Origin of the sequence: Winogradskyella ursingii (genome assembly GCF_013403975.1) — a bacterium.
Lineage (GTDB): Bacteria > Bacteroidota > Bacteroidia > Flavobacteriales > Flavobacteriaceae > Winogradskyella > Winogradskyella ursingii.
Genome location: NZ_JABFDH010000004.1, coordinates 173,015 through 230,685 on the forward strand (window position 1 = coordinate 173,015; position 57,671 = coordinate 230,685).

General features: G+C 34.5%; 52 protein-coding genes and 1 tRNA gene (2 of these 53 running past the window's edge). 35 read left to right on the forward strand and 18 right to left on the reverse strand.

What is annotated here, in order from left to right; translation table 11 throughout:
• From HM983_RS11185 to gyrB, 18 genes are all read left to right on the forward strand, one after another.
• A protein-coding gene (locus tag HM983_RS11185) for an ATP-binding protein (protein WP_179345523.1) crosses the window boundary here: on the forward strand, positions 1-3,788 show its 3' end. It extends 6,079 nt beyond the left edge of the window; the window shows 3,788 of its 9,867 coding nt (coding positions 6,080-9,867); the start codon falls outside the window, past its left edge; the stop codon is at positions 3,786-3,788.
• Positions 3,785-4,159: a response regulator gene (locus HM983_RS11190; RefSeq protein WP_179345524.1), complete on the forward strand. Its 375-nt coding sequence runs from the start codon at positions 3,785-3,787 to the stop codon at positions 4,157-4,159. The genes HM983_RS11185 and HM983_RS11190 overlap by 4 nt, the downstream gene beginning before the upstream one ends.
• Positions 4,159-5,199 carry an adenylate/guanylate cyclase domain-containing protein gene (locus tag HM983_RS11195; RefSeq protein ID WP_179345525.1) on the forward strand — a complete coding sequence of 347 codons (1,041 nt, stop codon included), beginning with the start codon at positions 4,159-4,161 and terminating at the stop codon, positions 5,197-5,199. Before HM983_RS11190 ends, HM983_RS11195 begins: the two co-directional genes overlap by 1 nt.
• 20 nt (positions 5,200-5,219) lie before the next feature.
• Entirely contained in the window at positions 5,220-5,765 is a 546-nt protein-coding gene (locus HM983_RS11200; RefSeq protein ID WP_179345526.1) for a Pycsar system effector family protein, read from the forward strand.
• A gap of 69 nt (positions 5,766-5,834) precedes the next feature.
• The gene (locus tag HM983_RS11205) at positions 5,835-7,232 is read left to right on the forward strand and encodes a short-chain fatty acid transporter (protein ID WP_179345527.1); all 1,398 of its coding nucleotides are present in this window, start codon (positions 5,835-5,837) and stop codon (positions 7,230-7,232) included.
• Between the two features lie 266 nt (positions 7,233-7,498).
• Positions 7,499-8,254, forward strand: coding sequence for a DUF6090 family protein (locus tag HM983_RS11210; protein WP_179345528.1), 756 nt, complete (start codon positions 7,499-7,501; stop codon positions 8,252-8,254).
• Entirely contained in the window at positions 8,247-9,056 is an 810-nt protein-coding gene (locus HM983_RS11215; RefSeq protein ID WP_179345529.1) for a DUF6090 family protein, read from the forward strand. The genes HM983_RS11210 and HM983_RS11215 overlap by 8 nt, the downstream gene beginning before the upstream one ends.
• A 135-nt stretch (positions 9,057-9,191) precedes the next feature.
• Complete coding sequence (locus tag HM983_RS11220; RefSeq protein ID WP_179345530.1) at positions 9,192-9,992, forward strand: DUF6090 family protein; 801 nt, start codon at positions 9,192-9,194, stop codon at positions 9,990-9,992.
• A gap of 38 nt (positions 9,993-10,030) precedes the next feature.
• The gene (locus tag HM983_RS11225; RefSeq protein WP_179345531.1) at positions 10,031-10,846 is read left to right on the forward strand and encodes a DUF6090 family protein; all 816 of its coding nucleotides are present in this window, start codon (positions 10,031-10,033) and stop codon (positions 10,844-10,846) included.
• Positions 10,843-11,595: a DUF6090 family protein gene (locus HM983_RS11230; protein WP_179345532.1), complete on the forward strand. Its 753-nt coding sequence runs from the start codon at positions 10,843-10,845 to the stop codon at positions 11,593-11,595. The genes HM983_RS11225 and HM983_RS11230 overlap by 4 nt, the downstream gene beginning before the upstream one ends.
• Positions 11,596-11,623: 28 nt before the next feature.
• Positions 11,624-12,358 carry a DUF6090 family protein gene (locus HM983_RS11235; protein WP_179345368.1) on the forward strand — a complete coding sequence of 245 codons (735 nt, stop codon included), beginning with the start codon at positions 11,624-11,626 and terminating at the stop codon, positions 12,356-12,358.
• Between the two features lie 25 nt (positions 12,359-12,383).
• Entirely contained in the window at positions 12,384-13,139 is a 756-nt protein-coding gene (locus HM983_RS11240) for a DUF6090 family protein (RefSeq protein ID WP_179345533.1), read from the forward strand.
• 5 nt (positions 13,140-13,144) lie between these two features.
• The gene (locus tag HM983_RS11245; RefSeq protein WP_179345534.1) at positions 13,145-13,918 is read left to right on the forward strand and encodes a DUF6090 family protein; all 774 of its coding nucleotides are present in this window, start codon (positions 13,145-13,147) and stop codon (positions 13,916-13,918) included.
• Between the two features lie 53 nt (positions 13,919-13,971).
• On the forward strand, positions 13,972-14,679 hold the full coding sequence (locus HM983_RS11250) for a DUF6090 family protein (protein ID WP_218841857.1): 708 nt from the start codon (positions 13,972-13,974) through the stop codon (positions 14,677-14,679).
• A gap of 138 nt (positions 14,680-14,817) precedes the next feature.
• Positions 14,818-15,531: a DUF6090 family protein gene (locus HM983_RS11255; RefSeq protein WP_218841862.1), complete on the forward strand. Its 714-nt coding sequence runs from the start codon at positions 14,818-14,820 to the stop codon at positions 15,529-15,531.
• A gap of 4 nt (positions 15,532-15,535) precedes the next feature.
• Positions 15,536-16,333, forward strand: coding sequence for a DUF6090 family protein (locus HM983_RS11260; RefSeq protein ID WP_179345537.1), 798 nt, complete (start codon positions 15,536-15,538; stop codon positions 16,331-16,333).
• A gap of 249 nt (positions 16,334-16,582) precedes the next feature.
• Positions 16,583-17,269, forward strand: a complete 687-nt coding sequence (locus HM983_RS11265; protein ID WP_179345538.1) for a C1q-like domain-containing protein — start codon at positions 16,583-16,585, stop codon at positions 17,267-17,269.
• Positions 17,270-17,558: 289 nt separating this feature from the next.
• Positions 17,559-19,508 (forward strand): DNA topoisomerase (ATP-hydrolyzing) subunit B, encoded by a 1,950-nt coding sequence (gene gyrB / locus HM983_RS11270; RefSeq protein WP_179345539.1) that lies wholly within the window; start codon positions 17,559-17,561, stop codon positions 19,506-19,508.
• A gap of 290 nt (positions 19,509-19,798) precedes the next feature.
• Here gyrB and HM983_RS11275 read toward each other — a convergent pair whose 3' ends face one another.
• The 3 genes from HM983_RS11275 to HM983_RS11285 all read right to left on the reverse strand — a co-directional run bounded on the left by HM983_RS11275 (position 19,799) and on the right by HM983_RS11285 (position 22,333).
• A complete protein-coding gene (locus HM983_RS11275; RefSeq protein ID WP_179345540.1) occupies positions 19,799-20,389 on the reverse strand; it encodes a porin family protein in 591 nt (196 codons plus the stop codon).
• Between the two features lie 30 nt (positions 20,390-20,419).
• The gene (locus HM983_RS11280) at positions 20,420-21,196 is read right to left on the reverse strand and encodes a membrane metalloprotease (RefSeq protein WP_179345541.1); all 777 of its coding nucleotides are present in this window, start codon (positions 21,194-21,196) and stop codon (positions 20,420-20,422) included.
• Positions 21,197-21,280: 84 nt separating this feature from the next.
• On the reverse strand, positions 21,281-22,333 hold the full coding sequence (locus HM983_RS11285; RefSeq protein WP_179345542.1) for a hypothetical protein: 1,053 nt from the start codon (positions 22,331-22,333) through the stop codon (positions 21,281-21,283).
• A 202-nt stretch (positions 22,334-22,535) separates the two neighbouring features.
• Between HM983_RS11285 and HM983_RS11290 the strand changes: the two genes are divergently transcribed.
• From HM983_RS11290 to secDF, 8 genes are all read left to right on the forward strand, one after another.
• Complete coding sequence (locus HM983_RS11290; protein WP_179345543.1) at positions 22,536-23,057, forward strand: RNA polymerase sigma factor; 522 nt, start codon at positions 22,536-22,538, stop codon at positions 23,055-23,057.
• A gap of 64 nt (positions 23,058-23,121) precedes the next feature.
• The gene (locus tag HM983_RS11295) at positions 23,122-24,036 is read left to right on the forward strand and encodes a FecR family protein (RefSeq protein ID WP_179345544.1); all 915 of its coding nucleotides are present in this window, start codon (positions 23,122-23,124) and stop codon (positions 24,034-24,036) included.
• Positions 24,023-26,563, forward strand: a complete 2,541-nt coding sequence (locus HM983_RS11300; RefSeq protein ID WP_179345545.1) for a TonB-dependent receptor — start codon at positions 24,023-24,025, stop codon at positions 26,561-26,563. The genes HM983_RS11295 and HM983_RS11300 overlap by 14 nt, the downstream gene beginning before the upstream one ends.
• Before the next feature lie 89 nt (positions 26,564-26,652).
• Positions 26,653-27,669 (forward strand): DUF6588 family protein, encoded by a 1,017-nt coding sequence (locus HM983_RS11305; RefSeq protein WP_179345546.1) that lies wholly within the window; start codon positions 26,653-26,655, stop codon positions 27,667-27,669.
• Positions 27,670-27,798: 129 nt separating this feature from the next.
• Positions 27,799-28,725 carry a malate dehydrogenase gene (gene mdh / locus HM983_RS11310; protein WP_179345547.1) on the forward strand — a complete coding sequence of 309 codons (927 nt, stop codon included), beginning with the start codon at positions 27,799-27,801 and terminating at the stop codon, positions 28,723-28,725.
• A gap of 12 nt (positions 28,726-28,737) precedes the next feature.
• Positions 28,738-29,400 (forward strand): hypothetical protein, encoded by a 663-nt coding sequence (locus HM983_RS11315; protein WP_179345548.1) that lies wholly within the window; start codon positions 28,738-28,740, stop codon positions 29,398-29,400.
• 61 nt (positions 29,401-29,461) lie between these two features.
• Positions 29,462-30,052, forward strand: coding sequence for a hypothetical protein (locus HM983_RS11320; protein ID WP_179345549.1), 591 nt, complete (start codon positions 29,462-29,464; stop codon positions 30,050-30,052).
• A gap of 163 nt (positions 30,053-30,215) precedes the next feature.
• Entirely contained in the window at positions 30,216-33,257 is a 3,042-nt protein-coding gene (secDF, locus tag HM983_RS11325) for a protein translocase subunit SecDF (RefSeq protein WP_179345550.1), read from the forward strand.
• Between the two features lie 139 nt (positions 33,258-33,396).
• Here the strand turns inward: secDF and HM983_RS11330 are convergent, their stop codons facing one another.
• The 6 genes from HM983_RS11330 to folE form a co-directional block, all read right to left on the reverse strand.
• Positions 33,397-34,260 (reverse strand): alpha/beta hydrolase family protein, encoded by an 864-nt coding sequence (locus HM983_RS11330; protein ID WP_179345551.1) that lies wholly within the window; start codon positions 34,258-34,260, stop codon positions 33,397-33,399.
• Positions 34,253-34,750, reverse strand: coding sequence for a DUF192 domain-containing protein (locus HM983_RS11335; protein ID WP_179345552.1), 498 nt, complete (start codon positions 34,748-34,750; stop codon positions 34,253-34,255). The genes HM983_RS11330 and HM983_RS11335 overlap by 8 nt, the downstream gene beginning before the upstream one ends.
• 2 nt (positions 34,751-34,752) lie before the next feature.
• Positions 34,753-35,580 (reverse strand): prolipoprotein diacylglyceryl transferase, encoded by an 828-nt coding sequence (lgt, locus tag HM983_RS11340; RefSeq protein ID WP_179345553.1) that lies wholly within the window; start codon positions 35,578-35,580, stop codon positions 34,753-34,755.
• Positions 35,581-35,646: 66 nt separating this feature from the next.
• Complete coding sequence (gene yidD, locus HM983_RS11345; RefSeq protein ID WP_179345554.1) at positions 35,647-35,880, reverse strand: membrane protein insertion efficiency factor YidD; 234 nt, start codon at positions 35,878-35,880, stop codon at positions 35,647-35,649.
• A gap of 121 nt (positions 35,881-36,001) precedes the next feature.
• Positions 36,002-37,480 (reverse strand): cysteine--tRNA ligase, encoded by a 1,479-nt coding sequence (gene cysS / locus HM983_RS11350; RefSeq protein WP_179345555.1) that lies wholly within the window; start codon positions 37,478-37,480, stop codon positions 36,002-36,004.
• Between the two features lie 54 nt (positions 37,481-37,534).
• Positions 37,535-38,212, reverse strand: a complete 678-nt coding sequence (gene folE, locus HM983_RS11355; RefSeq protein WP_179345556.1) for a GTP cyclohydrolase I FolE — start codon at positions 38,210-38,212, stop codon at positions 37,535-37,537.
• Positions 38,213-38,404: 192 nt separating this feature from the next.
• On the opposite strand from folE, the gene HM983_RS11360 reads away from it, so the two are divergent.
• Positions 38,405-42,073 (forward strand): T9SS type B sorting domain-containing protein, encoded by a 3,669-nt coding sequence (locus HM983_RS11360; RefSeq protein ID WP_179345557.1) that lies wholly within the window; start codon positions 38,405-38,407, stop codon positions 42,071-42,073.
• Positions 42,074-42,151: 78 nt separating this feature from the next.
• Here HM983_RS11360 and HM983_RS11365 read toward each other — a convergent pair whose 3' ends face one another.
• Positions 42,152-43,672, reverse strand: coding sequence for an OmpP1/FadL family transporter (locus tag HM983_RS11365; protein WP_179345558.1), 1,521 nt, complete (start codon positions 43,670-43,672; stop codon positions 42,152-42,154).
• A 33-nt stretch (positions 43,673-43,705) separates the two neighbouring features.
• Positions 43,706-44,785: a hypothetical protein gene (locus tag HM983_RS11370; protein WP_179345559.1), complete on the reverse strand. Its 1,080-nt coding sequence runs from the start codon at positions 44,783-44,785 to the stop codon at positions 43,706-43,708.
• Positions 44,786-44,885: 100 nt separating this feature from the next.
• Here HM983_RS11370 and proS point away from each other — a divergent pair, with 100 nt between their 5' ends.
• The 3 genes from proS to rpsT all read left to right on the forward strand — a co-directional run bounded on the left by proS (position 44,886) and on the right by rpsT (position 46,823).
• Positions 44,886-46,364: a proline--tRNA ligase gene (gene proS, locus HM983_RS11375; RefSeq protein ID WP_179345560.1), complete on the forward strand. Its 1,479-nt coding sequence runs from the start codon at positions 44,886-44,888 to the stop codon at positions 46,362-46,364.
• 110 nt (positions 46,365-46,474) lie between these two features.
• Positions 46,475-46,546: transfer RNA gene (locus tag HM983_RS11380), tRNA-Glu, on the forward strand.
• Between the two features lie 25 nt (positions 46,547-46,571).
• A complete protein-coding gene (gene rpsT, locus HM983_RS11385) occupies positions 46,572-46,823 on the forward strand; it encodes a 30S ribosomal protein S20 (RefSeq protein ID WP_179345561.1) in 252 nt (83 codons plus the stop codon).
• Between the two features lie 94 nt (positions 46,824-46,917).
• On the opposite strand, the gene HM983_RS11390 is transcribed toward rpsT, so the two are convergent.
• The gene (locus HM983_RS11390) at positions 46,918-47,454 is read right to left on the reverse strand and encodes a hypothetical protein (RefSeq protein ID WP_179345562.1); all 537 of its coding nucleotides are present in this window, start codon (positions 47,452-47,454) and stop codon (positions 46,918-46,920) included.
• Positions 47,455-47,622: 168 nt separating this feature from the next.
• Positions 47,623-49,284 carry a transcription termination factor Rho gene (gene rho / locus HM983_RS11395; protein ID WP_179345563.1) on the reverse strand — a complete coding sequence of 554 codons (1,662 nt, stop codon included), beginning with the start codon at positions 49,282-49,284 and terminating at the stop codon, positions 47,623-47,625.
• A gap of 214 nt (positions 49,285-49,498) precedes the next feature.
• Between rho and HM983_RS11400 the strand changes: the two genes are divergently transcribed.
• A complete protein-coding gene (locus tag HM983_RS11400) occupies positions 49,499-49,909 on the forward strand; it encodes a DUF4293 domain-containing protein (protein ID WP_179345564.1) in 411 nt (136 codons plus the stop codon).
• A 62-nt stretch (positions 49,910-49,971) separates the two neighbouring features.
• Here the strand turns inward: HM983_RS11400 and HM983_RS11405 are convergent, their stop codons facing one another.
• Positions 49,972-50,466, reverse strand: a complete 495-nt coding sequence (locus HM983_RS11405; RefSeq protein ID WP_179345565.1) for a metallophosphoesterase family protein — start codon at positions 50,464-50,466, stop codon at positions 49,972-49,974.
• Positions 50,467-50,624: 158 nt separating this feature from the next.
• On the opposite strand from HM983_RS11405, the gene truA reads away from it, so the two are divergent.
• Both truA and HM983_RS11415 read left to right on the forward strand, forming a co-directional pair.
• A complete protein-coding gene (gene truA, locus HM983_RS11410; protein WP_179345566.1) occupies positions 50,625-51,371 on the forward strand; it encodes a tRNA pseudouridine(38-40) synthase TruA in 747 nt (248 codons plus the stop codon).
• Between the two features lie 43 nt (positions 51,372-51,414).
• Complete coding sequence (locus HM983_RS11415; protein WP_179345567.1) at positions 51,415-53,184, forward strand: ABC transporter ATP-binding protein; 1,770 nt, start codon at positions 51,415-51,417, stop codon at positions 53,182-53,184.
• A gap of 2 nt (positions 53,185-53,186) precedes the next feature.
• On the opposite strand, the gene HM983_RS11420 is transcribed toward HM983_RS11415, so the two are convergent.
• Genes HM983_RS11420 through folP form a run of 4 tightly spaced genes read right to left on the reverse strand, consistent with a single transcriptional unit; the run spans position 53,187 to position 56,420 of the window.
• A complete protein-coding gene (locus HM983_RS11420; RefSeq protein WP_179345568.1) occupies positions 53,187-53,969 on the reverse strand; it encodes a DUF3667 domain-containing protein in 783 nt (260 codons plus the stop codon).
• Between the two features lies 1 nt (position 53,970).
• Complete coding sequence (locus tag HM983_RS11425) at positions 53,971-54,732, reverse strand: DUF3667 domain-containing protein (RefSeq protein ID WP_179345569.1); 762 nt, start codon at positions 54,730-54,732, stop codon at positions 53,971-53,973.
• A 26-nt stretch (positions 54,733-54,758) separates the two neighbouring features.
• Positions 54,759-55,541 (reverse strand): diadenylate cyclase CdaA, encoded by a 783-nt coding sequence (gene cdaA / locus HM983_RS11430; protein WP_179345570.1) that lies wholly within the window; start codon positions 55,539-55,541, stop codon positions 54,759-54,761.
• A 54-nt stretch (positions 55,542-55,595) separates the two neighbouring features.
• A complete protein-coding gene (gene folP, locus HM983_RS11435) occupies positions 55,596-56,420 on the reverse strand; it encodes a dihydropteroate synthase (RefSeq protein WP_179345571.1) in 825 nt (274 codons plus the stop codon).
• A gap of 126 nt (positions 56,421-56,546) precedes the next feature.
• Between folP and HM983_RS11440 the strand changes: the two genes are divergently transcribed.
• Together HM983_RS11440 and HM983_RS11445 are read left to right on the forward strand one after the other, a co-directional pair.
• Positions 56,547-57,089 (forward strand): DUF1599 domain-containing protein, encoded by a 543-nt coding sequence (locus tag HM983_RS11440; RefSeq protein ID WP_179345572.1) that lies wholly within the window; start codon positions 56,547-56,549, stop codon positions 57,087-57,089.
• 86 nt (positions 57,090-57,175) lie between these two features.
• On the forward strand, positions 57,176-57,671 hold the 5' portion of the coding sequence (locus HM983_RS11445; RefSeq protein WP_179345573.1) for a BT_3928 family protein. The gene runs 599 nt beyond the window's last position; 496 of the gene's 1,095 nt are visible here — the first part of the coding sequence; the start codon lies at positions 57,176-57,178; its stop codon lies off the right edge, out of view.

The following is a 57,671-nucleotide window of genomic DNA, read 5'->3' on the forward strand; positions in this document are numbered from 1 at the left end:
CCATCAACCCAAATATTATGTTGATCCTTGCCAACTATACGTCCATTCCTTATACAGAAGAGGAAAACGATATTATTAGGCGATTTGGTCACGTTTTCGAACAGACGTACACACGCTTTCTAGATTTGCAAAAAGCAGAAGCTCAAGCCAGAGAAGCACAAATAGAAAATGCATTAGAAAAAGTAAGAAGTCGCTCTCTCGCTATGCATCAAAGTACGGAAATGCAGCAAGTCGCAAATGAAGTGCATGCACAATTTCATAATTTAGGACTAGACATAGATGCTTTAGCCATGAGCGGTGTCATTGAAAACGAAAAAGATTATGACGTTTGGATAGGTGGTGAAAATTATAAGAAGCCTCTTCGTATTCCTTATAATACTGATACCAAAGTTCAACGGGACTATAATAAAGCCATCAAAGAACGGTCAGAACTCTTTACGAAAACGTATAAGGACAAAACAAAAGATGCATATTTTAAGCATCTTATGGCAAGCAATAAATTTGATCCAAAACTTGAAAAAATGATGTTGCAATGTTCTGCATTTACAACCACATTAACCTTCATGAAAAATTCTGGAATACAAATTGTCAGATATAATAACACTGCCTTTACTGATGAAGACAACAATATTGTAAAACGTTTTGGCCGAGTGTTTGAGCAAGCTTATATCCGCTTTTTGGATCTTCAAAAATCAGAAGTACAAACAAAAGAGGCTAAAATTGAAGCTGCCCTGGAAAGGGTTAGATCGCAATCTATGGGCATGCAAACCAGTAAGGATTTAAGCAAGGTTACTACAGAAATGTTCAACCAATTACGTCAATTGGGAGGTGACTTATTTGCAACGGGAATTGTGTTTTGTGATAAGCACGAAGGGCATGTAGAACAATGGCACAGTCTTCCGGACGCAGGAATGATGAGTCCATTTATTGTTCCGATAGATCTGGATTACATTCACCAATATAGATATGACGAATGGAAAAAGGGAACAGATTTATTTTCTGTTGAGATTCCTTCAGATTTCATTGAGCAACATTTCCAGGATATTTTCAATCTGCCTTCTGCCCAGAAGGTTCTTAAGGATTTTGAAGACCAAAACACACCTATGCCAGAAGCACCACCTTGGGAAATTGATTATGGTGCCTCTTTTAAAAATGGATATATATTGGTGTCGTCACTTCAACCTTTTGAAGATGCAGAAATACTGCCTCGCTTTGCAAAAGTTTTCGAACAAACCTACACACGTTACCTCGACCTTAAAAAAGCTGAGAAACAAGCAAGGGAAGCTCAAATTGAAGCAGCCTTAGAACGTGTACGTGCCAAAGCCATGTCCATGCAAAATTCAGATGAGTTGGATGAAGTACTTTCAGTACTTTGCGAACAGTTCGACATCTTAGGCATCGTGCCAATGAGCACGCACATGACGGTTTTCGACTTTGAGAATAACACATTTACATTTCGAGAAACAGGAAAATTTGGGAACCGAAGTTTTGGCGAACAAACCGTTGCACTAGATGCCATGGACAATTGGAAAGAAACCGTTGACAAATGGAAAGCAGACGAGGCTACTGCAATAAACAAGCTACATTTTCCAAAAGAACAATTACCAAAAGTTTGGGAGGTCTTCCACGAATCCTTTGCATCCATGCCAGAAGCGTCTCGTATAACACCAGACGATTATCCTGATGGTATTTATCACACAGCAGGTAAGCATCCTTTTGGGTACATTGGCATGAACCAAATCCGTCCAGCAACAAAAGAGGAAGAACAAATTGTTATAAAATTTGCTAATGAATTTGGCAGAGCTTACCAAAGATTTCTGGATTTGCAAAAAGCAGAACATCAAGCAAGAGAAGCTCAGATAGAGGCTGCTTTAGAAAGAGTGCGTTCAAAAGCAATGGCCATGCGAAGCAGTGAGGACATTGGACAAGCTACCAAAATCTTATTTGAGGAAATAGAAAAGCTTGGAATAGAAACTATGCGCTGTGGTATCGTGATTATACATAAAGACAAAACAATGGATGCCTGGACCACTTCAACAACAGAGGGTAATGACGCAGTACAAATTACAGGCCAATTTGATATGACCATCCATCCGTTATTAGAAACAGTTTTCAGAGGTTGGGATAAAGGGTTGCCAAGTGCAGACTATAAACTTCAAGGTAAAGACGGTGAAAATTATTATAAGGCAATTCAGAAACATGTGAGTTATGAACTGCCAAAGTCTAACATCACTAAAGACACACATTATCTTTTAGCCGCAATGTTTAACGAAGGCTCATTGTTTGCTTTTACGAAAAATCAAATTTCTAGTGAATCACAAAGAATATTGCAGCGTTTTGCTAAAGTATTTGGTCTTACCTATCAACGCTACCGAGAATTAATAGAATCAGAGAAACGAGAAAGAGAGGCTAATAAACAAGCCTCATTGGATAGAGTTCGTGGAGAAATTGCAAGCATGCGATCTACCAAAGATCTTGAGCGTATAACTCCAATTATATGGCAGGAGCTTATGAATCTTGGTGTTCCTTTTTTTAGATGTGGCATTTTTATAATGATAGAAGAAAAGAAGCATATTCAGGTGTTTCTGTCCGATCCCAATGGAAAATCTCTAGGACTGATGACCTTAGATTATACTACCAATGACCTAACTAAGAATTCAGTTAAAGCTTGGAAAAAGAGTGAAATATTTAAAGCGCATTGGGATAAAGATGAGTTTATTAATTGGACAAAAACCTTAATAGATCTAGGCAAGATAAAAACACCTATAGGTTATCAAGGTGGAGATGATGCGCCAGACGCACTAGATCTACACTTTGTGCCATTTTCACAGGGAATGCTTTATGTAGGCAATTTAGAACCATTGACGGACAGTGAGTTGGCATTAGTAAGGAATTTGGCAGAATCATTCTCTATCGCTTATGCGCGCTACGAAGATTTTGTGAAGCTAGAAAAAGCCAAGGAAAACGTAGAAAATGCCCTCACTGATCTCAAGGCAGCTCAAAAGCAACTGGTACAATCCGAAAAAATGGCCAGTCTTGGTGAGTTAACTGCTGGTATTGCACATGAAATTCAAAATCCGTTAAACTTCGTTAATAATTTCTCTGAAGTGAGCAAAGAGCTTTTAGAAGAAATGATTGAGGAAATTGAGGCTGGAGACATGGAAGAAGTGAGAGCGATTATGGCAGATTTGGTTCAAAATCTTGACAAAATTAATCATCACGGTAATCGTGCAGACGGCATTGTTAAGGGAATGTTGCAACATAGTCGTGCCAGTGGAGATCAAAAAGAACCAACTGATATTAATGCCTTAACAGACGAATATTTTAGACTTGCATATCATGGTTTGAGAGCAAAGGACAAATCATTCAACGCAAATTTAGAAACCGATTATGACCAATCTATTAAAGCCGTAAATATAATTCCACAAGATATTGGACGTGTTATACTCAATTTGTTTACCAATGCTTTTTATGCAGTTGATGAAAAACGAATAAAATCCAATAGTAACGGTTATAAACCAACTGTTTCTGTGAGTACAAAAACTATAAAAGACAATGTTGTGATTTCTGTAAAAGATAATGGAGATGGTATTCCTAAAGCTATTATAGATAAAATTTTTCAGCCCTTTTTTACTACAAAACCAACTGGTAAAGGAACTGGTTTGGGCTTATCGATGAGTTATGACATTATAAAAGCTCATCATGGAACATTAGACGTTAAAACTGAAAAATCAAAATATACAGAATTTAAAATAGCATTACCAATCACAAAAAAGCCAACATCATGAAAATATTAGTAGTAGATGACGAGCAAGACGTAAAAACACTTTTTCTGCAACGCTTCAGAAAAGAAATAAGAAAAGGGGAATTAGAATTTATGTTTGCCTTTTCGGGAGAGGAAGCTTTAGAAGTATTAAAATCCATTGATCAAGAAGCTGTATTGATTCTGTCTGATATTAACATGCCTGGAATGAGCGGACTTCAGCTTTTAGAAATCATAAAGAAAGATTTTGTTGCACCACCTCCAGTGGTAATGATGGTAACAGCTTACGGTGATGAAGAAAATTATAATACCGCAAAGGAACTTGGTGCAGATGATTTTTTAACCAAACCAGTGGACTTTAAATTATTAAAGAACAAACTAACACAGAATATATAATGGCAAAGATATTAGTAGTAGATGACGAAGCCGATTTAGAAGTTTTAATCAAGCAGAAATTCCGAAAAAAAATTCGAGAAAAGGAATACGAATTTCTTTTTGCAGAGAACGGTCGTCATGCTTTAGAAAAATTAGAGGAAGATCCTGAAGTTGATATTGTATTGAGCGACATCAACATGCCAGAAATGGATGGACTTACCCTGTTGAGCAAACTAAGTGAGTTGAGTCCGCTCATAAAATCAGTCATTGTTTCGGCATATGGTGATATGGAAAATATAAGAACAGCTATGAATAGAGGTGCTTTTGACTTTATTACCAAACCCATCAATTTTGAAGATTTGACGGTTACTATGGAGAAAACATTGAAACATGCCCAACATATTAAAGAGACATTACAGGCTATAAAAGAGAATAATATCTTAAAAATGTATGTAGACGAAAACGTGCTCAACTTTATGGGTAATCGAGAATACGAGTCTACCATCATGGCAAATGAAACCATTGAGGCTACTGTTGTATTTATTGATATCTGTGGCTTTACTAAAATCAGTGAAACTGCAGAGGCAGATACCGTCGTCAAATTAGTTAACGCCTATTTTGATGAAATGGTAAAAGAAATAATGCAACACAAAGGGTATATCGATAAGTTTATTGGAGATGCAATCATGGCTGTTTTTAGAGGTGAGTATCATTTGGATAGAGCCATTGATGCTTCGCTTGGCGTTTGCGAAAAGATTAATAATCTTCCGGCATTTGAAGATAATTTAGATTATAAACCGAAGGTTTCCATCGGTATTAAGAGTGGTGAAATGGTGTCGGGAAATATTGGATCTGTAACGCTCAAGCGTTTAGATTATACTGTGATTGGTGATACCGTTAATACCGCGGCAAGACTACAGGATGCGGCAAAGGAAAATCAAATTATAATTTCGGAAGATTGCTATAAAAAGGTCAAAGAATCTTTTAAGTGCGAGAAGGTGGGAAGTGTCAATGTAAAAAACAAGGCCAATCCACTTACTATTTATCAAGTCGTCGAATAAGCTACTAAATCATACAACTCATGGAAAAAAATAGGAATTTAAAAAACAAACATACCGATGATTTAGTCGATCATTATTGGGGAAGTATTAATTATGTGTCTAGTCTAATTAAGGCTTCTGAGCTTAAAGCGGGATTGATACTATCGTTTTATGGTATATTATTAAATTTTATCTATCAAGGCATTAATATGCTGTTGGTGTCAACATCTAACGAAACGTTTTTATATATACTATTAGGCTTATGGTTTTTTTGTATCGTAACATCCATATATTTCAGTATACGCTGCTTTATGCCAAGGATAGAAGGCAAATATGATAAAAACATTTTCTTTTTTAAGGATGTCATTTCTAAGTTTGGGACGATTCATGACTTCACTAAAACGTTTTACGAAATCAGTGTAGATGAAGATCAGGTTTTCGACTATTTAGGACAACAGGTTTATATCATATCAAAAATAGCCGCTGCAAAATTCAAATATGTTCAACGATCACTTCAGTTCTTAGCACTAGGTCTTATTGTATTGTTGCTTATTGTTATCTATTACTTTGTGGCCATTGTAATTTAATTTCCATGATAAATTTCTTTATACATACCGCTTAAAACATAAAAATGTAATAATAAAAACCAACACATTATGCTCACAAAATTCGGAGAAGTATCAACAAAATTATTTGAGAAGTATATGCCGAATGCATTTGTGTTTGCTATGCTGCTTACCATTATTACAGCGTTAGTTGCTTTCATCTGGTTAGGTGCTTCTCCCATGGAAATCATTAAAGGTTGGTACGATGGTTTTTATTCTTTGTTAGAATTTGGGATGCAGATTGTATTGATTATAATAACCGGGTTTGCCATAGCGCTTTCTCCATTTATTAATAAAGGCATAGACAAGTTGACCTTGCGCCTCAAAACACCCAGGCAGGTTTACCTCATTGTGGTATTTGTCGGAACCCTGTTGTCACTTATAAGTTTTGGATGGATCGTAATTACTTGTGTTTTGGCCAGAGAATTAGCAATTCGGGTTAAAGGTGTGAATTATCCTTTTTTAGTAGCCTGTGTTTACTTCAGCGGAGGAAGTTGGGTCACAGGTCTTTCTAGCTCTATTCCATTATTGTTGGGAACAGAAAATAATTATCTAATAGAAGCAGGAATTTTAACAGATATAATCCCAACCGCCTTTACGTTGGGCTCTGTTTTAAACTTTGCTATGATGGCATTATATGTATTATTTGCGCCATTAATGATTATTCTACTTATTCCGAAAACAAAAAATATAAAACAGCTCGAGGATATGTTGGAGGATAAAACGGACAAAAAGGAGCTTTCCATACAAGATGAAGCATTTAGTCTCAACCTTTCCTATAAATCGGTGTCAGATAAATTAAATAACGGTGTCATGCTTCTTATCTGTATTGTTTTAATGGGATTGACCTACATCGTTTATCATTTTTATACCAATGGTTTTCAGTTGAATTTTAATATCATGATTTTTATTTTCTTGATGGTTGGTTTGGCATTGCATAAAACACCTATGCGGTATGTAATTGCCATGAAACGCTCTAGCAGTAATGTTTCAGGTATTCTATACCAATACCCTTTTTATGCAGGTATCATGGGCATAATGTTGTACACAGGATTGGGCGAGAAGTTGGCAGAAGTCATGGCTTCTGTTGCCACAATTGACACTTATCCGTTTTTTGCATACCTAACAGGAGGAGTGATCAACTTTGCTATCCCATCTGCAGGAGGAGAATTTGCTGTAGTAGGTCCAAGTATTATCAATGCCGTCAAAGTAATTGGTGAAGGATTACCAGCTAACGAGCTTACAGCAATGGTATCGAGAGCATCTCTGTCCATTGCTTATGGAGAGAGTCTTTCTAACGTATTGCAACCCTTTTATCTATTGCTTGTATTCCCAATTATGGGAAAAGGCATTAAAATTCAAGCACGGGATGTAATGGGCTACCTGGTCATTCCATTTATAGTTTTTTTTATCATCCAATCTATGTTGGTCATTTGGATGCCGTTATAAAATTTATCAACAGAATGAAGCTAAAATTAATTTCTTAGTGGCTTTTATTTTCAATCCCATCGATTGAGAATAGTACTGGGGAACTAGAGAAGAAACAACAGGCTTAGAAGAAGATAAAATTCTTTAGATATGTAAAACATTATCGAATCAGAATTTCGGTCTTGCAAAATCATAAATCTGATCAACCTTTAGAGAAGATAGCCTCTTGAGAAATAAATGAAATTATTAATATGATTAAAATTTTTAGAAAAATACGATACCAGCTAATGAGTGAAAATAGAACTAAAAAATATCTACTTTATGCAATAGGAGAAATCATACTTGTGGTTATCGGAATTTTAATTGCGTTGCAGATTAATAATTGGAACGACAACCGAAAAAACAAAATTGATGAACAGAACTTTCATCACAACGTTCTGATAGATTTACAAAAGGATGAAGAAAAGTTAAAATATTACAAGCATTTTCATACAAAGCGCATTGAATATTTGGACACTTTGCTCACATATGTCCGTAACCCAAAAATGATAATGGGTATCGAAAAATTTGGGAAATTTGTAGAACCTATATTTTATACTACTAATCCAACATCGTATTCCACAACCTTTGATTCGGCTAAATCCTCAGGTGCTTTTAATGAATTTAAACAAAAAGACCTTTTAAAAGAACTTGCGCAGTATTATGCCGATTTCGTTTTGATCGAAAACACATTTGAATCTTTAACCCGGTTTGTGGAAAGCCAGTACGAACCTTTTATGTATCAATTACCAGAAAATTACATGACGGCAGAAACAGGTAATTTGGTAATTAATGAAGAAAATGTAGATGCATTTTACCAAAAAATTGCATCAGTTGAAGATACAAGAGACATTTCTGCCGATTACAATGTGTTACTCAGAGCACCGAAAATGGAAAATTACATCATAGGAGATTTAGGTCGGAGCTTTAATATTCTAGGAAAAATAAATTCGAGACTACAAGCTGCGAGAAGACTTGTACATAAAATAGAACTCAATGATTAAATTTTTCCGACATATAAGACAATCCTTAATTATGGAAAATAAGACTGGTAAATACCTAAAGTACGCAATCGGCGAAATTATACTTGTAGTAATTGGGATTTTAATTGCGTTGCAGATTAATAATTGGAATGAAAATCAAAAATTGCGGAATCAGGAAATTGCATATTTAAATAATTTAAAAGGTGATTTACAAACTCAACTAAATATGTTGGATGTTTATATTGATTATGAAAATATTATAATCGACCATTCAAATGACATTATAGAACATTACGAATTGAATGGAGGTTTTAATAATATGGATAGTGTTTTTCCAAAATTGAATGATCTAACAACACGATGGACATTTTCTAATGCAAATACAACACTTTTGCAAATGTTGAATTCAAATCAAATTAATATTATTCAAAATACCGATTTAAAGGAGGAACTTATAGCCTTTAATCAACAAATAGACTTATTTGCCAAAAACACAAATATTAATAACACCAATCTTGTAGATAATTTAACGACCGGAACTTTTGTTGAAGTTGGCGGATTTGCCTCTTATGGAAATTCCGACAGAATGGTTCAAAAATTCAATGATTTTTATCCTTTCAAAAACAAAATTGTCAATGATAATGAGCTTAAAGAGCTTACAATTCAAATCATATCCCAGCCTAAAAACAAACTAGAGATTATGAACAAAGTGTCGTACAGAAACACGATATCCAGTTTGCAAAAATCAGGAAACGAAGCTTTAAGAGTGAGAACAGAACAAATCTTAAAGATGATTAATGATGAAATTAATTCAAGAACCTAAGGTTCCCGGAGTTTGTGACATAAGGGAAATAACTATGATAAAATCTTTTAAACATATCGTTCAATCTATGATCAATCAAAATAGAACCATTTGTCATTCCGCACTTGATGCGGAATCCACATCGAAGCTAAAATTATGATTAAGTTTTTCAGAAAAATTAGATACAATCTCATGGAAACAGGAAAAACAGGAAAGTACCTTAAATACGCTATTGGCGAAATCGTCCTTGTGGTGATCGGGATTCTCATTGCACTTCAGATTAATAACTGGAACTCTAACCGAATTCAAAATAAAAAAGAAGCTCTTTACATTACCAACATTAAGCGCGATTTAAATGAACAACTAAAAACCATAGAGTCTCAAATTGATTACGAAAGAAATATCAATAAAGTAGCTTCACCAATTATAACAAATTATAAAACAAATCAAAGCTTTAAGGTAGACAGCCTTTTTACGGTTAACATAGGAATTCTTACAGGCAGAAGGACATTCGTAAAAAACACACCTACATATACCGAATTAATCTCTTCGGGAAATATTGATATCATTAGCAATAATATCATAAAAGACGAAATCATTAAATATTACCAGGAACTTGAACGTGTAGAACTTGTCATTAATAAAAATAACAACTTATATACTGATACGGTATTTATCCCTGAGATGATGGGTTTGTCAGAAATTCAAATAAAGGGAGAATTCAAGACGGAAGAGTTGAAATATTTTATCCAGTCCGAAAGTATTCCGCTAGTCGATTTAAACGAACCAATTTTAAAAGAGATCACCAAATCCCAACTTAAAGATCCGGAAAAAACCTTGAAATTTATCAATAGCTTAAATTTTAGAAATTTTATTGCAAAACTTCATTTGTACCTTATGGACAATCAAAAGAAGTACACGGAACAATTGCTGGAAAAAATAGAGTCTGAATATTAACTATTTTAAAATTGAAATGAATAACAGATAACTAACCAATGATAAAATTCTTCAGACATATACGCCAATCTATGATCAACCAGAATAGAACCAAAAAATACCTACTCTACGCCATAGGCGAAATCATCCTTGTGGTTATAGGTATTCTCATTGCGTTGCAGATCAATAACTGGAACTCTAACAGAATAGACAACCAAAATGAAGCGCTCTATCTCAAAAATATTGAAAGCGATTTAATAATGCAAAAGGCGATTATTGATAACCAACTCTTGTTTGAATCAGACATTCTAAACATTACAGACAAAATGATTAAGTCCTATAATGAAGAAAATCAAATCAAAACAGATTCGCTCTTTAGTAAGCGTATTGGCGTATTGTCTGGACGCATGACCTTTACAAAACACAATCCCACTTACGACGAGCTGATATCTACGGGAAATTTAGATTTAATTAAAGACAGGGATTTAAGAGAAAAATTAGTCCTTTTTTACCAGTCTAGTGAACGTTTAGAAAAGATACTTTCTATTAATAATGAATTTGTTGACGAAACATTTATTCCAGGTATGATGAATCTTTCTAAAACAGATTATGGTGGTGTTTTTAAAATGGAATCGTTTCAAGACATTTTCAATGAAAATAAAGAACTCATTGAAAACTATTTGGTAGAAGTTGATAATAGCAATCTCACAGAAATATCCCAGCAACAACTTGCAAAACCTGAAAACGAATTGACATTTATCAATCAGCTGACAAACAGAAACCGTTTGGCACTTGTAAATTACCTGTTTATTAATCAACTAAAAAAAAGCTTAGAGGCATTGCTTCAGGAATTAAAATCAATTAACGAAATATGATAAAATTCTTCCGAAATATCCGTGAGTCTATGATTAACCAAGGTAAAACCAAAAAGTATTTGTTATATGCCATAGGCGAAATTATCCTAGTAGTAATTGGGATTTTGATTGCGCTTCAAATCAATAATTGGAATGAAAAAAGAAAGCAAACTCGCTATGAAAGAGAATTAATCGTTCAACTAAAAAAGGATTTAGAATTTAATATAAAAGACATTCGACTGAATATAGAACTTCAAACACTCTGTATTGAATCTTGCGACGTATTGATTGATCATATAAATAATAATGGGATTTACCAGGATTCTCTTTTGCTACATTTTGCACAATCGGGTTTATGGACTAAAGCCATTCTCAACGCGGGAGCGTATAGCACGGTCAAATCAAGAGGGCTCGATGTAATTTCAGAACCTAAACTAAGAGAGCTCATTTTCAATATTTATGAAGGAGACTTGGTGTGGATCAAGCAAATGGAGAATATCGTGATTGAGCAGATTGAGGATTTTCGTACTGAAAAAGGTGCACTGTATTTTAAAAAGTGGGAACCAACGGAATTAGAAAACGGTAAACTGGTGTCTGGAGAAGTACGCTTTGAGGATTATGAATTAATAATGAAAGATAACTACTATCAATATTTTTTGCAAGGTGTTAAAACCAATTCAGAAATATTAAAGTCTTTGGCAACTAAGTATTTACAAGATCATCAAGATGCCATTCAACTGATAAACAATTACCTTAGCACAGATGATTAAGTTCTTTAGAAAAATAAGATATAACCTCATGGAACAAAACAAAACAGGACGTTACTTTAAATACGCCATTGGTGAAATCATCCTTGTGGTTATAGGTATTCTCATTGCACTTCAGATTAATAACTGGAATGAGCAACGAAAACAAAAACAACAGGAGACGACTTACTACTGCAAAATTTTGGAGGACCTCAAGGCAGACATTGTTAATATAGATATTTCAATTTTATCTCTAGATAGTCGTCAGGAAAAAGCAAAAACACTACTTACCAATTTATTGAAAGTTCAAAATGATAAAACGATATTGATAAAAGATTATATACCCTCACTAAGGTCAACACGATTTGTCTCCACCAGAGCAGCTATTGAAGATATTACGTCATCGGGTAAGTTGGAAATTTTAAAGAATGATGCTATTAAAAGTGCAATTTTAAAGTTCTACACACATCAAGATAATTCGCTTACCGTCATTAGTGATAATCACAATCAATTATCGCAACATATTTTCGATTATATTACGTATACAGATTTTGGTATACACGAGGTACCATTGTATAAGGAGAATTTTGGGGAAGAATTAAAACAGTTATTAAAAAGTACTGATTGGCAAAAAGACCCGAGTAGTAATCTGTTTATTAAGGTAAAAGATCATATGAACATGACTGTTATCATTTGCGAAAGAGAAAAAGCCTTATTAAGAGAAATGAAAGAATCTGCAAATCAACTTAAAGACCTTTTAGAATCTTATTGCATTTCAAATTATTAAATTCTTCCGCCATATCCGCCAATTCATGATTAAAGAAAACAGATTTTCAAAGTATTTACTTTACGCCATTGGCGAAATCATCCTTGTGGTTATAGGTATTCTCATTGCGTTGCAGATCAATAATTGGAATGAAACAAGGAAAGACAGAGTAAAAGAGCAAGCTTTATTACGGCAGTTAAACAAAGAATTTGAAAGCAATCTTCTTCAACTTGATTTAAAAATCTCAAATAGAAAATCAATTTTAAAAGCCGGAAACCGAATAATTCAATATTTCGATAATCCAGATGCTATTATTAGAGACTCACTCATAGCAAACATTAGTGTATTAACTATTGCACCTACGTTTAACCCTGTAAACAGCGACCTCTTAAATTCTGGTAAAATCGAATTAATTCAAAATGAAAAACTAAAACAACTCTTGACTGAGTGGCAAACCTATGTAGTACAATTGGCAGAAATCGAAAATGAATATGTGGGTAACTACAGAAATATTCTATTGCCTTTAATTATTGAAATGGGTATTGGAAGAGAGGTGGACAATGCCTTTTGGGAAAACGAAAACAACTTCATTTTTCTTTTAGATAAAAACAAAATAAAGGACAAGCCAGAAAACACCAACTCTAATAAAAATATAGATTTAGAAGAAATAATTAATAATAAGGAATTAGAAGGTGTGGTTTCCAACGCTATTTATATTAACTATCTCAGTAACATTGAATCTCAAAGTGTTAGGGAACGAATTAATCAGATATTGAATTTGATAACCGAAGAAATAGAATAAAGATTATGATAAAATTCTTCCGCCATATCCGTCAACGATTAGTTACTGACCCGCCCGAACGTGCCGTTTCGGTGCGGGCGGGAAGTAAATTCAGCAAATATCTGCTCTATGCCATAGGAGAAATCATCCTTGTAGTCATTGGGATATTAATTGCGCTTCAGATAAATGATTGGAACGAAAATCGTAAAAATCAAATTCGCGAATCAAAAATATTAAACAATTTACGGGAAGACCTAGAAAGGACTAAGCTCAATTTAGAAACTACAATTGCTGAGTATCCTGAATACATCAATAGAATTGAAGCAAAAATTAATTATATAGGAATGGAATCAGATTCCCTTACTACAGAAATGAAACAGAACATTTCAGATACAGGTGTGCCTATCGTGAATATTGTAGATGGTAGTATAAACGCTTTATTGGGTTCAGAGAAATTAGAACTTATATCAAACGATTCACTAAAGTTAATGTTAACGGAATATCCAACCTTTGTAAGCAGGCACAAAGAAGTAGAAGAAAAACTGCAAAATGTATTGCTGGACATTCACAGACCAGTTTTAGAACGCTACTTCTCGTTAACAGACAGAATAGAAAACGAGAAAGATAAATTTCCCAATCTCAAAAAAAGAGCGATACCTTCTGACTTTAATAATTTAATGAAAGATAGAGCTTATCAAAATGTACTTGTGAATGAGAGATACCATCTGATATATACAGAAGCAAGTGCTAAGGAGCTATTAAGCAAAACCATTAAAATTCTTGATAAAACTAAAATGTAAATAATGTTGTGTATAGGTAATATGAAAAAATTCAACAAATATCCATTATCCAAATGCTAAAATTCTTCCGCCATATTCGCCAACACTTGCTTTCAGAGAGTAAGTTTTCAAAGTATATGCTCTACGCCATAGGAGAAATCATCCTTGTAGTCATTGGGATCTTGATTGCGCTTCAGATTAACAATTGGAATGACAACCGAAAGAATGACATTAAGGAAAGAAATGTTTTGATAAATCTTAAAACAGACCTAACAGCTGATATGCAAAAGTTAGATACACTTAAAATTCAATTTGAAAAAGCAGCTGAATCCAAAGAAGTTTTTGAATCTTTTCTTTATTATAAAGACCGTATAAATATTCCGCTTTCAGAGCATTTTAAAAATCAATTTATACACATATGGGGTGATTTCAATCCAAATACAATTACAATAGACGAGCTAAAAAACAGTAATTCTGCCAATTTAATATCCAATCCTGAGTTGAGCAGAGCGCTTTATGCCCTTTATGATAATTATAATGACTTATCTACCAAATTAAAGTTAGGAATAGAAAGAACGCAGCTAATGATAAATTATTCGAGTAATTACATGTTACATGTTCTGAATCCGAGTGAAGAAGACATTATACCTATGCTAAATGAAAAATATTTTGTTAATCAAGTTGAAGCCAATTACATATTTGGGCGCTTAAGCGCAATAAAGGCAGCAAGAGAAAAATGTCAGTTTGTACTTGATCTTCTTAATAAAGAACTTAATGATTAAGTTTTTTAGATTATCAAAACGAAATTTTGTAGAACAAAGTCAAAGGGCTAGTGGACCTTTGGTGGAGATACCCGCTTGCGGAAATAATACAATACAACAATTATGATAAAGTTCTTCAGAAAAATAAGATACAACCTTATGAGTGAAAACAAAACCGGCAAGTACTTCAAATACGCCATTGGCGAAATCATCCTAGTCGTCATTGGGATTCTGATTGCACTTCAAATTAATAATTGGAACAACACTCAAATCGACAAAAAAGAGGAGAAGTCTATTTTAAAAAATCTCAATTTTGAATTCAAAAAAAATCGGAGTGATCTTGAGCTGGTAAAAAACGACTATCGTGGGTTTATAAATTCCACAAAAGAGGTCATTGGTCTCATAGGAGAGGATAGAGGCACTTTAAAACAGCACAACACAGATAGTCTTATCTCTGAAAGCATTAATTATTATGATTATAGACCAACCGAGAACGTACTTTCAGATTTGATTTCATCAGGGAAACTAAAATTGATTGCGTCAGATTCTTTACGATTGCATTTGTTTCAATGGTCCAGTTTTCTAAATGAAAAGGAAGAAGCGTGGGATACTCTCGATGATTTCTCTCAAAACATGATGATGCCATATCTTACAAAAAATGCATCGCTCAAAAACATAGACAGCTACGGATTTTTAGATTGGGAAGAACCATCTAAATTAAATCCCGACACCTATAAAATATTTCAGGATATCGAATTTGAAAACAACATAGACAACCACGCTTGGTGTTTAACCAACTATATCCAGGCCTTGGAAAATCTTGAAACCACCATTGATAAAATTTTAGCTGAAACCATGGAAATAAAAGACTGAGAAAATGATTAAATTCTTCCGACAAATAAGACAATCTATGATCAACCAAAATAGAACAAAGAAATACTTGCTCTATGCCATTGGCGAAATCATCCTTGTGGTCATTGGAATTCTCATTGCACTTCAAATTAATAATTGGAATGAAAACAGAAAAGCACGAGCAATTGAAATCAACTATTTAAAAAACATCAAAAATGATTTAAATCAAGAGGTGCTTAATAATAAACACTTTGAAGACTTTAGATTCAGTAAGGTGAAAGCAGCATCTTATTTGTTAAACACAAAGGAGCCTCAAAGTATTGAAGATGCCAAAGCATACGTAGATAATTATGAAACTGTATTTAGATGGAACACGTTTGTTCCCAATAACAATACGTTTAAAGAGCTGCTGAGTTCTGGAAAGTTGAGTTTAATAACAAACGACAGTATAAAAAATCAGCTTTTAGAACTCGACAAATTTTATGCGGACATCTCTATAAACGAAGACCACATGCGACGAGAATTTCAGGATTATTTATACGATATACAAATTTATAATACGTCAGGACTCGATTTTTTTGACAATGCCGACCCTAATTATGGTGCGCCAAAACGGTTGTCACTTTCAGATATCCCAGACTCGAGATATCAAAAAATAATAGAAGATTCGCAATGGTTATTTAATGATCAAACTTTTGGAAATGGCTTAAAATTGGCTATTCTAAATAATGGGTTAATAGCAAAAACCCATAAAGATTTAGATGAAGATTTTAAAGCATTGATATCGTTGATTGAAGAAGAAATTTTAATTGATAAATATTAATGCCATGCCTTTTGCTAAGTAACTAAATCGTTGAGTTCTAAGTTTTACTTTTTTTAAATTACGAACAAGTCATCATAGGCAACGCTTAGTAAGCCAATACTTTACTTAATTAGTTTTTATTTGTAGGAAAAATATTTTAAAAGTTAAATAAACACGTTATTCATCTAATAAATAAGAGTTTAACCTGCTTAGTCACTTTGCTTTTAATAACTTAATTCTTCCCAAAATCTATTAATAAAATTAAAAGTTATGGTAAAAAAAATACAATTTATTGTAGTGGTTCTTTTTAGTTATATGGGATTTGCTCAAGTGGGTATAGGAACTACTGGTCCTACAGCTGCGTTAGATATTAATGGAGATTTAAGAATAAGAACTATCTCTGAAGAATTTGACGTTGACCTTGCAAAAGATTCAATATTAGTTATATCTAGGGACGGAACAGTTAAAAGGATTCCATCAAGAATTGTTATAAGTTCTGCACTAAAAACTGCGGTTAAAGGAAATTTTGCTGGTGGAGGAACCGTTAACCTCAACTTAGGTGTTGGTGCGACTTACACCATGTTACCTTTTAATAATGAGGACTTTGATTTTAATGATGAATTTGATACCGCGACAAATACATTCACAGCCAAACAAGATGGTATTTATGAAGTTTCTGTTCAAATTAATTCAAGTTCAGGTATTGCTGCATCCTCAAATTACGGTGTGTGTATTTTAAAGAATGGTCTTGTAGAAGCGAAGGAAGATTATGCAAATGTCAATATTTCTGTTTTGTCAATTAATATAGATGTAACACCAACTGTTAGAAAAACCAAAACACTACTTCAACTTAATGCTGGCGACACAATAAGCTTTCAATTATATTCAGATTTATCGGTAGTGGATATTTCTGGTAATTCCCAAGATAGCTTTTTTACTATTGTTCAAATAAGGTAAGTTTGGATGATTTTAATTTTATAAAAATTTTAAAATTTCACTTCTAAGCTTTTCTATTGGTTTCTTATCATTTTGGGAAAGTAAAAAATCATCAAAATCGATTTTAAACCACTTTATAGCCATTTTAAGCCACTTTTGAGTAATTAACAAATGTTGATAATTATCACTATCAATCGACAAAATGCTTTTAAAATGGCTCAGTATTTTGTATCTTTGATAGTACTCAAATGAGACGCGCAGGCGTCTTTTTTTATGGTATAAATTAGAACTAAATCTTATTCAAAATATAATGAGCGACAAAAGAGAAGAATTTAATAAAGATAACTATTCAGCAGATAGTATTCAGGCATTAGAAGGAATGGAGCATGTACGTATGCGTCCTTCCATGTATATTGGTGATGTTGGTACGCGTGGTTTGCATCATCTGGTATATGAGGTTGTGGATAACTCTATTGATGAGGCTTTAGCTGGTCACTGTGATAATATTACCGTAACTATAAACGAGGACAATTCTATTACCACAGAAGATGATGGCCGTGGTATTCCGGTCGATCTTCACAAAAAGGAAGGCGTTTCAGCTTTAGAAGTTGTAATGACTAAAATTGGAGCGGGTGGAAAATTCGATAAAGATTCTTATAAAGTTTCTGGAGGACTTCACGGTGTTGGTGTGAGTTGTGTAAATGCATTATCCGAACATCTTAAAGCTACAGTATACAGAAAAGGAACAATTTACGAACAAGAATATGAGCGTGGTAAAGCCTTGTACCCTGTAAAATCAGTTGGTGAAACAGATAAAAGAGGAACAACGGTAACCTTTAAGCCAGATCCAACAATTTTTACTCAAACCTTAGAATATAGCTATGATACATTAGCCAGTCGTTTGCGTGAATTGGCATATTTAAATAAAGGGATTACCATACATCTAGTAGATAAGCGCTACACTAAAGAAGATGGAACTTTTGAAGGTGAAACCTTTCACTCAACAGAAGGTCTTAAGGAATTTATCAAGTTCTTAGATGGTAACCGTGAACCTTTGATGAAAGATGTTATTGCTTTTGAAGGAGAAAAGAACGGTGTTCCTGTTGAGGTTGCCATGGTTTATAATACATCTTATGCAGAGAATTTACACTCTTATGTAAACAACATTAATACGCATGAAGGAGGTACGCACTTATCTGGTTTCCGCCGTGGATTAACACATACACTTAAAAAGTATGCAGATGAATCTGGGATGTTAGACAAATTAAAGTTTGATATCGCTGGAGATGATTTCCGTGAAGGTTTAACAGCCATTGTATCTGTAAAAGTACAGGAACCGCAATTTGAAGGACAGACTAAAACAAAACTTGGAAACAGAGAAGTTTCTGCTGCTGTTAGCCAGTCTGTTTCAGAAATGTTGACTGATTACTTAGAAGAACACCCAGACGATGCTAAAACCATTGTGCAAAAAGTAATTCTTGCGGCACAAGCGCGACACGCGGCACAAAAAGCTCGTGAAATGGTACAGCGTAAAACTGTTATGAGTATAGGCGGTTTACCTGGAAAATTGTCTGATTGTTCCGAACAAGATCCAGAAAAATGCGAAGTGTTTTTGGTCGAGGGAGACTCGGCAGGTGGTACGGCAAAACAAGGTCGTGATAGAAAGTTTCAGGCCATCCTTCCGTTAAGAGGTAAAATTCTCAATGTAGAAAAAGCCATGACGCACAAAGTGTTTGAAAACGAAGAAATCAAAAATATCTTTACAGCACTTGGTGTTACTATTGGAACAGAAGAAGATAGTAAAGCACTAAACCTTTCTAAGTTAAGATACCATAAAGTTGTGATTATGTGTGATGCCGATATTGATGGTAGCCACATCGCAACATTAATTTTAACCTTCTTCTTTAGATATATGAAAGAGTTGGTTGAAAACGGCCATATTTACATTGCAACACCACCTTTATATTTAATAAAGAAAGGTGCAAAAAAACAATATGCTTGGAGTGATAAAGAACGTGATGCAATCATGAAGGAATTTGGTGAGAACTCTAAAATTCAGCGTTACAAGGGTCTTGGTGAAATGAATGCAGAGCAACTTTGGGACACGACAATGAATCCAGAGTTTAGAACTATGCGTTTGGTACAAATAGACAATGGAGTAGAAGCAGACCGTATATTCTCAATGCTTATGGGAGATGAGGTGCCACCACGTAGAGAGTTTATTGAGAAGAATGCCATTTACGCAAATATTGATGCGTAATAAAGTATAAACGTCAGTTCGAGTGGTTTTAATCCCCAAAAAACTTTTAGGATTAAAATTTTATCGAGAAGTTTTTATTTATTAAAATTCTTTTTCTCGATACAAATTTTTCTCATTTCAATCGAAAAACCCACTCGAAGTGACGAAGTTTAATATTACCTACAACAGGTAAATTGAAAAACCGCATATTTCTATGCGGTTTTTACTTGATTAATAGCAAATCCTTTTTGCTAGGCAAAAAGAATACCTTACGTTCTGGCAAATCTTAAAAGTGGCCAGAATTAATATTTTTAAAAATCAAATCCTAAAGAGAATTGCCAAACCCTGTTTTTAGGACTGCCATCATCGTAGATATCTCCAAGTCCTAAGTGGTATCTTACTCCAAGACTTACACCAGAATCGGTTTTAAAGCCACCTCCAAAATTAACGCCCCAATCAAAATTGTTAGGATCAAATTCCTGAGAGGTGTCAAACAGATTAAAATTACTGTCAAATTCTTCTTTGTGTGAAACGGCCAATCCAATCTGCGGACCAGCTTCTAAAAAGAAATTATCAACTGGGTAGAGTTTTAAGAATAGTGGCAGGTTGATGTAATTCAATTTTTGCGTAAATGTTCCGCCACCATCTTTTATTTCGTAGCCTTGTTGAGAGTATAAAAGCTCAATCTGAAGCGCTACACTCTCCGCCAAAAATGACTCACCATAAAACCCGATATGAAAACCATGACGCTGTCCTGTTTCAGAATCACCATCAAAACTTACTGCGGCTAGATTATAGCCAAATTTTAATCCTGCGTTGGATGCGTTTGTATTTGTATCCTGTGCATTCAAAGAGCAAAATATAAAAAGTGATGCGGTTATAGTTAAAATTAAATGTTTCATTGTATGATATATTTTATTCGTTTTCAAAATTTATTTTCCACCATTGGCCTGTAAATCTGCCTTACATTGCGCATCTAATTCAGGAGCAGAAGACATGTTCACCATTTCGTCAATTCCAGCTGAGGATTCTTGTGTCCAAAACATCAAGCAAGATTCTACATCACAATGTTTGGGGTGATCTTCATCTTCGTGCTCCTGCTGCATATCCGAACCTAAATTGGTTAATCCAAGTATGTGACCAAACTCATGATTGATGACAGTTGTTTCCAACAACGTTCTATCAGGTTCAAAAGCGCTGTCACTTAAATTTCTAACTGTCTCCTCAAAGATTACAAACGAGGTGTTCCAATAAGCAGAGCCCAATGTAAATGTATTATTAGTATCATTTGAAGATTGTCCATCGGCGAAAAATGCCCAAACTGCAATTTGGTTATCAGTATTATAAAATTGTCTGTTTTCTCTTTCAATATCTGCAATTTCTTGTATTGTAAAAGTGTCTTTATTTGGTGATGGAATTGATCTTTTTTCTATTGTAATTCCATCAGGTTTAAAAGAAGTGCTCTGGATAAATGAAATAAAATTGTTAACAGTTGATGCATTCGGCTCAAACCCTTCAACATATACAAGTTCTATTATCATATTAGTAAATTTATCTGCAGATAATAAATCGTTGGCAGAACTTCCGACAGTCTGTCTGTTTAAGTTGACATCGATTTCGTTGTCATTGTCACTCGAAATAGAATCGTCCTTAGAACAACTAACAATAAGCGTTAGAATTAAAATAAAGTAGAAAATTTTGTGCTTCATTGTTTTAATATTTTTTATAAAAGCAGCCACTAAAGTATAGTGGCCGCTTTACCCTAACATACGTAGCTAATACCTTTCTAGTTTTTAAATTTGGGATAAAACTAAAGTTATAGCGGCATTAGTCGAACTTTTTAACTCAATTGAGCTTTCTGAAAAGCTAGAAACTTCCCACGTTTTGTTCAATAGTTCAAAAGAAGCATTTCCTGAAAAAGATAATGTTAAGAAAACCTCCATTTCTGAAGCAACTTCATAAGTACCTTCCACATCTGATACAGTTGCGTTTACTGTGTTTTCTGCTCTAACTGTCATATCATTAGCAAAATCGATAGTGAACTCAGTATAATCTGTAGCAGTATCTACTCCTGCGTTAATAAAAGCATCTACTTTGAAAAGCCCATCAACCAATATATCATTAAGGTCATCTGCACTTTCTTCAGCTTCTTCTTCAGCCTCTTCGTTTACCAAACATTCTGTGATTTGTGCCTGCAAATCAGCATCACTCATTATCTCAACTGTTGTTCCGTTACTTAAAGTTGCAGTAATTGGATAACTAACAGCAAAGAATGCATTTTCATCAAAATTGGTCATAAAGTTGAATAATTGCTCTTCGGATTCTATTACAACACTTCCGGTTTGCTCAACATTTACATCATAGGTTAAAATTGTTATAGGTAAATCGATATCTAAACAATTTATAGCATCTTCAGCTTGTGCTTCTGCCTCTTCACAGGCGTCCATGATTTCTTCAAATTCAGCTTGATTGGCAACTTGTACTTCTGTGTAATTGCTCAATCTCACGGTTAAAGGAAATTGAAACTCTACTGAATCGTCATCGTTTGTAAATTCTCCTAAGATTTCTAGAACTAAGTTGTAATCAGACTCGCTAATAATTGTAATCTGAGTATCATTCACAGTAGCGGTTACTGGTAACAAGATAGATGAACAAGAAATGCCATCTAAAAAGTCATCAAAACTTCCGTCGTATCTAGAAGTGCGTTCTAGGTTGTTTGCGGTAGGTGAGGTCGCCGAATTTGTATTCGGATTATCTCCCATTTCTTCATCAATTTCGTCTTGACATGATGTGAAAACTAAAACTGACATTAATAATAGTGCGGTTAAGAATTTTAAATTTTTCATGATTCTAAATTTTTGGGTTAATATGTTTTAAATTTAACTGCGATTTCTTCGCTTTCTATATTTAAGACGTTCTAGTTTAAATTTACCCTATGATTTTTTGAAATAAAAATTAAAATAAAACATAAATAGCTGATAATCAATTTAATAAAATGTATAATTTTTATGCCTATTTTTGTGAAATCGTACATTGTAATTAGAATATATGAGTAGCTCCAAACCTAAACTTTGTAATGAAACGCATTTTAAGGCCTTTTATTTAGATCATATCCAAGCGGTAAGTAATTTTGCATATTATAAGTGTGGAGACAACGCAGCTGCCCTTGATTTTGTTCAGGATGCTTTCGCAAAAATATGGGAGAATTGTGCCAAGATTGATTTTTCTAAAGCCAAAACCTACCTCTTTACAACGGTTAATAATTTATTTCTCAATACGGTAAGACATCAAAAAGTAGTCTTGTCTTATGCCAAGGCTTCACCATACTTAGACAAGACTAACCAAAATCCTGAATATTTATTAGAAGAAGAAGAATTTAAAAAGAAGTTACAATCTGTCATTGCAGATTTAAGCGATGACCAACGCGAAGTTTTTTTGCTTAACAGGATTGAAGATAAAAAATACAGAGAAATAGCAGAGTTACTAGATATTTCTCAAAAAACGGTTGAAAAAAGAATGTCTGGGGCTCTAAAGGTTCTTCGGGAAAAGTTGGGCCATGAAAATTTTTAATTTTTTTATTTAAGTATAGGGTAAATATATATTAAGGTGTCTTAAAGGTGTAAAGCAGCACAGAATGAATAAGGAAAACGACATATTAAAATGGTTTAATGGCGAATTGTCCACGGAGGAAATAAAGAAATTATATCCTAATGAGGACTTAACTGCGCTCGAAAAATCTAGATTTTATTCCAGGCAACTAGAGGCGCCAAAAGTGGATGCGCAAAAAGCGCTTGCCGATTTTAGAAAAAGAAATTCTAAGAAAGAAGACACTAAGGTTATACCATTAAATTTCAAATCATTTTTGAAGATTGCTGCTGTTTTGGTATTAATGTTGTCAGCATCTTATTTTCTATTTTTTAACAATGAAAAATCTTTTGCTACTGAAATCGCCCAGACGGAAATTTTAAATTTACCCGATAATTCAGAAGTGATTCTTAATGCAAAATCAAATTTATCATTCAATAAAAAATCTTGGAAAAAGAATAGATTGTTAGAACTGGATGGAGAGGCATTTTTTAAGGTTTCTAAAGGTGAACAATTTACAGTAAAAACAGATGCTGGAGATGTAAAGGTTTTGGGTACGCAGTTTAATGTAAAGGAACGTGATAATTATTTTGAAGTCAAATGCTATGAGGGCTTGGTGAGTGTTACTCATAAGGAAAAGGTAAAAATGATAAATCCTGGAGAGACCTTTAGAGTAGTCAATGGGACTATTGTAAATGTTGAAAAATTCAACACAAAAAATCCAGCCTGGCTATCAAAAGAATCTTCATTTGATAAGGTGCCGTTGTGGCAAGTTATTGATGAATTAGAAATTCAATATGATATAAATATTTCAGCTGAAGATATTGAAACTACCACTATGTTTTCAGGTAGTTTTACGCACACTGACAAAAATATTGCCTTGCAATCCGTTACCATACCGCTAAACTTGAGTTACAAAATAAATGGCAATCAAGTAGAGTTATACAGCTATGGGTCTCAATAAATTTCTCACGTTTTGTATTATATTTTTGTTTTCTGCTATGACTGCCATAGCTCAGGAACAGAAGCCTTTATTAGAAGTTATTAATGATTTAGAGTACAATTTTGACGTAAAATTTTCCTATGCCGTTGAAGATGTTGAGAATGTCAAAGTGGTACAGCCTGATGTGAACAATACATTACAAAGTATCATTGCTTATCTCAACGCTACCACGTTACTCAATTTTAAGTTTTTAACCGAGCGATACATCACCATTTCTACAAGTGATAAAACTATTGACATTTGCGGTACTCTTTATACCGAGAATGACAATTTACCTCTATATGGTGCGTCTGTCGTTGTAGAAAACACAAATAAAGGTGTCATTTCTAATACAGAAGGACAATTTATAATGGAAGATGTTCCTATTAATTCCCAAATTGAAATTTCATATTTAGGTTTTGAAAAGCTAATGCTTAAAGCAATAGACTTAAGGTCAAATACAGATTGCAACGTCTTGAAACTTATTGAGAAAACTGAAATCCTAAATCAGATCCTAATCACAAAATTTTTGACTACAGGTTTACAAAAACGAATTGACGGAAGCACAGTTTTAAATACGGAACAATTTGGGATTTTACCTGGATTGACAGAGCCAGACGTACTACAATCCATTCAAGCGCTTCCGGGAGTCGAGAGTCTTAACGAAAGTGTCGCCAATATCAACGTGCGTGGTGGCACCAATGACCAGAATCTCATTCTTTGGGATGATATAAAAATGTACCATTCCGGACATTTTTTCGGTCTTATTTCTGCCTATAATCCTTATTTAACGGAAAAGGTTACCGTAATAAAAAACGGAACATCGAGCCAGTTTAGTGATGGTGTTTCGAGTACCATTAATATGAAAACTAAAAATGACATCAAACCACAAATTTCGGGTGGTTATGGTGCGAATTTAATTCATGCAGATGCTTTTTTAGAAATTCCTATTTCAGAAAAACTGGCTTTTCATATCTCTGGTAGGAGATCGTTTACTGATTTTTTAAGCTCACCAACTTACGAGAACTATTTTGAGCGTAGTTTTCAAGATAGTGAGATAGAGACCAATAGTGATAATATTAATGAGAGCAATCGGTCTTCAGAATTTTTCTTCTATGATTATTCGGCGAAGCTCTTATTTGACCTTAATGAAAATCATAAATTTCGTGCCAACTTTATAGGAATTCACAATAATCTAGATTATGAGGAATTTTTTACAAATGAAAATGACGAAACAGAGTCAAAAACGAGCAATCTGCAACAACGAAATCTTGGCTTTGGAGCAAACTGGAATGCGGAATGGAGTAAACGCTTTAGTACAAATTTAAGTGGTTATTATTCTCAATATAATGTAGATGCTACTGATTTTAGAATTGATACCGACCAAAGATTATTTCAAGAAAATGAAGTAATTGAAACAGGTTTAAAATTGAATTTTAATTTCAGAATTAGTAATGCTTTCAATCTTCTAAACGGTTATCAATTTACCGAAGTTGGTATTCTTAACGCTACGGATGTTAGTGTACCAGCATTCAGTCGAACCAAAAAAGATGTACTGTTAAATCATGCGGTTTTTAGCGAGATTGAATTCAATAATAACAGTACTTATATCAGAGCAGGAGTGCGTGTAAACTATTTCCAGAAATTCGATAAAACAATTATTGAACCACGATTGAACTTACGACAAAACCTCTCGAGCCACTTTGCATTAAAGATGCAAGGTGAGTTTAAAAATCAATCGGCCACGCAGATTATCGATTTTCAAGATGATTTTTTAGGTGTTGAAAACAGACGTTGGATTTTGGCCGATGAACAAAATATCCCAATTTCGGAAAGTAAACAAGGTTCGTTCGGAGTAGAATACAGTAAAAATGATTTTGTGGTAGATATTGAAGGTTTTTACAAAAAAGTAGATGGTATTACGGCATCTAATCAAGGATTTTATAACAACTTTCAATTTATAAATGCAATTGGAAGCTATAATGTCAAAGGGATTGAATTGCTCTTAAATAAAACAGCGTCAAAATACAGTACATGGTTAAGCTATACTTATAGCGTCAACGATTATGAGTTTAAAACTTTGACGCCATCAATTTTTCCAAATAACGCAGATATTAGACACTCGGTTTCACTCGCTTTTAATTATAGCATTTTAGATAATTTGGAAATGTCCGTTGGTGGTATTTGGCGTTCGGGACAACCTTTTACACAACCTGTTGAGGGTAATGAAACAGTACAGGACGGTAACAATACATTCGTAAATTATGACACACCCAATAGCGATAATTTAGATGATTTTATGCGGTTGGACGCTTCGCTCAACTATGATTTTCAACTGACAAAGAATGTGCAATCTTCATTAAGATTTGGCGTTATCAATATGTTAAATCGAAAAAACGACATTAACACCTATTTTGAAGTAGACCCTAATGACAATGAAAATGCTATAAGAATTGAAAATAAATCTTTGGGTCTTACACCAAACATCAGTTTCAGGTGTCAATTCTAAAACATCGATTAAAAACAAATAAAACCGATTAAAAGTTATAAATCTGATTAATTTTCTATATTTGTCAATGACAATAAAATCTTAACCTCATGAAAAAAATATTAATTACAGTCGTTGTTAGCGTCTTGGCATTCTCGGCTAAAGCTCAGAACGATTTTGACGTATTGCTAGCAGCAGGAGTTGATGATGCCCAGCGATTTGCTAATGATTATCTGGCACCTGGTACTAATGGTTTAATGCATAGTATGAATGCCAACTGGTTCAACTCAGCAGAGGTGAAACCTCTTGGTGGTTTTGAAATATCTATTATTGGAAATGCATCCTTGATAGCGGATGAGAATAAAACGTTCACACTAAATACAGCTGATTATAACAACGTACAGTTTGTTAGTGGACCTAGTTCTCAATTGGTCGCTTCGGTTCTGGGTGAAAACAATCCAAGCATTTTTGTAGAAGTTGAATACGACGATCCAATATTCGGAAATCAAACCCAACAGATAGAATTGCCACAAGGTTTTGGTGACCAAAGTGCAAATCTATTGCCAACGGCATTTATTCAGGGAGCTATTGGTCTTAGCAGTGGTATTGAGCTCAAGGCACGATTTGTACCAAAAATTGAAGAGGAAGATGTTTCCTTGAGTATGTATGGTGCAGGTATACAGTTAGAATTTACTAAATGGTTGCCTGCAGATAAAATATGGCCAGTTGCTCTTTCTGGTTTAGTGTCATATACCCATTTGGATGGGTCTTACGATTTAACGGAATCCTCAGGCATAAATGGAGATAACCAACGGGTAGAAAATGATACAAACACATGGTTGTTTCAATTGGTAGCATCAACTCGTTTGCCTGTAATAAATTTTTATGGAGGTATTGGTTATATTAAAGGAACGTCTGACTCAGACTTATTAGGAGACTATCGTGTAACAGATGGCACATTTACCTCAGAAACAATTACTGATCCATTTTCAGTTTCAAGTGAAGTGGCTGCTGTTAGAGGTACCATCGGAACAAAATTGAAGTTGGGATTCTTTAGGCTTAATGCCGAATACCATTTGTCTGAATATGATGCGTTTTCAGTTGGTGTCAACTTCGGGTTCAGATAAAAGAATTTTCAATATAACATATAGAAAAGCATGGGAGTAAATCCTGTGCTTTCTTCGTTTACAGTAATTTTATTTGTAATTTTGCAATCCATTAAAATAACAATTTTTCACTTTAAAAACTTATAACACATGAAAGTAACAGTAGTTGGAGCTGGCGCAGTTGGAGCAAGTTGTGCAGAATATATTGCAATTAAAAATTTTGCTTCAGAAGTCGTTTTATTAGACATTAAAGAAGGCTATGCAGAAGGTAAAGCTATGGATTTAATGCAAACCGCATCGCTTAACGGGTTTGATACTAAAATCACGGGAAGCACAAGCGATTATTCTAAAACTGCAAATAGTGACATCTGCGTAATTACTTCAGGTATTCCTCGAAAGCCAGGTATGACTCGTGAAGAATTGATTGGTATTAATGCAGGCATTGTAAAATCGGTATCATCTAGTTTGGTAGAGCATTCACCAAATACAATTCTGATTGTAGTGAGTAACCCTATGGATACGATGACCTATTTGGTACATAAGACTACGGATTTACCAAAGAACAGAATTATTGGAATGGGTGGTGCTTTGGATTCTGCACGCTTCAAATACAGATTGGCCGAGGCTTTAGAAGCACCAATTAGTGATGTAGATGGAATGGTAATTGGAGGCCATAGTGATACTGGTATGGTACCGTTGACCTCACACGCGACTAGAAATAGTATTAAGGTGTCTGAATTCTTATCCGAGGATAGGTTAAATCAAGTAAAAGAAGACACCAAAGTTGGTGGAGCCACATTAACAAAATTATTGGGCACTTCTGCTTGGTATGCGCCTGGTGCTGCTGTAAGCGGACTTGTTCAGGCCATTGCATGCGATCAAAAGAAAATGTATCCATGCTCAACCTTATTAGATGGTGAATATGGTTTAAATGATCTTTGTATCGGAGTACCGGTAATTCTAGGTAGAGAAGGTATTGAAAAAATAGTAGATGTACCACTTAGTGATGCTGAAAAAGAACACATGGCAGCAAGTGCCGAAGGTGTTAAGAAAACTAATGGCTTGTTAGAGCTTTAATTAAAATAATAAATGAAAAAATTAATATTACTTTTTGTCGCGGCATTAACGTTATCCGTAAGTGCTCAAGAAAAAATCAAAGAGGGTGTTATTACTACTAAGCAGACTATCTCTAGTGATAATGAGCAAATGAATGAAGCTTATGCTCAAATGGGAGATATGATTGGTACCACTTATTTTAAAGAAAGCAAGTCCCGTTCAGAATTATCAAATCCAATGACCGGAGACATTACGGCAATTTCTCATACTACTCCAAAAAAGACAGAGACTTTAACCTTAATGGATACTCCTGCAATGGGTAAAGTGTATATGACGCAAACTGTTGAACTCACCGAAGAATTAATGAACAGCGTATCTGTAGAAAAAGGAGAAAGAACTAAAACAATTCTTGGTTATGAGTGTAAAGAGCACATTGTTACGATAACGCAAAATGGGGTGGATATGAAAATGATTCTTTTTACAACCGATAAGATCGAACCGGCTCTTAACCAGCAAACAGCAGTATTGGGTAATAAGATTAAAGGATATCCCATGTATATGGAAATGGAGATGGATCAGCAAGGGATGAAAATGAATATTATTACAGAGGTGACTGATTTAAAAAAACAACCAGTCGATGATGCTAAATTTAATATGACTCCACCAGATGGCTATAAAGAAATGCCTGGTATGTAACATCAATTTTTAATCATAATAATCCCGATAGCTATCGGGATTATTTTTTTATATTTGCCGCATGAAGGCGAAAGGCTACTTTGGCGTTTTAATAATTATTCTAATCGCGTTGGTACTGCGTCATAACGATGCGCATGTAGCTAATCAACAAATTCTACTACAATTTAATACCTCCGAGACTACCTCAGAGATTACGGAACAAACGCTTACTACCTTAAAAAGACAACTTACAGATGCTGGTGCTGATAATATTATTGTAGAACACCTGCCAAATGGTGAGTTAAAAATCACATACCATAGTATTTTTGATGTTGATTATATCAAGTCTTTGTTGCAACAAGAGAATGTGCTTTATGCTCAAGACGACAAAAGTGATGATCAATTCCCAACTAAAAATAACTATGAATTAGATATCTTCGAAATTCAAAAAGGGGTTGATTCCGATTTAAGTCTTGCAGGCTTATTAATACCAACTTCACCACAAAAATCGGATTCATCTTTTCATCAGAACCATACTTTTTTCGATGGTAATTTAGATAATCCACTTTATAGTCTCATTGAAGTGGCTTTTCAAGTCAATCAAGATGTTCAAAATAAATTAAATAAAACTTCAAGAGATATTCCTGAGGTAAGGGCAGGACCTATAGCTTAGGGAATAGCTTATCACAATAAATTCCCATCTTCATTTTATTATAGCTTTTATTCATCAATCAAGGAGCTATCAAAAAAACATTAATAACATAAAAACAATTGTCAATCTATGGGCTAAATTCTATATTTGCCCGTTTTAAAAATTTGACATAAATAAAAGAACAATGCAAAACAAAGGAATAATAAAGCTTTTTGCGATTCTATTTGGCTTGGTAAGTATTTACCAATTATCATTTACATTCAAAGCCAATCAGATAGAGGATAACGCAGAAATCCACGCATACGCTAAATTTAGTGATGATGTTGAGGATTACCAAACAAAACGCAACATTGCCGAGATCAATTACATTGACTCTCTTAAAACTTCAAAAGTTGAAGTTGATGGTAATTTAGAACCTATTAAAGTTTATGATTTAGGGGTTGCCGACTATACTTACACAGAAGTTGAAGACAACGCCATGAAACTTGGTCTGGATCTTAAAGGTGGTATTAATGCCATAATCCAAATATCTGTAAAAGATATTTTGAAAGGTTTGGCTAACAATAGTAAAGATCCAGTATTCAATAAAGCTCTGGATGATGCAGATGAGCTTCAAAAAGATGCACAAGAATCTTATTTAGAATCTTTTTTTAGAGCTTTTGATGAAATTAAGGGTGATACAAAATTAGCATCACCAGATATTTTTGCCAACCGTGATTTGAGTGACGATATCAAATTCGATATGTCAGATGATAAAGTTAAAGGGATCATCAGAACAAAAATAGATGAGTCTATTGTTTCTGCTTTTGAGGTATTACGAAATCGAATTGATGGTTTTGGTGTATCGTCACCAAACATACAGCGTTTAGGTAATTCTGGTCGAATTCTTATTGAACTACCAGGTGCAAAAGACAGAGAGCGTGTGGTGGATATCATCACAAAAACAGCGCAACTACAGTTCTGGGAAACCTTTAAAACTGAAGAGGTTGCACCATATTTATTACAAGTGAACCAAGCATTGGTGGAAGCCGGTGAGACTGCTGAAAATACAAGTGAAATTGAGGAAGGTGAAGAAGTACAGGACACTACATCAAGCACTATTGATGATTTAACAGGACAAATTGAGTCTGATTCTACAAATGTGGCAGATGTTAATCCTTTGGGTATTCAAGGTTTTGGACAAGGTGGACCAGTTATCGGAATTTTCTTGGCGAAGGACAAGGAAAAGGTAATGGATATCTTAAACCAACCACAAAACAGAGCACAGTTGCCTTCTGAAATGCGTAACCTAAAATTTGTTTGGGGCATCGAACAAGAAGAATCTGAGTTTGTAGAATTATACGCAATAAAAAGTAATAGAGAAGGCGTACCAGAATTAAGTGGTGCGGTAATCACTGATGCTAGGCAAGATTACGATCAATTGAGCAGACCTGCAGTAAGCATGCAAATGAATGCGAAAGGAGCAAAAATTTGGGAAGAAATGACCAAAAGAGCTTATGAAACAAGAGGCAATATCGCAATCGTTTTAGATAATATTGTGTATTCTGCTCCTGGTGTTTCTACAGGTCCAATTTCTGGTGGTAACTCACAGATTTCTGGGTCATTCTCACTAACTGAAGCTGTCGATTTAGCCAATGTTTTAAGAGCTGGTAAATTACCTGCTTCGGCAGAAATTGTACAAGCTGATGAGGTAGGACCTTCTTTAGGTCAAGAAGCTATTGATAGCGGTATGAAATCATTCATTATTGCTTTAGCATTTGTATTACTTTGGATGGTATTCTATTATGGTAAGTCAGGAATTTTTGCTGATATAGCTTTATTGTTAAACATCCTATTAATATTTGGAGTATTAGCAAGTCTAGGTGCTGTATTAACCTTGCCAGGTATTGCTGGTATAGTATTAACTATTGGTATTTCGGTCGATGCGAACGTACTTATTTTTGAACGAATTAGAGAGGAACTCGCTAAAGGAAAATCCCAAAAGGAATCCATTAAAGATGGTTTCTCAAATGCATTATCTTCAATTTTAGATGCGAACATCACAACGGGTTTAACAGCTTTAATTTTATTTGTATTTGGTACAGGACCAATTAAAGGTTTCGCGACAACATTGATCATAGGTATTTTAACATCGTTATTTACCGCGATATTCATTACGCGTTTATTGATCGATTGGTATGCAAATAGAGGTGGGAAGCTGGATTTTTCAACGTCCATGACCAAGAACTTATTCAAAAATGTGAATATCAATTTCTTGAAGAAGCGCAAGATTGCTTACGTTATTTCTGGTGTTTTAATAGTAGCGAGTTTAGGTTCGTTATTTACAACAGGCTTGGATCAAGGTATTGATTTTGTTGGTGGTAGAACCTATCAAGTGCGATTTGACCAAGAAGTGAGTACGGAAGAAGTCGGTTCTACATTAAACGATGTTTTTGGAAGTGCTGAAGTGAAAACCATTGGTGGTGCCAACCAGTTAAAGATCTCGACAAAATATAAAGTTAACGATAACTCAACCGAAGCAGACGAGGAAGTTGAGTCTAAATTATTTGAAGCGTTAAAACCATATTTACCAGCTGGTATGTCTTACCAAGAATTCTTGGATGGTTCCGGAGATGCTAAAATAGGTAAAATGCTATCGAGTAAAGTAAGTCCAACCATTGCAGATGATATTAAAAAATCATCAGTGTGGGCGGTTTTAGGCTCATTGGTAGTTGTATTCTTATATATACTATTCCGTTTTAAGAAATGGCAATTCTCCTTAGGTGCTGTTGCGGCTGTATTCCATGATGTATTAATTGTATTGGGAATTTTCTCTTTAACATGGAAGTTTATGCCTTTTAGTATGGAAATTGACCAGGCGTTTATCGCAGCGATATTAACAGTAATTGGTTACTCGCTGAATGATACCGTGGTTGTATTTGATAGAATTAGAGAATTCTTAAACGAGCACACCAGTTGGAAATTCGATCAAACCATCAATCAATCCTTAAATAGTACATTGAGTAGAACATTGAATACCTCTGTAACGACTTTGGTAGTGTTATTGGCAATGTTCACGTTTGGTGCTGATTCTTTAAGAGGTTTGTTGTTTGCGTTAATAGTCGGTGTTTTAGTAGGTACATATTCTTCGTTGTTTATTGCAACACCAGTTATGTACGATACTGCTAAAAAAGGTGATGCTGCAGAATCGTTAAAGAAGAAAGTTAAAGAAGAGGAGGAAGCGTAATTAGAATGATAACATGCGCTCAATATTACACCGAGTGTAATTGAAAAGTTGAATATATTTAAAAAGCCTTTCCAAATTTACGGAAAGGCTTTTTTGTTTTTTAAATATGCGGATCTGCTCGATTTATTGATAAAAAGTTTTAAGAATGTTCTTCAATCCATTTATGCAATAAAGTCCATAAAGAATCTTGAAATTTATCTCTAAAGAATCCAAAGTGTCCAATATTTGGGATACCTAAATCTCCGGGAACGACATGGCGTCTATCTACGTTTGAATTTATAAATTGCTTTGTTAACCAATCTACAGATGAAACAGAAGCATACTCATCATTTGGAAAACTTAGGGACAATAAATCTTTATGAAAATTTTTAAACTGAAGATCATCATAATTATATTCAGAGAGCATGTAATCTTTTTGCCTTCCCCAACGTCTCCATTGATATACCATTTGCTTTGGTAGATTTTCAAAAAGATTTATGGTTTTAGCCGGGAAATAACCAAATATTGGTGTGAGCATAGGTATCATTAGATACCAAAACGTGAACATTCTATAACGTTCGTAGCCTTTCCAATGTTTCCAATAACCACTTTGTGAAGCTACAGTTATGATAGCGTCAATTTGATGTATGTTCTGGTTGAAAGCCAAAATTTGTCCACCAATGCTATGTGTAATTACGATAATCTTATGGTCAACATTTTGGGACTTGACATACGCTACAACAGCTGCTTGGTCATTTTCTCCCCAAGATTTTAGATTGATTTTGTTCTGTTTTAGAGATGTTACGTTTGAGTTAGACTTGCCAATTCCGTAGTAATCAAAGGTGTAGATCGTATATCCTAATTCTGAAAAATACCGAGCAAATTTGTGGTAAAACCGCTGTAGTACTCCCGTAGCAGAAGATATGATTATACTTTTATTATTTTGATTTTTGGGTTTAAAAACCGTTGCACCTAAGTTGTGCCCCATTACTGTTTTTATGGAAACTTCTATTGGTTCAGTCATCAATAGAATTAGAAGCTATCTTATCTCCAACTTCAAATCCCCAAACATCAGCCAATCCAGCATTGATCTCCAGAACATACTTTGCAGGAACATTGGACGGCAAAGAAGATTCATCCATAGGTTGTGCATTTTTCTGAAAACTGACTATGGTCTTGTCTTCGTCAATATAAATAATATCTAGAGGGATTTTGGTATTCTTCATGTAGAAACTACGTAATTGTTCATCGGGAAAAATAAACAGCATCCCTTGGTTTTGTTCCATTGAAGTGCGGTACATCAATCCCGTTTGAGTTTCGTATTCGTTGTCTGCAATTTCAATATCCAAGGTTTTTATTATGGAATCTGAATCCGCTTTTTTAATACTGAGCACTCCTTCTTTTTTAAAATTAACAACAACCTTATCTGAAGATGTGCTTCGTACTTCCTCTTTACAATTTACAAGAAATGTAAATATTAAAAGGACTATAGTGTATTTGATTATATACTTCAAACCTACTTTTTTAATTTTATTTTCGGCTTATACACAAACATAAAATACAATCCTACTAAAACTAAAGGAATACTCAATAACTGACCTGTATTGAGAGCCCAATCTGCACGTTCTATATTTTGTGCTTCTTTTACAAATTCTACAAAGAATCTCACGGTAAATAATAAAACTAAGAATAGTCCAAAAAGAAAGCCTTGTTGTTCGGATTTATTAGTTTTCCAATAGAAATAGAATAAAATCAGGAATACAAAAATGTAGAAAAATGCCTCGTAAAGTTGGGCTGGATGTCTTGGTTCGGTTTCTCCCAATTGTGTAAAAACTACACCAAAGTCGCTATCGGTGTATTTTCCGATGATTTCAGAATTTATAAAATTTCCAATTCTCACAAATACGGCACCTGATGCCACGGGAATAACCACACGGTCCAATATCCAAAGAACTGATTTATGCAATTTTTTCTTATTAAAAATATACATGGAAATAATCATGGCAATAGCGGCACCATGGCTTGCCAGGCCCTGAAAACCTGTAAATTCGAACCCGCCTTTGAATTTAAAAGGTAAAAAGATGCTAAAGAAATCTTCGGTAATAAGTTCGGGTTGATAAAATATCACATGACCTAATCGCGCGCCAAGCATAATCCCCAAAACCGAATAGATAAAAAGTGAATCTAAAGATTCTTCGGATTGGTTTTCGTTTTTCCAAATGCGCTTCATAATGTAAAAGCCAAGTATAAAGGCAACAATCCACATTAAGCTATAGAAGTGTAATTTAAAAAATCCTAAATCTATAAATTTAGTAGGATCCCATTCAATTTGTAAAAAATGCATACGTATTGGCTTTAAAGTGGTAAATATAATATTTTGAAAAGGATTGAAAATGGGATTAACGTATTATTAATCCTCTTTTGGTGGTACTGGATCAAAACCACTTCCTCCCCAGGGATGACAACTAAAAATTCGCTTTACAGCTAACCAGCCTCCTTTAAAAAATCCATGAACTTCTAAAGATTCTTTGGCATAATGTGAGCATGTGGGTTGATAACGACAGGTTGCAGGTGTGATAGGCGAAATGAAAGTCTGATAGATTTTGATTAAGAATAAAAATGGTGCAACTAGTACTTTTTTCATAATTATTACTCTCTGTCATTTCGAGCGTAGTCAAGAAATCTCATAGTTAAAAATAATAGACGTTTCAAATGCGATCGATATGACTGTTTTAGGCAAAAAAATTATTTAAAACAACTAGCAATTAATACGTAAAAGTCGTGCCATCACGACCATCATTCAATTGAATGCCAGCTTCAGCCAACTCATCACGAATTTTATCGGATAATGCAAAATCCTTGTTTAATCGCGCCTCTTTTCTTAATTCTATTAAAATTTGAACAGCACTAGCCAATTTCTCTGCCCCAGAATTGCTTTTTGATTCTTTTTCTAAACCTAGAATATCAAAAGTAAATGTATTCAACGTGTTTTTTAAAAGTTCTAAGTCTGCAGATGTAATGGTCGCTTTTTCAGCTTTGATCTGATTGATGAATTTTACCGCTTCAAATAAATGAGCAATTAAAATAGGAGTATTAAAATCATCATTCATGGAGTCATAACATTTCTGTTGCCATTCAGAAATATCAATTGTTGATGTGTTTCCTGTTTTTAGACTTTCAACAGTTTTAATAGCATCTAACAAACGGTGTAGTCCTTTTTCGGCTCCCATCAGTCCATCATCCGTTAAATCCAAAACACTTCTGTAAGACGCTTGCATCATAAAAAAGCGTACCACACTTGGGCTATAGCCTTTAGACATTATATCATTGTCACCAGAAATTAATTCCGCAGGATTAATGTAATTACCACTGGATTTGCTCATTCGGCTGCCGTTAAGTTCCAACATGTTGGCGTGCATCCAATACTTCACAGGACTTTGACCTTTTGCCGCTTGGTTTTGCGCAATTTCACATTCATGATGCGGAAATTTTAAATCCATACCACCACCATGTATGTCAAATTTTTCGCCTAGATATTTGGTACTCATAGCTGTACATTCTAAATGCCAACCTGGAAAACCGTCACTCCAGGGAGAAGGCCAGCGCATAATATGGGTTGGTTCTGCACGTTTCCATAATGCAAAATCCTGTGGGTTCTTTTTGTCGCTTTGACCGTCTAAAGCACGTGTGTTATGAATAAGATCTTCAAGTTTTCTTTTACTTAGAATACCGTATTCATTGTTTTTGTTGTATTTGTGTACATCAAAATAAACAGAGCCATTTTTGATATAAGCAAATCCATTATCTATGATATTCTGAATAAGTTCAATCTGCTCAATTATGTGACCTGTTGCTGTTGGTTCAATACTTGGAGATAAAAAGTTGAAAGTGTTTAAAACGTTATGAAAATCTACTGTGTAGCGCTGTACAATTTCCATGGGTTCAATAGACTCCAGCCTCGCTTTTTTCGTGATTTTATCCTCACCACGGTCTGCATCATCTTCAAGATGTCCAGCATCGGTAATATTACGAACATAACGCACCTTATAACCTAAGTGCTGAAAATAGCGAAAAATCATGTCGAAAGACATGAAAGTTCTCACATTGCCTAAATGTACATTGCTATAAACCGTTGGTCCACAAACATACATGCCTACATAGCCTTTGGTTAAAGGCTCAAACAGCTCCTTCTCTCCAGATAGTGTATTGTATATTTTAATGGTTTGGTCTTTGTATAAAGGCATGCCGTAAAAATTGAATCAGAATAAAATATTAAAAAAAAAGCCTAGAAAAAGCGTTTAAAATTGAGTGTCTAAATTAATATAATCCAAAAATTCTCTTTTGGTTTCTTTATCTTTAAACTTACCACCAAATTCCGAAGTTACTGTGCTACTTTCAATATCTCTAATGCCTCTTGAATTCACACAAAGATGTTTGGCGTCAATAACACAAGCTACATCTTCTGTGTTTAATACTTCTTGCAGTTCCTTTACAATTTGAATGGTTAAACGTTCCTGTACCTGAGGACGCTTTGCAAAATAATCTACGATTCTGTTCATTTTGGATAGACCAACAACCGTTCCGTTAGATATATAGGCTACATGTGCGCGTCCAACAATAGGTAATAAGTGGTGCTCACAAGTAGAGTAAACGGTTATGTTTTTTTCAACAAGCATTTCTCCATATTTATACTTGTTGTCAAAAGTTGAGGCACTTGGTTTTTTATCTGGGTTTAGTCCGCCAAAAATTTCGTTTACAAACATTTTAGCTACACGGTTTGGTGTACCTTTTAAGCTATCATCTGTAAGATCTAAACCGAGGGTCTCCATAATATGCCGAACATCATCTCTTATAATTTCAACCTTTTCGGAAGATGAGAGTTTAAAAGCATCTTTTCGCATTGGAGTATCACTAGAGGAACTTATGTGGTCATCTCCAAATGCATCAATTTCATTGTAGTTATTTTCAACTTTCATAGTAGCAAACTAATATTCTATAAATCAAGGTGCAAAGATAAGTAATAAAAATAGTATTAAAAGGGTAGGGATTTTAGAATTATACCTGTATTATAATAAAGTTCGTTAATGAGTAGCTGTAATCGATGAACCAACAGTTGTTTACTTATTTTTTTAGTAAATTTCACATCTTAAATTTCCTATTTGTAATTAATGAAAAATACAAAATTTTTATCCTTAATATTAATTATTGGTTTAGCATTTTCTACTCATGCCCAAGGTTTGCTATGTTCTGATGTTGAACCATTTTGCGCAGGGAATAGTGCCTTAACATTTCCTAATTCTCATCCAGGAGTTTCAGGTGCTTCTAACTCTGCAGAGTCAGGAATTGATTATAGTTGTACTACTGGTGGAGGGCCTAACAACCCAACAGACTGGCCTTATCCATCTTGGTATTTTATGAGAGTTGATAATGATGGCGATTTAAATTTCTCAATAAGCCAAACCCAAAATGCCGATGGTAGTGGTGCAGCTTTTGATGTAGATTTTATTGCTTGGGGACCTTTTAATGATGCAGATATAAATTGTGGAGCTGACCTGACACCCGCAAATAAAATTGATTGTAGTTGGCTACCAGCAACAACAGAATTTATGGAAATACCAAATGCACAGGCAGGGCAGATTTATATAGTTATGATCACTAATTTTTCTGAAAATGCTGGTTTTATTACGCTTCAACAAACTAATGCCGGAGATTCAGATTCTGGTAGCACGGATTGTTCTATAGTAAATACTGTCGATGCTTGCGATAATGAAACCCTAAGTCTAGATGCTACAACCACTGGTGCAACAAGATATGAATGGTTTAGAGATGGAAATCCTTTGCCTGAAACAGGACCAATATTAAACAATGTTGTGGCGCCAAGTGCTGTTTACCTGGCAGAAGCTTATGATGCAGCGGATGTTATTATTGCAGTTGTTGAATTTAACGTTAATTTCGTTGAGCAGCCCATTGCCAACCCAGTTACAGATCAGTTAATTTGCGATGATAATAATGACGGATTTTGGAACTTTGATTTAGAGGCATTAGAAACCACAATTTTGGGAGGACAATCCATATCAGATTTTGAGATCTCTTTTCATATTAGTCAAAATAATGCAGACATGGATGCTGCACCATTACCTGGAATATATACCAATCAAAATCCTTATCAAGCTGAAACAATTTTTGTGCGGATTGAAAATACAGCCAACACAACATGTTATGAAACCACAAGCTTTTTAATTGATGTGTTTGATCAACCCTCAGCAACACCGTTTTCCTATCAATTGTGTGACGACGATGCAGATGGCGATGATACCAATGGCTTGGTGGAGTTCAACCTTTCATCTATTGATTCGCAATTATTGGGTGCTCAAAATCCAGCACAATTCACCGTTAGTTATCACGAAGATCAGGCCAATGCTGATGCAGGTAGTGCTCCTCTTGCTAATTTGTACACAAATGTGATAATCAATATAGATCAGATTGTAGCAAGGGTGCAAAATAATGACAATCCCGATTGCTACGAAACTGCAATAGTAGATTTAGTAGTTAATGAGTTGCCGGTAGTTACAAATGCCGTGGAGCTAGTTCAATGTGATGATGATTCAGACGGATTTTCGAATTTTAATTTAACTGAGTCAGAAACACTTATATCGAACAATTCGGCAAACGAAATATTTACTTATTATGATAATTTAGTGGATGCAGAAACAGGTGGTGCTGGTATTGCCAATGTTACGGCTTATACCAATACAGATCCATCTTCTGCACCAGATATTCTATATGTAAGGGTTGAAAATGCCAATTCGTGTTACAGAGTGGCCCAATTAGATTTGTTGGTCCAGGCCACACAGATACCTTCTAATATAGAAATTCTTTATGAAGAATGTGATACAGAAGATATTGATAATAGTATAACCAATGGTGTAACTACTTTTGATTTTAGCGATGCTGAAGTACAAATAAGAGCTCAAGCGGGATTGCCGACTGGACAGAATTTAAACTTTACATTCTACCAAAATGAAGCAGATGCATTGGCAGAATTGAATGCAATTTCAGATATTTCTAATTATAGAAATGACAGTTCTCCTTTTGAGCAGGAAATTTACGTAAGGGTAGATGGTGATATTGATAATTCTTGTGTTGGCTTTGGTGTACACGTGAGATTGCGGACTATAAATCCAACACCAAACATAGACCCAGATGATATTCTGTTATGTGATGATGTGACTGTCGGCGATTTGATAGAAACTTTCGATTTAACTCAGAATGAAGCATTCATTATTAATGGAGATTCAGATGTTGTGGCCACTTATCACTTATCATATACGGCTGCCAATGATGGAGTGGATGCCATCCCAAACCCTGCTTCATATGAAAATACAAATCCAACAGAAACCATTTTTGTAAGAGTAACCAATTCGATGACCAATTGTTACGCCATTGTAGATTTTGACATCGTTGTTAATCCATTACCACAAGCAACAGTTATAGTAAGTGATTTTTTTGAGTGTGAAAATAATACGGATTTTGAGTTTGATTTTGACCTTGAAAGTAAAACCTTGGAAATTCTCGATGGACAAGATCCAACGCAGTTTACGGTAACATATCACGATTCTCAAATGAATGCGGATAATCTTAACGCACCGCTAACAAGTCCTTATACCAACATGAGTAACCCGCAGACTATTTATGCGGCGATTACCAATAATGATACAGGATGTTCCATTAGTATTATAAATTTTGAAATCGAGGTCAATGAAGGTGCTGATGCCAACTCTGATGGCGAAATAATTTTATATGAAATTTGTGATGAAGTTGGAGATAATGATGGTTCTGCCCAGTTCGATTTAACTACTCTAGATGCCGAAATCTACGATGGTCAAGATCCATTGGATTTCTCCTTGACCTATCATGATAGTATGGATGATGCGTTTAATAACGTACAGCCATTACCCACCTTGTATGAAAACTTCAATAATCCACAGGTGATTTATGCTAGGGTAAGTAACAATATAAGACCGGACGAGTGTTTTGAAATTGCTGAATTAACCTTACAAGTAAATCTATTGCCTATTTTTGAATTAGAGGATAGGTATATCTTGTGTTTATCTAGCAATGGAACTGAAGCTGTAGATATTCCTCCAGTAATCGATACAGGGCTTTCTGATACAGATTATGACTTTGAATGGTCTTTGGATGGCAATGTCCTCCCTGGTGAAACACAGTCTAGTCTCATCCCAAATCAAGGAGGAATTTATTCCGTAGTGGTAACTGATACTAGTACCTCAATGGTAACCATGTGTACTAATACAGATAGCACTGAGGTCATTGAAAGTGAACCTCCGGTGTTAACAGTTGAGGTTTCTACAGAAGCTTTTTTAGGCAATAATATTATAGAATCAAATGCGTCTACGACAGCAACAAATACAACTTTTGAATATAACTTGGATAATGGCCCATGGCAAGACGAAGGAACGTTTACCAACGTCACAGGTGGAGAACATACAATTACTGCAAGAGATAAAAACGGATGTGGTTTTGTTTCCGAAACGGTAGTTGTGATCGATTATCCACTTTATTTTACACCTAACGGTGATGGAACTAACGAAACTTGGAATATTACAGGAATAGACTCGCAACCAAATGCTCGAATATTTATTTTTGATCAATATGGTAAATTATTAAAAGAACTAAGTCCAACTGGTGAAGGTTGGGATGGTACATTCAATGGAAATAAAATGCCAACTAGCGATTACTGGTTTAGGTTGGTGTATGATGAGCCATTAACAGCAGAGCGTAAAGAATTTCGGGCACACTTTACATTAAAACGATAATGTTTAGGTAGCTAGAATAATAAAGCCCAAACAACATACTTTTGTTTGGGCTTTATTATTTTTCTATAATACTTAATACTAAATGCTGAAAGCTAAAGTTAGTATAACATCATCGAATGTATTTTGTATCGTAGCTGCATTTGTGAGACCAACTGAATACAATTGACGATTGATGTCGCGCTCAGCATGGCTGTAAGCTAAATCTAAACTTAAACTACCAAAATTATAACCTAATCCGAGAGAGTAACCGTATAAATCTCCATAGAAGCTATCATCTTTATAAGGACTACCTTCAAATCGATATCCACCTCTAAAGCTAACTTGTTTGTAGCGATATTCTCCACCTAGTTTGTAGGATTGAGATGAATCTAAAAGATCATTTATATCAGAATTAAGAGTACCAAATACAGCATCAGAATCTGGTCTAAACTGTGCGTTGGAATAATCTTTAATGGAATAATCAAAGCTAATTAATCCACTTCTTCCAAATATATACGCTAAACTTCCTGTGAGCTTACTTGGAGTTTTAAATTTATATTCCTCATAAATATTTATCACATTGGGATTGACAACGGTATTGAAACTATCGCCATTTTCGATTCGGGTAGATTCAAAATACTGTGAAGTTTCATCAGAAATTCTATACCAAGTAGGTGAGTTATAAGCTAAGCCAACTCTAAATTCTTCAGATAGTTTAGCAATTCCTCCAAGTTGAAATGAAAAACCACTTCCAGTTGTCAACAAATTATTTTCAAAACCAACGCTGCTGACAGAAGATTGGTCGTTATTGTTGGTTTCATTTAAGAATGTGCTTCTTTCAAAATCTATAAAATGTGAATTAAGATTCAATCCAAAGTACAATTTATCATCATAGCTTGTTGCTGCGTTAAAAGCTAATTTTCCATTATAACCTCTACTGGCATAAGAATATCTTTGGTTATAGTTGCCACCAGAAATATTTGACGAATAAGTATTGTTCTCATCATTATTAGGGTCGATTATGAACCCTTCAAACCCTAAAAATGCTTGCTGATTTCCAAAACCAAAGATTGAACCGATCTCGGAATACGCTTCAGAAATAGATTCACCCGGTAGAGCAGAAATATTATCCAAAGGTTGACCGTTGGCATAACCAACAAAATACGATGCAATACTCGTATTTGGGTTAACACCATTGGCTCTCCAACTGTCGTCAAAATTGTTTGTCCTGTCGTATGCAATACTTAAGCTGAATTTTTTCCAAGGAGAATTCGTATTTGTATTTCTAAAAACGAAGGCAGCTCCAAGCTGATTTAAATCCGTATCAGAATTTGAGCCCGTAGTAGTGCCATTGAAATAAGATACAATATTGTCTTTGCCAAACACTCCCAAAGAAAGCGATGCATGACTATTGTTAAAGATGGCAGAACCTGCAGGATTTACGTTTACAGCAGACATATCTCCACCGAGTGCCCCAAAAGCACCGCTCATACCTCTGTATCGAGCAGAACCTTGAATATCTTCAACTGAGAATCGCACAGCATCAGCTACACTGATCTCTTGGGCTAAAATATAGGACGTACTTAACAGTCCTATGCTTAACATAAGTAATTTTTTCATAACCTTTTTAAATTGGGAATTTAATAATTTCGATTAACCTCTTCCACCACCACGTCTGCTACTAGAACCTCTAGAACTTCCTGAAGATCTACTGCTAGATCCACCTGAAGATCTTACAGATCCTGAAGATCTTGAACTTCCAGACGAACGCCTCACTGTACCCGATGAACCTCTTGAACTTCCAGAAGATCTTCTAACTGTGCCAGATGAACGGGAGTTACCAGACGATCTTCTAACCGTTCCGGATGAACTAGATCTTCTAGATGGTCTAGTTATTCTATTATTAGATGATCTTGTAGACCGTGTACCTCTATTGATACGGGTAGATGAAGAATTTCTAATAGATCTCGAAGAGCTATTTGACCTAATTCTAGTGTTATTGTTAGCATTAAGTCTACTTGTTGAATAATTTCGCCTAGCTAATGCGGCATTACTTCGACCATTAAGGCTTGAGTTACTGGTTCTAAGTAAAGAACCTCTTCTGCCTGCAGAATAAGCATATCTATTATTGTTTCTGTAAAAATTGTTGTTATAGCCCCAATTGTTCCAGCCCCAACCATAATTGTAGGCCCAGCCAGCATTCCATCCGTATCCATAATATCCACCATAGAACCAAGGATCATTCCATCCATATCCATAGCCCCAACGATTAAAGCCCCAAGGGCGTGCCCATCCGTAACCGTAGCCAAAGCCACCGTTCCATAACCATGGGTCGTTCCAGCCATACCATCCATTATCAATAATATTTATGGAAATATTACTATTCGATTGTCCCCATCCACCATACATTGGTTCTTGTTCAAGGGTGTCGATTGCTCTTTCAGTATAGTCTCCTGCATAGCCATCAATATCGGTAAAAATATCGCCGTCAGCGGTAATCGCATCAACTTCAGCCTTGTTTTCAGCGAAATAATTTTTATAATAGTTTGATTCTTTAGTAGATGTTGTAACTACTGGCTGTTCAACTTCATTTTCATATTCGTAATCACCAGAATATATGCCATCATTATCGTAGCCCACATATTGGTAGGAGCCACAAGATGTTAACAAGGCCAAAAAGCCCAGAGCAACAAAAAATGGCAATTTTTGGTTTGTAAATTTTTTAAATTGCATATCTCTTTTATTTTATTGTTGAACATTGTAAAAATAGTTAGTTTTGCTGAACTATTTTTTTATTTAACATAAGCACAATATTTGTGCCAAAATCCTAATAATGAGCAAAAATCTTACAAGTAGGGCTGAAGATTATTCAAAATGGTATAATGAGCTTGTAGTTAAAGCAGATTTAGCCGAAAATTCTGCGGTTCGCGGTTGCATGGTCATTAAACCTTATGGTTATGCTATTTGGGAAAAGATGCAAGCTGAATTGGATAGAATGTTTAAAGAAACAGGGCATCAGAATGCCTATTTTCCACTTTTTGTTCCTAAAAGCTTGTTTGAGGCAGAAGAAAAAAATGCTGAAGGTTTTGCGAAAGAATGTGCTGTTGTTACGCATTACCGTCTTCAAAATGATCCTGACAATCCTGGTAAGCTAAGAGTGGATCCAGAGGCAAAATTAGAAGAAGAATTAGTTGTTAGACCCACGAGTGAAGCTATTATTTGGAATACCTATAAAGGATGGATCCAAAGTTACCGAGATCTCCCAATACTTATTAATCAATGGGCAAACGTCGTCCGTTGGGAAATGAGAACGAGATTGTTTTTGCGTACTGCAGAATTTTTATGGCAGGAAGGCCACACGGCACATGCAACAAAAAAAGAAGCATTGCATGAAGCTGAGCAGATGAACGATGTCTATGCTGAGTTTGCCGAGAATTTTATGGCAATACCAGTAATTAAAGGAGTGAAAACTGAAAGTGAACGTTTTGCAGGTGCTTTAGAAACTTTTTGTATCGAGGCACTGATGCAAGATGGAAAAGCCTTACAAGCTGGTACATCTCATTTTTTGGGTCAGAATTTTGCCAAAGCTTTTGATGTAAAGTTCACCAACAATGAAGGGAAGCTAGACCATGTTTGGGCAACATCTTGGGGAGTGTCTACCCGATTAATGGGTGCTTTGATTATGACGCATAGTGATGATAAAGGTTTGGTATTACCTCCAAATTTGGCACCATCCCAAGTAGTAATTGTTCCTATATATAAGACTGATGAGCAATTCGAAATTATTTCGGAAAAGGCTAAGGATATAATAAAATCATTAAAAGAGATTGGTGTTAGCTGTAAATTTGATAATAGAACAACACATAGACCAGGTGCCAAATTCGCACAACACGAATTACAAGGTGTTCCTTTGCGTATAGCTATTGGACCTAAAGATCTGGAAAATGGTACGGTTGAATTAGCTAGACGGGATACGCTAACGAAAGGTATTGTTCTAATGGATGATTTAGCAGATACAATAAAAAGTTTACTAGAAACAATTCAAAAAGAACTTTTTGATAGAGCTTTAGATTATAGAGATTCTCACATAACAGAAGTGGATAACTTTGAAGAATTTAAAAAAGTTCTCGAAACCAAAACAGGATTTGTGTCCGCTCATTGGGATGGAACTAGCGAAACAGAGCAAAAGATTAAAGAAATTACAAAGGCAACTATAAGATGTATACCAATGAACAATGAATTAAAGGAAGGTGAATGTGTTTATAGCGGTAAAAAATCTATGCAGAGGGTGTTATTTGCAAAGGCCTATTAAAAAAAAATCAAAAAAAATTAAATAGGTGTTGCAACATTTAAAAATAGTTGTATTTTTGCATCCGCAATGGAAACGTTGTAGGTTCATTTAATTAGTAGAATAACCAAAATGGCCCGTTCGTCTATCGGCTAGGACGCCAGGTTTTCATCCTGGTAAGAGGGGTTCGATTCCCCTACGGGCTACAATTTTTAATAAGAAAGAAAAATAATGGCAAATCATAAGTCAGCTTTAAAAAGAATAAGAAGTAACGAGAAGAAAAGAGTGCTCAATAGATACCAGCACAAGACGACTCGTAGTGCTATAAAAAAGTTACGTGAAATCACTGATGCTAAAGAAGCAAAAGAGATGTTACCATCTGTTCATAGCATGATTGATAAATTGGCTAAGAAAAATATTATTCACGATAATAAAGCAGCCAACTTAAAATCTCAGTTAACTAAGCACGTTGCCGCTATATAATTGTAGATTCTTACTAAGAGATTAAAAAGTCTTTCCATATGGAAAGACTTTTTTTTGCTAGAGGGTAAGGGTTTTGTTTTTCATTCAGAAAATATTAGGCACGCTCCTTTTCAAGAATAGGTTTCTTTTCTGTTTTTTCTGGCGGAATAAGATAGCGGTGGTTATTATTGAAAAATTGCTGTTGCATCGCTTCCATACGTTTCATTATGTCCTCTAAGTTTGGAAATCCATTTGGCATTCGTTTAGAGAAAGAATCATCTGAAAAGAAATCATCCGAAAAAAATTGTTTCATTATAGAGTCGCTGTCAATGGAATTCGACAGGTTTGGACTGTTGAACATAGAAAATTGTCGGCGCAACATAGAACGCATCTTATTTAGTAAACTGTCATTTTCAATTTGTTTGAGACCTTTTAAATTTCCTGACGATGACCAAGTGTAGATCGAGTCGTATTTAATTATGTTTCCGTTTTCGTCGAGTTCCTTGTTAACCTTCCAACTTCCTTCTGGTGATGTAATAGTGTCGATCTTTATTTTTGTTTTCGCAATGTCGTCTTTAGTGATTTTGGAATCCTGCGCATTGCAACTTGTAGCCAAAATTGCTACAAACAAAAAGAGTTTTACTTTTTTCATTTTTTACAATTTTTAAGTTAAACATATTGGACTTGATTATGCAAAAAAAATGCCATTCTGTTTTAAATAACATTTTTGTCAGATTAAAGTATTGATTAGATTTAAGACAAATAAAAAACCTCAAACTAGAGGTTTGAGGTTTTGAAATATGTTATGTCTTATAGTTGTTTACCCATTCATAGAAATCAAAAACTCTTCATTGTTTTTGGTTTGCTTAAACCTGTCATTAATAAATTCCATAGCTTCCACAGGGTTCATATCTGCAAGGTACTTGCGCATTACCCACATTCTTTGAATAGTATTATCATCCAATAACAGGTCATCACGTCTTGTACTTGATGATGTAAGATCAATGGCAGGGAAAATTCTTCTGTTAGAGATTTTACGATCCAACTGTAATTCCATGTTGCCAGTTCCTTTAAATTCTTCAAAAATTACTTCATCCATTTTAGAGCCAGTTTCAGTAAGTGCAGTTGCAATGATGGTTAAAGAACCACCATTTTCAATATTACGAGCAGCTCCAAAGAAACGTTTTGGTTTGTGCAAAGCATTGGCATCTACACCACCGGAAAGTATTTTACCAGATGCTGGCTGTACAGTGTTATAAGCTCTTGCTAATCTTGTAATTGAATCTAAAAGTATAACGACATCATGGCCACATTCTACCAAACGCTTCGCTTTTTCTAAAACGATATTGGCGATTTTCACATGTTCATGCGCTTCTTTATCAAAAGTAGAAGCAATAACTTCTCCACGTACGTTCCGTTGCATGTCCGTTACCTCTTCAGGTCTTTCATCAATTAACAATATCATTTGATATACCTCAGGATGGTTGGCGGCAATTGCATTAGCAACATCCTTTAATAACATCGTTTTACCCGTTTTTGGTTGCGATACAATCATACCACGCTGTCCTTTACCAATAGGGGCAAAGAGATCCATGATTCTCGTAGAGATTGTACTTTGTCTTTCTGCTAGATTGAACTTCTCTTTAGGAAAAAGTGGTGTTAAATGCTCAAAAGCAACTCTGTCTCTTACCACCTGTGGACTTTGACCGTTTATTTTACTCACTTTAATAAGTGGAAAATATTTTTCGCCTTCTTTTGGTGGTCTAACATGACCTAAAACAGTATCACCAGTTTTAAGACCAAATAGTCTAATCTGTGATTGCGAAACATAGATATCATCGGGAGAAGTGAGGTAATTGTAATCTGACGACCTTAAAAACCCGTAACCATCTTGCATGATATCAAGAACTCCTTCACTTTCTATAATGGCATCGAATTCAAAATCTGGTTCACGATAGCGATTTCTACTATCCTTATTGCCATTATTTTTTGGATTATTGCTGTTCCTGTTGTTATTACTTTTGGAGCGTTGCTGTCTATTGTCGTTTTTTTGATTCCTTTTGTTATCGTCACTGCGATCATTGGATTTTTGATCCTGACCTTTATTGCTCGACTTGTCATTATTTGACTTGTCGTTATTAGGTTTTGACGTGCGAGGCTTGCGTTCTTGAGGCTTACGTTCTTGAGTTTTAGACTTATTGTCGTCTTTATTGTCAGAAGTATCTTTATTGTTTTGTCCTTTATTGCTTTGTGGTTTCTGTTGTCTAGGACTTTTTTGAGCAGGCTTTTTGTCTTGGGTATCAACTTTTTTATCAGTTTCAACTTTAGCCTTCACAGCATCAGGATTTGCGGCTTGGTAATCTAGAATCTTATAAACTAGATCTAATTTTTTTTGTGTACGGTATTTAGGTACATTGAGAGTTTTGGCTATTTCCTGTAGTTCTGGAAGTTTTTTAGCCTTTAACTGAGAAATTTCAAACATTCTTATGTGTATAATGTATTATAATTTGATAGTATTAATTCAAGATTCTCTAGATATTGTAAAAAGAAAAAAAGTGAAATTAATTTTGAAGATTAGAGTGATGCAACTCAGATTGTTGCCTCATTTACTGCAATAATACGATTTTATTTTAATATAATTTCTATCTTTTTCAAAAATAAACTACTAATTTTGTGCTGCTTTTTAAAACGAAGTCATGATTCAACGCATACAAACCTTATACTTAGTTTTAGCTGCTGCAATTTCTGCAGGGTTGATATTTGTATTTCACCTTTGGACAAACGACGAAGGTTTAAAGGTGTACGCACAAGATAATATATACTATTTTGGCTTGTTTTTAGGATCGGCTGTATTATCTTTAATTTCAATTTTTAGTTATAAAAACAGGAAATCCCAATTTGTATTGGGACGACTTAATATCATATTAAACTTTATTTTACTAGGAGTCTTTGTGTATCAATCTCTAAACTTATCTGGAGAAACTAGCGTTTCTGAGAAAGGTATTGGGATTCTTCTTCCAATTTTTTCTATTGTGTGTTTGGTCTTGGCTAACAAGGCTATTAAAAAGGACGAAGATCTCGTAAAATCTGTAGATAGATTACGATGAACCTAACATCTTAGTAGTATTAGTGTGAAAAACCCAGACGCTGCCGTCTGGGTTTTTTAATGCTATCGTTTTTCAAATTCTATAATCTCTAATTCTTTTATTTGCTTACCATCTATCTTAAACCGAAGCATTGTTCTCGCTTTATGAAATCCGTGTTTGCCTACAGCACCAGGATTCATATGTAGAAGATTCAGTTTTTTATCTGGCATTACTTTTAGAATATGCGAATGTCCTGTAATAAAAATATCTGGTGGATTTAACTGCAATTCTTCTCTTACCCGATTATTATACTTAGGTGGGTAACCACCAATATGCGTCATCCAAACATCTACCTCTTCGCATCGAAACCTATTGTGGAGAGGAAATTCTCTTCTGGCCTTAGCATCATCAATATTACCATATACCGCTTTTAATGGTTTCAGTATTTTTATTTGATCTGTAACATTTAGATCGCCAATATCACCTGCGTGCCAGACTTCATCGGCTTTTTTTACGTGTTTTAAAATGGCGTCGTCAATGTAGCTATGGGTATCAGATAATAGAAGTATTTTTTTCAATTGTGGTAAACTTGATTCAGTAACTTTTTTTATCCCAATAAAAATCCGGATTGTAAACAAAAGAGTTTTTTGCGTAATTTTTGTTAATAATCTGAAAATTTCAGATTTGCCTCTTAAGTAATTAGCTACCTTTGTGAATTACAAAAATAAGGTTTCTCTTGCGGTTTTTTATAGAACTTTCGTACAATGGCAAAGCATATCATGGTTGGCAAAATCAGCCGAACGCCATCACTGTTCAGGAAGTAGTTGAGAAAGCTTTGAGCATCTTACTAAAAAGAAAAATCTCAATCATGGGAGCTGGGAGAACCGACGCTGGAGTACATGCGTCACAAATGTTCGCCCATTTTGATTTTTATGAAGCGATCAATTCAAAAGATTTAGTTTACAAATTAAATTCTTTGTTACCTAAAGATATCGCTGTTGCAAATGTGTTTCAGGTAAAGGATGATGCTCATGCGAGATTTCACGCTTCAGGCAGAACATACCATTATAGAGTTTCGACTTCTAAGAATGTATTTAGTTATGATTATGCTTATCAAATGCAGCTGCCTTTAAATGTTGATAAAATGAATGAGGCTTGTAATATTCTATTGCAGTATAGTGATTTTCAATGTTTTTCTAAAAGTAATACAGATGTGAAAACGTATTATTGTAATGTGAAAGAGGCGAGATGGGAGAGAAAGGAAAATGAACTGATTTTTGTAATTTCGGCAGACCGATTTTTAAGAAATATGGTAAGAGCAGTGGTCGGAACGATGATAAGTGTTGGATTAGGGAAATTTAAACCAGGAGATTTACATCAGATTATAGCATCTAAGGATAGGTCTGAAGCGGGGTTTTCGGTTCCTGGGCACGGCCTTTATTTGGTCAGGGTTGATTATCCTGATTGTATTAAAATGAGTTAATTACGAATTTAATTAAATAAATACCAAAGGAAGTTTGGCATACATGACACAGACAAAGAAGAAAATATTTGATGTTTCACTCTTCACGAGATTGCTAACATACATTAGGCCATATCGAATGATTTTCATTCTTTCTTTAATATGTGTTATTGGTTTAGCAATTTTTGGTGCCACAAGACCTTATGTTTTAAAAGAGGCCATTGATGTACAAGTGGCGACCAAACAATACGATGGTTTTGTGTTTTACATTGGCATCATGTTAGCTTTATTGCTTTTAGAAGTGGTTTGCCAACTGTTGTTTATTTATTATGCTAGTTGGTTAGGGCAATCCGTTGTAAAGGATGTAAGGGTAAAATTGTTCCGGCATATGCTTAAGTTCAAAATGACTTATTTTGATAAATCTTCGGTTGGTGTATTGATTACTCGGGCAGTAACGGATATGGAACGTATAGCCGATATTTTTGGTGAAGGTTTATTTATGATATTTAGTGACATCCTAAAAATGTTGGTTGTTGCTGGTTTTATGACTTATATGAACTGGAAATTGAGTCTAATAGTATTTACCACTTTGCCGCTCATTCTTTTTGCTACAAAGATATTTCAGAAATATATGAAACGTGCGTTCGAAGATGTACGCACAGAGGTGTCAAACCTCAATTCGTTTGTTCAGGAGCGTGTTACGGGAATGAAAATACTTCAATTATTTACTAGAGAAACTACTGAATATAAAAATTTTAAAACTATAAATGAGCGTCATAAAAAAGGATGGTTAAAAACGGTTTGGTACAATTCAATTTTCTTTCCTATTGCAGAATTCTTGTCATCACTTACCATGGCAATGGTGATTTTAGTTGGTGGTTATGATATTGTATCGAGTGATCCAGGAACAACTTTGGGTCATCTAATTGCATTCACCATGTTTGTGCCAATGTTATTTAGACCATTGAACCAAATTGCAAATAAATTCAACACGTTGCAAATGGGAATGGTAGCAGCAGACCGTGTATTTAAAGTGCTCGATACAGAATCAAATATCGATGATTCTGGTACTCATGAAGCCAATCAATTTAAAGGCAACATAAAATTTGAGGATGTTCGTTTTTCATACATTAAAGATGAAGAAGTATTAAAAGGAATTTCTTTTGATGTAAAGGCAGGCGAAACAGTTGCTATAGTGGGTGCCACAGGTGCAGGAAAATCAACTATTATAAATCTATTAAATCGTTTTTATGATATTGATTCTGGCACTATAGAAGTAGATGGTACTAACATTAAAGACATGACGTTAAGTTCATTGAGAGAACAAATAGCTGTAGTGCTACAAGATGTCTTTTTGTTTGCAGATACTATAGTTAATAATATAACCTTGAATAATGAATATGTAACTGAGGCCGACGTGATAGATGCCGCTAAGGCCATCGGGATTCATGATTTTATTTCAAGTTTACCTAATGGTTATCATTATAATGTAAAAGAACGAGGTGTGATGCTTTCTTCAGGTCAGCGACAGCTAATTTCATTCTTGAGGGCTTACGTAACCAACCCGAGTATTTTAATTTTGGATGAAGCAACTTCTTCCGTAGACTCCTATTCAGAACAGCTTATACAGGACGCCACTGACACTATTACTAAAGGAAGAACCTCAATTGTAATTGCTCACAGGTTGGCAACCATTCAGCAAGCCGATAAAATAATTGTAATGGATGCTGGTAAAATTGTAGAAATCGGTACACACCAATCGCTACTTAAATTACAGAATGGTTACTACAAAAATCTATACGAAGTTCAGTTTTTAAAGGCTGAAGCGGTATAGTTTTAATGTGGTTTAAAATCTTCTAAATTTATGGACCCAGTAAAAAACATAATTAGACCTCCTATAATTGTGCTTATAATGTAAACTACTATAAATATAAAAATCGCCATAAAAGATCTCAATATTAACTGTGACGGACTAATCTTAAATATCTGTTTCAGTAAATAACAATGATAAATAAACATTAATGGGAAGGTCAAAAAAGAAAACAGAATATAATAGTTGGGTATAGCTAATAGAATTAATTGAGAAACAAACACCATTAATATACTCATTAGAGACATAGAATATAGATAGATTATGATATGCTCAGTAAAATTATATTTCTTATCTAAAAAAACAACCCATGAGATTAAGGCAAAAACAGGCACAAAAAGCGAATAGATTATAGAACTGTATTCTAATGAGCCATTAGTGGATTCGGCAAGAACTTCCTTCGGAATGTTGAAGCCTTCAAAAATACTCGACATATCTAAATACCTCATGTAAAATTTCTTTATAATAAATAAAGAAAAACCTGAGAGCGTCAATGCCAATCCAAAGAAGCTAATAGGGTTTATATATTTTTTTCTAACACCGTTGATATACCCAACAATGACATCTTCAGGGTTTTTAAAAAGTTGAACAAAAGTGCGTAATAGCTTATTATCATAATTAAAAAAGGTTTCACTCAGATGCTCAAATAAATTTCTGAAACTTAAACGATTTCTGATAACTTTTCCGCCACAGCTTCTACAGTAATCATCGTTTTCTAATAGTTCGGTATGGCAGTTTTTACAATTCATTTTATTTAGTGGACATTATTACAAATACAGCTAGTATCGCAAAAATTGAAAAAATTATGATATATGATAAAAGATAGACAAAGCAAACGATTAAAAACTTGGCAATGGTCTCTAAATGACTTTCATTAAAAACCCGTTTTAATATATAATATAGATATATAAATAACGGTATCATAATAATACTGGAGACTATTAAATAATTGAGGCCAAAAAGTAGAAACAGAATACTAAACACTGAGGTAATAATAATTATCTGTGCAGAATAGTAAAGGTTAAGCACTAAGTGCTCTGTAAAATTAAAGCGTCTCTTGCCACAAATGTAATAGGTAACCCAAGTGGCAAATGCTGATATAGGTACACCGATAATGTAAATTAGACTTTGGTAACTATTAAAAAAATCATAATCGAAATCCTTAAAAGGGTTGTTTTGTTGGGCAGCTGATTCTTTCACTTCAAGTATAGATCCAAAATCAATATTCATGGCATCTTCAAAAAAAGTACTCATTAAAAAAACTTGAATACCTGCTAACGTCAGAGAAATACCAAAATAGCTAATAACATTAACATACTTTTTTCTGACCCCTTCTACATAACCAACAATAACCTCTTCTGGTTTGGTAAAAAGTTCAATAAAAGTACGCAGTAGCTTGTTGTCATAGTTAAAAAAGGTTTCACTGATGTGCTCAAATAAATTACCAAAAGTTAGTCTATTACGAATTACCTTAGCACCACATTCATCACAAAAATTTTGTGATTCTCTCAAAGAGCTATTACAGTTTTTGCACTCCACTAAGTCAAATCTTCTTTTATTTTTGCTGTGAGTTCATCAGTATCCTTAAACATTACAAATTCACCATTTTTCAAATAGGAAATCTGTCCGTTTTCCTCACTTACCGCAATAGCTAGTGCATCTGTCTTTTCGGTAATGCCAACGGCTGCTCTGTGTCTGAGCCCAAAGCGTTCTGGTATATTTTTTTCATTGTTCACTGGCAGAATAACACGCGTGGCCTTCACCACGTTATTGTCTATAATAATTGCTCCATCATGTAAAGGACTATTTTTAAAGAAAATACTTTCTATAATGGGTTGGGACACCAGAATGTTCATTTCATCACCAGTATTGGTCAAAAAATCGAGATTGTTGTTACGTTCTATAACAATCAGTGCTCCGGTATTAGTAGATGCCATCCGATTACAGGCATTGATAATGGCATCAACGTCTGTAGTAGTTGGGTCGTCATTTTTAAGGAATTTAAAATTTTTGAAAATATTGCGTTTGCCACCAATTTTGGTAGATCCTACCATTAATAGAAATTTTCTTATTTCAGGTTGAAATACCACAATTAGCGCAATAATTCCAACTTTCATAAAGCCATCGAAAATACTGTATAACATCACCATGTTGAGGTAATCCGTAAGACGCCAAACCAAGTAAACGATCAGAATACCAATGAAAATATTGATTGCAACTGTGCCTTTTACTAATTTATAAATATAATATAGAAGAATAGCGACAAGAAAGACATCTACAAAATCTATAAATCTAAAATCCCAAAGTTGTAAGTTGTCCAAAAGCTAGTGTTTTTGCTAATTTAAGAATTTATGTTAATAAATGAATTTAAAAATTTAACCATTAAGCTGGTTGTATAAACTGATGCATTCTACAGCTTCCTTTACGTCATGAACTCTTAACAGTTTCGCTTTTTTTTGCAGAGCGACCATATGTAAGGCTGTTGTGCCATTTAACGAATTTTCTGAGGTGATATTTAAAGTTTTATAAACCATTGACTTTCTAGAAATACCAGCTAACAGAGGTTTGTCTAATATTTGTAATAAATCTAGTTGGCTTAAAAGCTCATAATTTTGAGCTATAGTTTTGGCAAACCCAAAACCAGGATCTATAATTATATCATTGATTTTCTGGGCGTGAGCAGCGGCAATACGCTCGGCAAAATAAGAGATGACTTCTTTCGTTAAATCCTCATAGTCTGTTTGCTTTTGCATTGTTTTTGGATTACCTCTCATATGCATCATTATATAAGGTACACCCAATTTACCAATAGTCTCAAGCATAGAACCATCAAGTTTTCCTGCAGAGATATCATTAATAAGGGCTGCACCAGCTTCAACACTTTTTACTGCAACTTCGCTTCTAAAGGTGTCAACTGAAAAGAGTGTTTCAGGAAAACGTTTCAAAATTAGTTCTATAATAGGGACCACGCGATATAATTCCTCTGAAATTGACACATTATCAGCATTTGGTCGAGAACTATAACCACCAATATCAATAAAGGTTGCCCCATCTCTAAGCATGGTTTCGACTTGACTCAAAATTGCAGATTCATTGTTGTATTTACCACCATCGTAAAATGAATCTGGTGTTACGTTTAAGATTCCCATTACTTTGGGTTGCTTTAAATCTATGAGTTTACCTTTGCAATTTATAGTCATTGTTTTATTCAGAATTAAATTTGAATTTTAAAATTGTGATAATGTTGTTAATATTTTGAATTTAGAACGTTCAACTTTGAACTCTAAATAATTTAAGCGAAATTTACGGAAATTATAATATACCAAATGAAGGATACTTCAAAACAATACGATACTGTGGTTGCTAAATGCCAAGCTCTTTTTGAAAAAAAAATGAGTGATTACGGTAGTGCGTGGCGCATATTAAGGTTGCCATCTTTGACCGATCAGATATTCATTAAAGCCCAGCGAATAAGAGGATTGCAACAAAATGATGAAAGGAAAGTAGATGAGGGAGAAGTAAGCGAATTCATAGGCATAATTAATTATTGCGTAATGGCATTGATTCAACTTAAAAAAGGAGTGGTGGAGCAACCTGATTTGAATACTGCTGAATCAATTAAATTATACAACGAACAAATTAAAATCACCAAACAGTTGATGCTTGATAAAAATCACGATTATGGTGAGGCATGGCGTGATATGAGAGTGAGTTCTTTAACAGATTTAATTTTGCAAAAACTATTAAGAGTAAAACAAATTGAAGATAATTCTGGGCAAACATTAGTAAGTGAAGGCATTGATGCCAATTATCAAGATATGATTAATTATGCTGTTTTTGCGATGATTCATCTCAATGAAGCTAACTGATTGTCATTTCTGCGAAAGCAGCAATCCATAATTAGATAAATTTTAAATAAGTAGATTACTGCTAGCGCAGGAAGGACAAAAACATTATGAAATACATAGTACAAATAAGCAGAATTCTAGTTGGAATTCTCTTCATCATATCGGGATTTATAAAACTCAATGATCCCTTAGGATTTTCATATAAATTACAGGAATACTTTGGAGCTGATGTTTTAAATATAGAATTCTTGATTCCTTATGCGCTTGGTATTTCGGTCATTGTGGTTGTGTTTGAAGTCGTTCTTGGTGTGTTTTTACTCATTGGCTATAAACCAAAATTTACAGTTTGGAGTTTACTTATAATGATAGTATTCTTCACATTTTTAACATTTTATTCCGCATATTTTGACAAAGTAAAAGATTGTGGATGTTTTGGTGATGCATTGAAACTTACACCTTGGGAAAGCTTTACAAAAGATGTGATTCTTTTGGTATTGATTGTGATTCTATTTGTTGGTTTAAAACACATTAAACCACTATTCTCAAAACTGCCAACAACGGTGATTGCCTTATTAAGCTTCATACTATCCTTATGGTTTGGCT

What these genes read in the sequence shown, in the direction of transcription:
- HM983_RS11190 (WP_179345524.1), top strand. Translation starts at nt 3,785, where the DNA reads ATGAAAATATTAGTAGTAGATGACGAGCAAGACGTAAAAACACTTTTT.
- HM983_RS11195 (WP_179345525.1), top strand. Translation starts at nt 4,159, where the DNA reads ATGGCAAAGATATTAGTAGTAGATGACGAAGCCGATTTAGAAGTTTTA.
- HM983_RS11200 (WP_179345526.1), top strand. Translation starts at nt 5,220, where the DNA reads ATGGAAAAAAATAGGAATTTAAAAAACAAACATACCGATGATTTAGTC.
- HM983_RS11205 (WP_179345527.1), top strand. Translation starts at nt 5,835, where the DNA reads ATGCTCACAAAATTCGGAGAAGTATCAACAAAATTATTTGAGAAGTAT.
- HM983_RS11210 (WP_179345528.1), top strand. Translation starts at nt 7,499, where the DNA reads ATGAGTGAAAATAGAACTAAAAAATATCTACTTTATGCAATAGGAGAA.
- HM983_RS11215 (WP_179345529.1), top strand. Translation starts at nt 8,247, where the DNA reads ATGATTAAATTTTTCCGACATATAAGACAATCCTTAATTATGGAAAAT.
- HM983_RS11220 (WP_179345530.1), top strand. Translation starts at nt 9,192, where the DNA reads ATGATTAAGTTTTTCAGAAAAATTAGATACAATCTCATGGAAACAGGA.
- HM983_RS11225 (WP_179345531.1), top strand. Translation starts at nt 10,031, where the DNA reads ATGATAAAATTCTTCAGACATATACGCCAATCTATGATCAACCAGAAT.
- HM983_RS11230 (WP_179345532.1), top strand. Translation starts at nt 10,843, where the DNA reads ATGATAAAATTCTTCCGAAATATCCGTGAGTCTATGATTAACCAAGGT.
- HM983_RS11235 (WP_179345368.1), top strand. Translation starts at nt 11,624, where the DNA reads ATGGAACAAAACAAAACAGGACGTTACTTTAAATACGCCATTGGTGAA.
- HM983_RS11240 (WP_179345533.1), top strand. Translation starts at nt 12,384, where the DNA reads ATGATTAAAGAAAACAGATTTTCAAAGTATTTACTTTACGCCATTGGC.
- HM983_RS11245 (WP_179345534.1), top strand. Translation starts at nt 13,145, where the DNA reads ATGATAAAATTCTTCCGCCATATCCGTCAACGATTAGTTACTGACCCG.
- HM983_RS11250 (WP_218841857.1), top strand. Translation starts at nt 13,972, where the DNA reads ATGCTAAAATTCTTCCGCCATATTCGCCAACACTTGCTTTCAGAGAGT.
- HM983_RS11255 (WP_218841862.1), top strand. Translation starts at nt 14,818, where the DNA reads ATGAGTGAAAACAAAACCGGCAAGTACTTCAAATACGCCATTGGCGAA.
- HM983_RS11260 (WP_179345537.1), top strand. Translation starts at nt 15,536, where the DNA reads ATGATTAAATTCTTCCGACAAATAAGACAATCTATGATCAACCAAAAT.
- HM983_RS11265 (WP_179345538.1), top strand. Translation starts at nt 16,583, where the DNA reads ATGGTAAAAAAAATACAATTTATTGTAGTGGTTCTTTTTAGTTATATG.
- gyrB (WP_179345539.1), top strand. Translation starts at nt 17,559, where the DNA reads ATGAGCGACAAAAGAGAAGAATTTAATAAAGATAACTATTCAGCAGAT.
- HM983_RS11275 (WP_179345540.1), bottom strand. Translation starts at nt 20,389, where the DNA reads ATGAAACATTTAATTTTAACTATAACCGCATCACTTTTTATATTTTGC.
- HM983_RS11280 (WP_179345541.1), bottom strand. Translation starts at nt 21,196, where the DNA reads ATGAAGCACAAAATTTTCTACTTTATTTTAATTCTAACGCTTATTGTT.
- HM983_RS11285 (WP_179345542.1), bottom strand. Translation starts at nt 22,333, where the DNA reads ATGAAAAATTTAAAATTCTTAACCGCACTATTATTAATGTCAGTTTTA.
- HM983_RS11290 (WP_179345543.1), top strand. Translation starts at nt 22,536, where the DNA reads ATGAGTAGCTCCAAACCTAAACTTTGTAATGAAACGCATTTTAAGGCC.
- HM983_RS11295 (WP_179345544.1), top strand. Translation starts at nt 23,122, where the DNA reads ATGAATAAGGAAAACGACATATTAAAATGGTTTAATGGCGAATTGTCC.
- HM983_RS11300 (WP_179345545.1), top strand. Translation starts at nt 24,023, where the DNA reads ATGGGTCTCAATAAATTTCTCACGTTTTGTATTATATTTTTGTTTTCT.
- HM983_RS11305 (WP_179345546.1), top strand. Translation starts at nt 26,653, where the DNA reads ATGAAAAAAATATTAATTACAGTCGTTGTTAGCGTCTTGGCATTCTCG.
- mdh (WP_179345547.1), top strand. Translation starts at nt 27,799, where the DNA reads ATGAAAGTAACAGTAGTTGGAGCTGGCGCAGTTGGAGCAAGTTGTGCA.
- HM983_RS11315 (WP_179345548.1), top strand. Translation starts at nt 28,738, where the DNA reads ATGAAAAAATTAATATTACTTTTTGTCGCGGCATTAACGTTATCCGTA.
- HM983_RS11320 (WP_179345549.1), top strand. Translation starts at nt 29,462, where the DNA reads ATGAAGGCGAAAGGCTACTTTGGCGTTTTAATAATTATTCTAATCGCG.
- secDF (WP_179345550.1), top strand. Translation starts at nt 30,216, where the DNA reads ATGCAAAACAAAGGAATAATAAAGCTTTTTGCGATTCTATTTGGCTTG.
- HM983_RS11330 (WP_179345551.1), bottom strand. Translation starts at nt 34,260, where the DNA reads ATGACTGAACCAATAGAAGTTTCCATAAAAACAGTAATGGGGCACAAC.
- lgt (WP_179345553.1), bottom strand. Translation starts at nt 35,580, where the DNA reads ATGCATTTTTTACAAATTGAATGGGATCCTACTAAATTTATAGATTTA.
- yidD (WP_179345554.1), bottom strand. Translation starts at nt 35,880, where the DNA reads ATGAAAAAAGTACTAGTTGCACCATTTTTATTCTTAATCAAAATCTAT.
- cysS (WP_179345555.1), bottom strand. Translation starts at nt 37,480, where the DNA reads ATGCCTTTATACAAAGACCAAACCATTAAAATATACAATACACTATCT.
- folE (WP_179345556.1), bottom strand. Translation starts at nt 38,212, where the DNA reads ATGAAAGTTGAAAATAACTACAATGAAATTGATGCATTTGGAGATGAC.
- HM983_RS11360 (WP_179345557.1), top strand. Translation starts at nt 38,405, where the DNA reads ATGAAAAATACAAAATTTTTATCCTTAATATTAATTATTGGTTTAGCA.
- HM983_RS11365 (WP_179345558.1), bottom strand. Translation starts at nt 43,672, where the DNA reads ATGAAAAAATTACTTATGTTAAGCATAGGACTGTTAAGTACGTCCTAT.
- HM983_RS11370 (WP_179345559.1), bottom strand. Translation starts at nt 44,785, where the DNA reads ATGCAATTTAAAAAATTTACAAACCAAAAATTGCCATTTTTTGTTGCT.
- proS (WP_179345560.1), top strand. Translation starts at nt 44,886, where the DNA reads ATGAGCAAAAATCTTACAAGTAGGGCTGAAGATTATTCAAAATGGTAT.
- rpsT (WP_179345561.1), top strand. Translation starts at nt 46,572, where the DNA reads ATGGCAAATCATAAGTCAGCTTTAAAAAGAATAAGAAGTAACGAGAAG.
- HM983_RS11390 (WP_179345562.1), bottom strand. Translation starts at nt 47,454, where the DNA reads ATGAAAAAAGTAAAACTCTTTTTGTTTGTAGCAATTTTGGCTACAAGT.
- rho (WP_179345563.1), bottom strand. Translation starts at nt 49,284, where the DNA reads ATGTTTGAAATTTCTCAGTTAAAGGCTAAAAAACTTCCAGAACTACAG.
- HM983_RS11400 (WP_179345564.1), top strand. Translation starts at nt 49,499, where the DNA reads ATGATTCAACGCATACAAACCTTATACTTAGTTTTAGCTGCTGCAATT.
- HM983_RS11415 (WP_179345567.1), top strand. Translation starts at nt 51,415, where the DNA reads ATGACACAGACAAAGAAGAAAATATTTGATGTTTCACTCTTCACGAGA.
- HM983_RS11420 (WP_179345568.1), bottom strand. Translation starts at nt 53,969, where the DNA reads ATGAATTGTAAAAACTGCCATACCGAACTATTAGAAAACGATGATTAC.
- folP (WP_179345571.1), bottom strand. Translation starts at nt 56,420, where the DNA reads ATGACTATAAATTGCAAAGGTAAACTCATAGATTTAAAGCAACCCAAA.
- HM983_RS11440 (WP_179345572.1), top strand. Translation starts at nt 56,547, where the DNA reads ATGAAGGATACTTCAAAACAATACGATACTGTGGTTGCTAAATGCCAA.